We start from the raw sequence: 57671 nt of genomic DNA on the forward strand, positions 1-57671 counted from the left end.
CCAACGGGAGCGACAGGAGCAACAGGAGCAACAGGAGCAACAGGTCCAACGGGAGCGACAGGAATAACAGGGGCAACGGGAGCAACAGGCGATACAGGAGCAACAGGCACAAGTATAACGGCAACATACGCATTTGCAAATAATACGTCGGGTACAGCAATATCGGTACTACTAGGTGGAACAAATGTCCCGCTTCCAAACAATCAGAATATCGGTCCAGGTATTACAGTGTCTGGGGGAAACACAGTATTTACGGCTGCAAATGCAGGGAACTATTATATTTCATATACAATTAATATAACGGCTTCATTATTAGTTAGTTCAAGAATTACAATTAATGGGGCACCGCTTGCTGGGACTATTAATTCTCCTGCATTAGCAACGACATCATTTAGTGCGACAATTATTACGACCCTTGCGGCGGGGAGTGCAATTAGTTTGCAATTATTTGGTTTGTTAGCTGTTGCGACATTATCAACAACTACCCCAGGAGCGGTATTAACGATTATAAGATTAAGTTAATGACAAACTCTCTTACTCTTTTAAGATTAGGAGAGTTTCTACATATAATAAGAAGTTAATGAAGTAAAGCATAGTTATATAAAAGTCAGAATATTATGATTGTAACGTTATGGTGACTATAATATAATGAAAATAACCATCATGAATGAACATTCATTTATTTTTTATGTATTTGAAGGGGGAATGAAGGTGGAAAAAACATGGTTGAAAAGTTATCCAGAGGAAATTCCTAGTACGATTTCTTATGATATTCAGCCACTTCATGGATATGTAGAACAGATGGCTTCTCGCTATCCAGAAAAGAAAGCGCTTCATTTTTTGGGGAAGGATATTACGTTTTCGGACTTCCATGATAAGGTGAAGAGATTTGCAAATTATCTTCAAAAGCTCGGTGTGGAAAAGGGGGATCGAGTTGCTATTATGTTGCCGAATTGTCCGCAAGCTGTAATTGGTTATTACGGTACATTACTTGCGGGAGGTATCGTAGTACAAACAAATCCACTGTATACAGAAAGAGAATTAGAATACCAGCTTCATGACTCGGGAGCAAAAGTAATTCTTTGTCTCGATTTAGTGTTTCCAAGAGTAACGAATGTTCAATCTGCTACAAAAATTGAGCATATTATCGTAACTCGTATTGCGGACTTTTTACCATTCCCTAAAAATCTATTGTATCCATTTGTGCAGAAAAAACAGTCGAATTTAGTTGTGAAAGTATCAGAGAGTGAAATGATTCATCTTTGGAATTCAGTAGAAAAAGAAGTGAATACGAATGTTGAGGTGCCTTGTGATCCTGAAAATGATCTAGCTCTTTTACAGTACACAGGAGGAACAACCGGATTTCCGAAAGGAGTTATGTTAACTCATAAAAACCTCGTTTCTAACACTTTGATGGGAGTACATTGGTTATATAATTGTAACGAAGGTGAAGAAGTCGTCCTTGGGGTTCTTCCATTTTTCCATGTTTATGGTATGACAGCTGTTATGAATTTAAGTATTATGCAAGGATACAAAATGGTCCTTATTCCAAAGTTTGATATGAAAATGGTTTTTGAAGCAATTAAGAAGCATAAAGTGACATTGTTTCCAGGGGCTCCAACTATTTATATCGCTCTTTTAAATAGCCCGCTTTTAAAAGAATACGATATTTCTTCTATTCGTGCTTGTATTAGTGGATCAGCACCACTGCCAGTAGAAGTACAGGAAAAGTTCGAAAAAGTTACAGGTGGTAAACTAGTAGAGGGATATGGTTTAACAGAATCATCTCCGGTTACACATAGTAATTTTTTATGGGAAAAGCGAGTGCCGGGTAGCATTGGAGTTCCGTGGCCAGATACAGAAGCAATCATTATGTCACTTGAAACTGGTGAGGCATTACCACCAGGAGAAATAGGGGAAATTGTAGTGAAAGGTCCTCAAATTATGAAAGGATACTGGAATAAGCCAGAGGAAACAGCGGCTGTATTGCAAGATGGCTGGCTCCATACAGGTGATGTTGGCTACATGGATGAAGATGGATTCTTCTATGTAAAAGATCGCAAGAAAGATATGATTGTCGCGAGTGGATTTAATGTGTATCCTCGTGAAGTTGAAGAAGTATTATATGAGCATGAAAAAGTGCAAGAAGTAGTGACAATTGGAGTTCCAGATCCGTACAGAGGAGAGACAGTTAAAGCATTTGTTGTGTTAAAAGAAGGTACGGAGTGCTCTGAGGAAGAATTAAATCAGTTTGCACGTAAATATTTAGCGGCTTATAAAGTGCCGAAAGTATATGAGTTTAGAGATGAATTGCCGAAAACGACAGTAGGGAAAATTTTACGCCGTGTCTTAATGGATGAAGAGAAGAGAAAGAATGAGGATGAGCAAACGGGCTAAGGCCCTTTCTTTTTGAAAAATAGGATTGACACTTTTCTAAATAGTCAGTATTATAAGAATATGAATGACTATTCATTCAGTCATCTTCTTGAAGGGGACAGTAAAGTGAAGAAAAATAGACCGAAATACAATCAAATTATTGATGCGGCAGTCATTGTGATTGCGGAGAATGGGTACCACCAAGCGCAAGTTTCTAAAATCGCAAAGCAAGCTGGGGTAGCTGATGGCACGATTTATTTATATTTTAAAAATAAAGAAGATATATTAATATCCTTATTCCAAGAGAAGATGGGAGAATTTGTCGAAACAATTCGTCAAAAAACAGCAGGAATTGAAAGCGCTGTATCGAAGTTATTCATGTTGGTAGAAACGCACTTCTTGCTGTTGTCACAAAATGATCCTCTTGCTATCGTTACGCAATTAGAGCTGAGGCAGTCCAATCAAGACTTGCGCCTTAAAATAAATGAAGTATTAAAAGGCTACTTACAAGTTATGGATGAGATTTTAGAGACTGGTATAAAACAAGGTGAATTTCAAGCAGATTTAAATGTTCGCGTGGCAAGACAAATGATCTTTGGAACAGTAGATGAAGTTGTGACCAATTGGGTAATGAGCGATCATAAGTATGATCTGGTCGCACTTTCAAAAACGGTACATGGGCTACTCATTGCAGCTTGTGGTTATCGTCAATAATGGGAGGGATCATGTTGAAATTCCTATCTGTAAGAGTTGAAGATCATATCGCGGTGGCGACGTTAAATCACGCACCAGCAAATGCGATGTCTTCACAAGTTATGCATGACGTTACTGAATTAATTGATCAAGTGGAAAAGGATGATAACATTCGTGTTGTTGTTATTCACGGTGAAGGACGTTTCTTCTCGGCAGGAGCAGATATTAAAGAATTTACATCTGTTACTGAAGCGAAGCAAGCAACAGAATTAGCACAGCTTGGACAAGTTACGTTTGAGCGTGTTGAAAAATGTTCAAAACCAGTTATTGCGGCAATTCATGGAGCGGCACTGGGCGGCGGCCTTGAGTTTGCTATGTCTTGCCACATGCGCTTTGCAACTGAAAGTGCAAAACTTGGTTTACCTGAATTAACACTTGGATTAATTCCTGGCTTTGCAGGTACACAGCGCTTACCACGTTATGTTGGGAAAGCAAAAGCTTGTGAAATGATGTTAACAAGTACACCAATTACTGGTGCAGAAGCATTGAAATGGGGACTTGTTAACGGATTGTTCTCTGAAGAATCACTTTTAGATGATACGCTTAAAGTCGCAAAACAAATTGCTGGAAAAAGTCCAGCAACAACTCGTGCTGTACTAGAGTTATTGCAAACGACCAAATCGTCTCATTACTATGAAGGTGTACAACGTGAATCACAAATTTTTGGTGAGGTATTTACGAGTGAAGATGGAAGAGAAGGTGTAGCTGCATTTTTAGAAAAGCGTAAACCTTCATTTAATGGCAGGTAGTTCAATTATTTTTTTAATATAAATTAACAGAAAATTAAAATTGATAGAATCTTTCTGAAAAACAAGGGGGTAAATGGAATGAACATCTACGTACTCATGAAACGAACATTTGATACAGAAGAAAAAATCGTAATTAAAAACGGTGCAATTTACGATGGCGAAGCGGAATTCATCATCAACCCTTACGATGAATATGCAATTGAAGAAGCAATTCAAGTAAGAGACGCACAAGGTGGAGAAGTTACAGTTGTAACAGTCGGTGGCGAAGATAGTGAGAAAGAACTTCGTACTGCATTAGCGATGGGCTGTGATAAAGCGGTATTAATTAATATTGAAGATGATGTAGAAAATGGTGACCAGTTCACGACAGCAAAAGTGCTTGCTGAATATTTAAAAGATAAAGATGCAGATTTAATTTTAGGCGGAAACGTTGCAATTGATGGTGCATCTGGACAAGTAGGTCCACGCGTAGCTGAAGCGTTAAATATTCCGTACGTAACGACAATTACAAAACTTGAAATTGACGGTACAAACGTGAAGATTGAGCGTGATGTTGAAGGTGATACAGAAGTGATCGAAACTTCATTGCCGGTTTTAGTAACAGCACAGCAAGGTTTAAATGAACCGCGTTATCCATCGCTTCCAGGTATTATGAAAGCGAAGAAAAAGCCACTAGAAGAAGTAGAATTAGATGATTTAGATTTAGAAGAAGATGATGTGGAAGCAAAGACAAAAACAATTGAAATCTATTTGCCTCCTAAGAAAGATGCAGGAAAAGTGTTACAAGGCGAGCTGCAAGATCAAGTAAAAGAACTTGTATCGTTGCTCCATACAGAAGCGAAAGTAATCTAATAAAATACGAAATTATATATGCAGGAGGGAAAATCTATGGCTCGTAAAGTATTAGTAATGGGTGAAGTTCGTGATGGATCGCTACGTAACGTTTCGTTTGAAGCGGTAGCAGCAGCAAAAACAATTGCAGAAGGCGGTGAAGTAGTAGGTCTTCTAGTTGGAGACAGCGTTGCCTCTTTTGCAAATGAATTGATTCATTACGGTGCAGATCGCGTTGTGACAGTTGAAAATGATAAATTAAAATCATATACATCTGATGGTTATGCACAAGCGTTTTTAGCTGTACATGCTGAAGAAAATCCAGAAGGTATTGTCTTTGGACATACAGCACTTGGTAAAGATTTATCACCAAAATTAGCAGCGAAGCTTGAAGCTGGTTTAGTTTCTGACGTAACTGCTTTAGAGGTTGAAGGTGGAAATGTTATCTTCACTCGTCCAATTTACTCTGGTAAAGCATTCGAGAAGAAGATTGTAACAGACGGTATCTTATTTGCGACAGTTCGTCCAAATAACATTGCAACTCTTGAAAAAGATGAGTCTCGTAGTGGTGACGTATCTTCTATTACAGTTGATGTGAAAGATTTACGTACAATCATTCAAGATGTTGTCCGTAAAACTGCAGAAGGTGTTGATCTTTCTGAAGCGAAAGTTATTATCGCTGGCGGACGCGGTGTGAAGAGTGAAGAAGGATTTAAACCATTAAAAGAGTTAGCTGACGTACTAGGCGGCGCTGTTGGGGCATCTCGTGGTGCTTGTGACGCTGAATACTGTGAGTACTCATTACAAATTGGTCAAACTGGTAAAGTTGTTACGCCAGACTTATATATTGCATGTGGTATTTCTGGTGCGATTCAGCATTTAGCAGGTATGTCTAACTCAAAAATAATCGTTGCGATTAATAAAGATCCAGAAGCAAGTATCTTCAAAGTAGCTGACTACGGTATTGTCGGTGACTTGTTCGAAGTTGTACCTCTTTTAACAGAAGAGTTTAAAAAGTTAAAAGTACATTCATGATTTAAGTACCCTTGAGTTCCAAGTGAAGTACCCCTATATATAGAAAAAGGTGAGAGATCCCCTGTCTCTCATCTTTTTAGTATTTAATCCGTATTTTTATATAGTATAAAGGAACATTTTTTTGTTACAATACATAACGATACATATTATTCGCCACGTATATAAGTTAATGATATACTCTTGGTAGAATATACTTGAAGGAGGAAATAAAATGGCAATTGTAAACGCAAATGACCAAAGCTTCGCAGCTGAAACTAGCGAAGGTGTTGTATTATTAGATTTCTGGGCACCTTGGTGTGGACCTTGTAAAATGATCGCTCCTGTATTAGAGGAAATCGATGCAGAACTAGGCGAAAAAGTAAAAGTAGTAAAAGTAGATGTTGATGAGAACCAAGAAACTGCTCGTCAATTCGAAGTAATGAGCATTCCAGCTCTTTTCGTATTAAAAGACGGTAAAGTAGTTGATCAAACGTTAGGTTACAAACCGAAAGAAGCGTTAGTAGAATTAGTTTCTAAACATTTCTAAAATAAAAAAGCTACCAGTTGGTAGCTTTTTTTATTTTCTTTTTTACAGTCTTTCCGTTACAATAAAAGAACGTATGTTGGGTGTTTGGGCATAGTATGTTTTCAAGGGAAAATAAAAATGCTAAGTATGTAGAAATGGAGGGAGACGAGTGCACGAACATTTGAAAGAGAAGTTGGCTATTTTACCAGATCAACCTGGTTGTTATTTGATGAAAGATAAGCAAGGAACGGTTATATATGTTGGAAAGGCAAAAGTGCTTAAAAATCGTGTGCGCTCGTACTTTACTGGTTCACATGATGGGAAAACACTGCGGCTTGTAGGAGAAATTGTTGATTTTGAATATATTGTAACCTCTTCGAATTTAGAAGCACTTATTTTAGAGTTAAATCTAATTAAAAAATATGATCCGAAATATAATATTCAATTAAAAGATGATAAAACATATCCTTTTATTAAAATTACAGCGGAGAAACAACCGCGCTTACTCATTACTCGAAATGTAAAAAAGGATAAAGGAAAGTATTTTGGTCCTTATCCAAATGCACAATCTGCTCATGAAACGAAAAAACTGCTAGATCGTATGTATCCACTTCGGAAATGCACGAATATGCCAGATAAAGTTTGTTTGTATTATCATATGGGTCAATGTCTAGCGCCTTGTGTGAAAGAAGTGACGGAAGAACAAAATAAAGAAATTGTAGATGAAATTATTAAGTTTTTAAATGGTGGACATAAAGAAATTCGTTCAGAATTAGAAATAAAAATGTATGAGGCCTCAGAGAAACTAGAGTTTGAACGTGCAAAAGAGTTGCGTGATCAAATTGCTCATATTGATGCGATTATGGAAAAACAAAAGATGATTATGAGTGACTTAGTGGATCGCGATGTGTTTGGATATGCAGTGGATAAAGGATGGATGTGTGTTCAAGTTTTCTTCGTTCGAAAAGGCAAGCTAATTGAACGTGATGTTTCTATGTTTCCGATTTACGATGAACCAGAAGAGGGCTTTTTAACGTTTATCGGTCAATTTTATGAAAACAGTAGTCATTTTAAGCCGAAGGAAATTGTCGTTCCAGGAAGTATAGATTCGGAATTAGTAGAGCGCTTTTTAGAAGTGGAAGCGACACAGCCGAAACGTGGTAAGAAAAAAGACCTTGTAGAATTAGCAAATAAAAACGCAAAAATTGCTCTTGAAGAGAAGTTTTACTTAATCGAACGTGATGAAGAACGAACGATTAAAGCGGTAGATCATTTAGGGAAGCAGCTTGGAATTGAAACACCGTATCGTATTGAAGCGTTTGATAACTCAAATATTCAAGGAACAAATCCCGTTTCTGCAATGATTGCTTTTATCGATGGGAAACCAGCGAAGAAAGAATATAGGAAATATAAAATTAAAACGGTTCAAGGGCCAGATGATTATGAGTCTATGAGGGAAGTTGTGAGACGCCGTTATACAAGGGCGCTTAAAGAAAATTTACCTTTACCGGATTTGATTATTATTGATGGCGGAAAAGGCCACTTGGCGGCTGCAAGTGATATTTTAGAGAATGAGCTCGGATTATATATTCCGATGGCAGGTCTTGTAAAAGATGACAAACATAAAACCTCCCATTTAATTATTGGAGATCCCCCGGAACCTGTGATGCTTGAGAGAAATAGCCAAGAATTTTATTTATTGCAGCGTATTCAAGACGAGGTGCATCGATTTGCGATTACATTCCATCGTCAATTACACGGGAAATCTGTCATTCAATCAGCATTGGATGACATTCCAGGAATCGGTGATAAACGGAAAAAGGTATTGTTAAAACATTTTGGTTCATTAAAGAAGATGAAAGAAGCTTCTGTAGCAGAATTTGTCGAAGCAGGTATGCCAAAAAATGTTGCAGAGACGATTTATACGTATTTAACAGATAAGAAGACGTTGTAGTTTACAATGTCTTCTATTTTTTGTTATAATTTCTGAAGATTTAAAATAAATTGATGTGAATGAAAATACAAAAAAGTCAACTAAACTGATATGTCTAGTTGACTGTAGGTAATGCTTACACTTCAATGAGATCTTTTATATCCCATTTCACAAGAAATGTAATAGAGTCAGAACGTTTTTTCTTTTCTTCGTATGACTCTGCAACGACGTTCCGTTGCTTTTGAATTTGTTCAGCGATGAATCCAGCTTCTAGTTGATAAGAAGAATGCCTTTTTTGTTTTTGACGTTCTGCAATGAGTGTGCCTTTAAGTTGGAACTGCATTTCACGACGCTTATGTTCAATAATGCTTAAAGTGCCCCAGCCAGCCTTTTCAAAGAACTGAATGACTTCTTCAATTGTTTCTAGCGGATATTTTCTTGCAAGGTTTCTACCAGACCAGTATAAAATACCATCTAAATCGTTGCCGATTAAATCAGGTAGTAATTCTTCACGTAGCAATTCATAAGCGAAGGCGTTCAATGAAACATCTTCTAAAGATGTTATATCGATTGTATTTTTACTCACAATATTCCCCTCTTTCTATAGGGATTATTATATAACATTTTTCATTTATAAAAACAGATTTTTCTTTAGGGAAATCTGAATATCTAAGAAGAAAAAAAGAATTGGCAAATTATATGCAAATTATGTATACGTTTTCTTGACGCTTCGACAAAAATAGGGGTAAAATGAACTTGTTATCAAATTATGCTGAAATATTTCGAATAATTTTTTCAGTTTTTCTTATGCCAATAGTGAAAAAACATTATTGTTATAAATTAATCTGAAAACAGCAGTCAAACATTCAAGGGGGTAATGGGGACATGAAAGGCCGCGAGTATACGTTTCGTAAGTGGCACTCATTAATGGGGGTCATCCCGGTTGGTGTCTTTTTGACGCAACATCTAATTGTAAACAACTTTGCAACAAGAGGAGCAGAGGCTTTTAACAAAGCTGCAGGCTTTATGGAGCTCCTTCCATTCCGGTATGCGCTAGAAATTTTCATCATCTTTTTACCGATACTGTACCATGCTATATATGGCTTATATATTGCATTTACAGCTAAGAACAATGCGGTTTCTTACGGTTATTTCCGTAACTGGATGTTCGTCTTCCAAAGAATTTCAGGTATCGTTACGCTGATTTTCATTTCTTGGCACGTCTGGGAAACTCGTATTCAAGCAATGTTAGGTAAAGAGGTAAACTATGATATGATGGCAGATATTTTAAACAATCCAGCTATGTTTGCATTCTACTTAGTTGGTGTTGTTTCAACAATTTTCCACTTTGCAAATGGACTATGGACATTCTGCATCAGCTGGGGAATTACAGTATCTCCACGTTCACAAAGAATCTCTACTTATGTAACATTAGCTATTTTCTTAGGTCTATCTTATGTAGGTGTGAGTGCATTATTAGCGTTCATCGATCCACAGCTAGCAAATCAGTAAGGAGTGGGAGAGCATGAAAGGGAAACTTATAGTAGTCGGCGGTGGCTTGGCTGGCTTAATGGCAACGATTAAAGCGGCAGAAGCAGGAGTAAATGTTGAACTGTTTTCTTTAGTACCAGTAAAACGTTCACATTCTGTATGTGCTCAGGGCGGAATTAACGGTGCCGTAAATACGAAAGGTGAAGGGGATTCTCCATGGATCCACTTTGACGATACAATTTATGGTGGGGACTTCTTAGCGAACCAACCACCAGTTAAAGCAATGTGTGAAGCAGCACCTGGTATCATTCATTTAATGGACCGTATGGGTGTTATGTTCAACCGTACGGAAGAAGGACTTCTTGATTTCCGTCGATTTGGTGGAACGCAACATCACCGTACAGCATTTGCTGGTGCAACAACTGGACAGCAATTACTTTACGCATTAGATGAGCAAGTACGTCGTCACGAAGTAGCAGGACTTGTAACGAAATATGAAGGTTGGGATTTCTTACGAGCTGTTGTTGATGATGAAGGTGTGTGCCGAGGAATCGTTGCACAAGACTTACAAACTATGGAGATTAAAAGTTTCGGAGCTGATGCCGTGATTATGGCAACAGGGGGCCCTGGTATCATTTTCGGAAAATCAACAAACTCCATTATTAATACAGGTACAGCAGCGTCTGCTGTATATCAGCAAGGCGCATATTATGCAAATGGTGAGTTCATTCAAATTCACCCAACGGCAATTCCAGGAGACGATAAATTACGTCTTATGAGTGAATCTGCACGTGGTGAAGGTGGACGTGTTTGGACATATAAAGATGGTAAACCATGGTACTTCTTAGAAGAAAAATATCCGGCTTACGGAAACCTTGTACCTCGTGATATCGCAACGCGTGAAATCTTTGATGTTTGCGTAGAGCAAAAACTAGGTATTAACGGTGAAAACATGGTGTACTTAGATCTTTCTCATAAAGATCCGAAAGAACTAGATATTAAACTTGGTGGAATCATTGAAATCTATGAGAAATTTACAGGTGATGATCCTCGTAAACTACCAATGAAAATCTTCCCAGCTGTTCACTATTCAATGGGCGGACTATGGGTTGACTATAAGCAAATGACGAGTATTCCAGGTTTATTTGCAGCAGGTGAGTGTGATTATTCTATGCACGGTGGTAACCGCCTTGGTGCAAACTCACTATTATCAGCAATTTATGGTGGTATGGTAGCAGGACCAAACGCAATTGAATATATGAAAGGTCTTTCTAAATCATCAGATGCTGTTTCGTCTACTGTATATGAGCAAAATGAATTAATCGAAACAGAGAAATTTAACAATATTTTAACGATGGATGGTAATGAAAATGCATATGTTCTTCATAAAGAGCTTGGAGAATGGATGACAGATAACGTTACAGTAGTTCGTGAAAATAAAAAGTTATTAGAAACAGATGCGAAAATTGAAGAGTTAATGGCTCGTTACAAACGTATTAACATTAACGATACAGCGAGATGGAGTAACCAAGGTGCTTCATTTACACGTCAACTTGCAAATATGTTTGAGTTAGCACGTGTTATTACAATTGGCGCATATAACCGTAATGAGAGCCGCGGGGCGCATTACAAACCTGAATTCCCAAATCGTGATGATGCAAACTTCTTAAAAACTACGATGGCAAAATTTGAAGGAGAAGGAAATGCACCAGCATTCCATTACGAAGACGTTGATGTTTCATTAATTAAACCACGTAAACGTGATTATTCTTCAAAACATGATGTAGCTGCTAAGGGTGAAGAGAAGGGGGATAAACAACATGTCTGAGAAAACAATCCGCCTCATCATTACGAGACAAGATGGACCAGATGCACAAGCGTTTGACCAAGAGTTTGAAATTCCATATCGTCCGAATATGAATATTATTTCGGCGCTTATGGAAATTCGTCGTAATCCTGTTGATTCAAAAGGGAATCAAACAACTCCGATTGCATGGGATATGAACTGCTTAGAGGAAGTATGCGGAGCATGTTCAATGGTTATTAACGGAAAACCACGTCAATCATGTACGGCTCTTATTGATCAATTAGAACAGCCAATTCGCTTAAAGCCGATGAAGACATTCCCAGTTGTACGTGATTTACAAGTTGACCGCAGTCGCATGTTTAATGCTCTAAAACGCGTTAAAGCTTGGATTCCAATTGATGGTACGTATGACCTAGGTCCAGGACCAAGAATGCCTGAGAAAAAGCGTCAATGGGCTTATGAGCTTTCAAAATGTATGACATGTGGTGTTTGCTTAGAATCATGTCCAAACGTAAACAGTAAGTCTGACTTTATTGGACCAGCGCCGTTATCACAAGCTCGCTTATTCAACTCACATCCAACGGGTGAAATGCATAAAGCAGATCGCTTACGTGCAATTATGGGAGATGGAGGACTAGCAAACTGTGGTAACTCTCAAAACTGTGTGCAATCATGTCCGAAGGGTATTCCTTTAACAACTTCAATTGCGGCATTAAACCGTGATACAACAATTCAATCGTTCAAAGATTTCTTTGGTAGCGATAATAACTATTAATAAATATTGCCTCTTCATCTTGAAGGGGCAATATTTATAACTATATTTTTCAGTTTATTCTGTTTTTTTGAGAGGAAGGGGAGATAACGTTGAAGAGAATTTCTTATATTGAAGACTTCGAGAAATGGGAAAGTGGTTTTTTATTTTACAATCCTGTAAAGGTTCGTTTTGGTGAAGTAGATATGTTTGGACATGTAAATAATGTCGTTGCTTTTACTTATTTTGAAGAAGCTCGTATCGCGTTGTTTAAAGAACTTGGATTTATGCAAGAGTGGACACATGCATCATCAGACACGATGATCGTTGTTGCGGATTTACAATGTAATTTTATTAAGCAAATATATTATGATGAACAGTTGAAGGTGTATGTAAAGGCAGGATCGGTTGGGAATTCTTCTTTAGATTTACATTATATGGTGAAGAATGCAGAAGGAGAGGTTTGTTTAGTAGGCCGTGGAATGATGGTTCAAGCGTCGAAAAAAACAGGAAGAGGCGAACCATGGCCTGAAGAATGGAAGAAGAAATTACTACAATGATAGAGTGAAAGAAAAATAAGAGAGCAATTTGCTCTCTTATTTTTTGTCTTCCATCGCTTCTTCTAATGTTAAGTGATGTTTATATAGGTATGTAGCGTATGGATTACCAACGTAGCGTAAGTGCCATGGTTCATATGCATATTCTGTTGTATCTGTTTTATCTTCTAAGTAACGAATGACAAAGCCGAATTTATGAGCGTGTTCCGCGACCCAGTTTCCTTCTGCTGTCTCTCCGAAGATAGGCTCTAATTGAAATTTAGCTGTTTTTGAACTAATATCCATTGCTAAACCCGTTTGGTGTTCACTTGTACCAGGAATTGCGCTTACTGAATTAGCTTCAGCTTTTCCTTGACGTCTAACGTATGTATCATGCAACGATTTTTGACGTTTGTATGAACGATAACCAGATACAGCTGTAAGATCAATCCCTTCTTTTTTTGCAGCTTTGAACATGTTTTCAAGTGCCTCTGCAGCATCTTTGCGTAGTAGCGTTTTTTCTTTATCTTTTGGACTAGTGAATGGTACGTTTGGTCTTGTTAAGTCTTCAGGAGTGTATCCATCTGGTAGTTTTCGATGTTTATTAATTAAGACAAGATTAGATTTTGGATTTGTTACAACTGAAAAGTCATTGTCTATTTTCTTTGCATTATGATCAGCTTTTGGAAAAGCAGGAATCTCTTCTTTTGGGTGGTTATTATGTTTTTGACTTTCGACAGCTTTCGCTTCATTATGTAGTGGTGATTTAGAACCAAAGTAAGCGAAAGATGTGATACCGATTACAATAGTAGTGGCAGAAATAATTATTATCTTTTTCATAATGCCTTGTAATCACAGTCCCTTCTTAATAAAATGTGTATCTTTTTTTATTATAAGTCTAGTTTGTTGGAAAAGAAATATCAGAGTCATAACGTAATAGAAATGCAAAGAAAATGTCAGAAAATGTGTAAATTTGTAGTATTTTTTTATATAATTCATTTCTTATCTTTCATGAATTGCATTTTTTATGTAATATATATACATAAGAAGATGTAGCGATTATCGAGAATAAAGAACTTCTTGTATAGACTAGGAGTGAATGGGAATGGATTTTGCAACAATTATTGGACTTATTTTAGGATTTTTAGCAGTGGTAGTAGGGATGGTCGTCAAGGGCGCTGACGTAACAGCCTTATTAAATCCTGCCGCAGCATTAATTATTTTTATCGGTACATTTGCTGCAGTATGTATTGCATTTCCGATGAATCAACTAAAAAGGGTTCCAAAACTATTTAAAGTTCTTTTTGGTTCAAATAAAAAGGATTTAAGTTATGAACAGTTGCTAGAATTATTTGTTCATTGGACATCTGAAAGTAGAAAATACGGTATTTTGTCTTTAGAGCAACAATTAGACAAAATTCAAGATGAATTTCTTTTGCGCGGTATGAAATTTGTGATTGATGGCGTATCCGCAGAAGATTTAGAGCAAATTTTGGAATCTGAATTAGAGGCAATTGAAGAAAGACATGCAAAGGGAGCTGCTATTTTTTCACAAGCTGGTACGTATGCACCGACATTAGGAGTTTTAGGTGCTGTTATCGGTCTTGTAGCTGCGCTTGGTAACTTAACTGATATTGAAAAGTTAGGTCATGCTATTTCGGGTGCATTTATTGCAACGATTTTTGGTATTTTTTCAGGGTATGTATTATGGCATCCATTTGCAAATAAGTTAAAGCAAAAATCTTCAGCTGAAATTGAGAAAAAACGTTTAATCATTGATTGTTTATTAATGTTACAAGAAGGTACATATCCGTTTATTATGAAGAACCGCATTTTAGGTGCACTTTCTGCAACTGAGCGTAAAAAGCTAGAAAAAGGAGCAGAAAAAAATGCGGAGTAAGAAAAATAGAAGAGGCAAAAAGAAAAAACATGATGAGCATATCGATGAAACGTGGTTAATCCCATATTCTGATATGTTAACGTTGTTATTTGCATTGTTTATCGTTTTATTCGCAATGAGTAGTATAGATGCTGCGAAGTTTAAACAGATGGCAGTTGCTTTTCGAAGTGAATTAGCCGGGGGAACAGGTAACAAAGAATTTTTAAGTGATCAAAAGCCAAATGATGAAAAAGAATTATCGGCAAGTAGCCTTGAGGCAGAACAAGCAAAAAAACAAGAAGAAGCTAGAGCTAAAGAAAAAAAAGAGATGGATGAATTGAAAGCATTACAAAAAAAGATTGATCAATATATTAATGAAAAACAATTATCCTCTTCTTTTCAAACTAAATTAACTGAAAAGGGATTAATGGTGACAATATTAGAAAATATACTGTTTGATTCGGGGAAAGCAGATGTGAAATTAGAATCTTTAGGGATTGCAAAAGAGATGTCTAGCTTACTTGTTTCAGCGTCACCTCGTGAAATTACAGTATCCGGTCATACGGATAATGTCCCTATTGCCAATGCACAGTTTGCGTCGAATTGGGAATTAAGTACGCAGCGGGCAGTTAATTTTATGCAAGTATTACTGCAAAATAAAGAATTACAACCAGAAAAATTTAGTGCGATTGGTTACGGAGAATACCGTTCGATTGCTCCAAACGATACACAAGAAGGAAAGGCAAAGAATAGACGTGTGGAAGTATTTATCTTGCCTTTAACAGAGAAAGTAAAATAAAGAGGATGGCGAATGCCATCCTCTTTATTTTACTTCAAATGATTTTAAGTTGTCGCGACGGATTTTATCCTTTTCTGCATCTGATTTTTTGAAATCATAATCATATAAAGCGCCTTCCCAATCGCCATACATTGGATTCGGGAAAATAATGAATTTCTCACCAAATTGTGCTTTTGAATCTTCTACTGTTTGGTTACGATCTTTTACAGATTTTCCATCAAAACCTGTGAAATCAGATAAGTTATCACCGAAGAATAAGACAATATCATGAGTTTGAGAAACGAGTTCACGGCGTTTTTCTTTTCCTTTTTCTTTCGGATCTTGTAGTAATATATGTTCTTTCGTTGCTTGAGGAGCACCTACACGCTCAAGATTTTTAATTGTTGCATCTAGTTGGTTCGTTTTACGATTTGAGATGTAGTAAATATCTACACCTTTAGACTCTGTATATTTTAAGAAATCAATTGCGCCTGGAAGGGCTTCAGCCTCAGCTTTGTTAATCCAATCATCCCATTTGTAAGGATAACCTTTGCCTGTTTTTACGCTCATTGCTTGATGAGGACTGTTATCTAAAACAGTTTCGTCTAAATCAAGTACGATAGCAGGTTTTTTCTCTGTCCCTTTTGCAAGAACTGCATCAAGTTTTAATTGACCAATGTTGTACCCTTGATAGTAAAGTGCTTTCGTTTCACCAGCTGTTTGATACCATAAATCAGCCATTAATTGTTGTTCTGTTAATTTTACTTTCTCTTCTTTCGCCACTGTTTTCTCTGGTGTTCCTGAACATGCTACAAGTGATGTAGATAGAACCGCTACAGATAATAAAGTGGTAATGCTCCTCTTCATCTTCATATGTATCCTCCTCGATGTTAGAAAATCATTTTATATTATATATTAAAATATAATATTTTTATATGAACATTTGCATATTGTCTTTTGTATATATAGTAGTATGTCCTATATTAGAAAGATGAGCAAAATAATAACAGTTGTTTTGACAAGTTTAATTGTCGTAATGACAATTATAATTGACAAAGAGAACTTTATTATTTACAATTTTAACTAAATAGAACAAATGATGGATTAATGACGGTGTTTACATATAAGAGGATGAAGTGTAGAGCTATATTTTGTCTTGAATAAACATAGTCTTTGAAAGAGAGTACGAATAATACTAAAGGGGAGGCTTTAAACTTTGAGTTTACAAATTCAAAACTTAACGAAACAATTTGGGGAATCAAAAGCTGTTAACGGTTTACAAATTTCGTTACCAAAAGGTGAAGTACTAGGGTTACTTGGACGAAATGGTGCAGGGAAAACAACAACAATCAAAATGCTTCTCGGATTATTAACGCCTAATGAAGGTTCGATTACGTGGGATGGAAAAGCATTTGGGAATAGTGGCGTAACAATTGGGTATTTACCAGAAGAAAGAGGTTTATATACAAAAAGTAGAGTAATAGATCAGCTGCGATATTTTGGTAGATTAGAAGGAATGTCGAAGAAAGAAGTAGATCACGCTATCGATCACTGGTTAGAGCGTTTAGCGATACCAGAATATAAATTTAAAACGGCTGGAGAGCTTTCAAAAGGGAATCAGCAAAAAATCCAATTAATTGCTGCTCTTCTTCATAATCCGGAACTTCTCATTTTAGATGAACCATTCAGTGGCCTTGACCCAGTTAATGCCGGGATGTTAGCTAGTATTATTGAAGAACAAGTACAGAGCGGAAAGACGATTATTTTATCAAGTCATCGTATGGAACAAGTAGAGGCTTTTTGCCAACATGTATGTATTTTGAAAAAAGGTGAAGCAGTCGTAAAAGGACAGCTAAGTGATATTAAGAAAGAATACGGTTTCCGTAATTTAACGATTGAAGATACAGTAGAGAATGAAACGGGATTAGAAGCTATACATGTATCGTATGAAAAACAACAAGGCCTTCTTTATGTGAAAGTACAAGGCGATGCGGAAGCTCTCAAGATTTTGCAACAGTTGCAAGAGCAAGGTGTTAGCTTACGACAATTTAAAATGTTAGAGCCGACGTTAAACGAAATCTTTGTAGAGAGGGCGAAATAACGATGCGTAAATTTTCTCACGTATTTTCATTTTATTTTAGGGAAGCGTTTTTATCTAAAAAATCATTAATTACGAGTGCGATTTTATTTTTAGTTGTGTTTGGGATTTTTGCATTTAATCATTTTACTTCAGGCGATGATAAAAATAAGGATAAAGATAAAATTGCAGTTGTAGTAGAGAGTTCCACATATAAAGTACAAAAAGATGAGCTAAATAAGCTATTGCCATCAGCAAAAATAACGCTTGGTTCAAAGGATGATTTTGATAAACTGCATAAGCAAGTAGAAGAAGGCGATTTAGATGGTCTATTCCATGTGACGGAAAAGGGTGGGGCTCCATCGATTACATATATGTATAATGGATTTCCAAGCCAAGCAACTTCTGCAATTATGGCAGGATATTTAAAGCAACAATATACGATTGTGACGATTGCCAAAAATAATGTTTCACCAGAAATTGCACAGCAATTACAAACAGAAATTCAAGTAAAGCAAGAAGCGATAAAAGATCGTACATCTTCTTTCGGAATTGCCTATTTCTTTACATTTGCTTTATATATGTTTATTGTAGCGTTTGGAAATACAATCGCAATGAATATTGCATCTGAAAAGGCGTCACGTGTAATGGAAGTAATGCTTCCGAAAGTGAAGCCTCTTACAATGATGTATGCGAAAATTTTAGCGGTTGTTTCAACGGCGTTATTGCAACTTGTCATATTGGCGTGTGGTTATCTTATTCCATATTTGTTGGGTTGGGTTGATTTAGAAAGTGCCTCACTATTTGGTATTCCAATTGACTTTACGAAATTAGATGCAAAGGTTATCAGCATGTTTCTTGTTTATTTCATTACGGGATATTTACTTTATGCGATGATGTATGCTGCTGCTGGAGCTGTCGTGTCTAAGACGGAGGATTTACAAGCTGTATCTTTCCCGGTAATGATTTTAATTATGGCTGCATTCTTCATTAGTATTAAATCATTAAGTGATCCGAATAGTACTATCGTTGTTGTAAGTTCTTACGTTCCATTTTTTACACCGATGGTTACCTTCTCACGTATTGTAGCTGGTGAAGCAGGTATGCTAGAAATTACGATAACATTAGCGGTCTTATTGGCGACAATTGCGGTATTAAATGCTGTTACAAGCCGCATTTACGTAAACGGCGTAATGAATTACTCAGATAAAGTGAAATTTAAAGATTTAGCGAAATTTATAAAGCGTCAATAATGAGAGAAAAGCATGATTTCCTATTGAAATCATGCTTTTTCTTTATGTATAAATTAAAAATAGTATATAATAATAAGAGTCGTCTTTTAATAGAATGAATAAAAAGGAGGGTGTGCAGATGGGGATTAGTAGTCGTTTTACAGTAGGTGTTCATATGCTGACATTACTTGCGATAGATCGAAACTCTCGCTGTACCTCTGAATGGATTGCCGGTAGTGTGAATACAAATCCAGTTGTGATTCGTCGCATTACAGGAATGTTGAAGAGAGCAGGACTTGTTGATGTACAAGCTGGTAAAGGTGGTACGACACTTGCTCGAGATTTAGAAGAAATTACATTACTTGATGTATATAAAGCAGTGGAAGTTGTAGAAGAAGGACAGCTATTTTCCTTCCATGAAAATCCCAACATTGAATGTCCAGTAGGAGCTAATATTCAATCAGTATTAGAAATTATTTTAATGCAAGCGCAAGAAGCGATGGAAAACGTACTTGCAAATGTAACGGTAGATCAATTAGTTACAAATTTAAAGTCTAAAATGAAAGAATAAAAAAGCGAGCTTCCTCATAATGAGGGCTCGCCTTTTTTTATTCAGAAACATTGAAAATTCTATTTTTCAGTATTTAAAATGAATTTACCTACGATAGCTGCGAAGATACCACCAAGAATTGGTGCTACGATGAATACCCATAGTTGAGAAAGTGCTTCTCCACCAACAAATAAAGCTGGTGCGATACTACGAGCTGGGTTAACAGATGTTCCAGTTAACGGAATTCCTAATAAGTGAATTAAAACTAATGTGAAACCAATTACTAGTCCCGCTAAAGAAGAACTGCCTTTTTTACCTGTTACAGCCACGATAACTAAAATGAATACGAAAGTTAAAATGAACTCAACTAAAAATGCTCCAGATAAACCAAGAGTTCCGAAACCATTTTGTCCTAAATTATCTAAAGGTGTTTTAGCAGATTTTAAAATTGTTACTAACGTTGCAGTTCCTAATAAACCACCTAAAATTTGAGCTAATACATAATAACAAAGTTCCATAGCGTTCATTCGTTTGTTGATGAACATAGCTATTGATACTGCTGGATTAATGTGACATCCAGAAATTGTTCCGATGCTATATGCCATAGCTACAATAGATAGACCGAAAGCCATAGCGATTCCTAATGTTCCAATTCCTTCAATTCCGCCGCCAGTGACAGCTACTCCAGTTCCGAATAATACAAGTACAAATGTACCAATAAATTCAGCGATTGCTTTTTTTAACATAATTTACCTCCTATTAATGCGCATGAAACGTATTATAATATAAGTTTTAGTATAAACAGCCAATGAAGTACTATTCTGATAAGGCGAAATAGGGGGACAATAAAAAAGAGTATGGTTCATCTCTATAGAACCATACCCTTTTTTTATGCTGATTTTTTCTGTTTAACGACTGGAACAGAACGGTTTAAAATACTATTTGCAACCATTCCTAACATAATAATAATCATTCCAATGAGGGAAAGTCCTCCAGGGAATGAACCATTTAAGAAAATGATTTCGCCAAGCACGGTAAATACCATCGTTCCAGCTTGTGTTGCTTCAACTGCCCCGAGTAAGGCGAGGTTATCTTTTGCTAAGTCAGTAGCAAAGAAAAATGTCATCGTTGCAATAACGCCGGAACATAATGCTAATAAAAGCCCTTGAAGCATTTGGCTGGATGTTGGAATGCCAGTAGTAGAAAATCCATATATACCAAGCAAAATTGTTATAGGAAGACTTCCAATAGCCATTCCTAATACACGTTGGAACGTATCAAGGCGTCCGCCAACAAGTTCCATCATTTTTCGGTTACCGAACGGATATAAGAAAGCGGCTAATACGACAGGTAAAAAACCTGAAATGAACTGAGTCATTGTAATATGGCCTGCGGCAGTTGCTTGCATACAAATTACACCAAGTAAAATAAATAATGCAACATATAAGCTACGAAGTGGAATTTTTCCACGTACAAGTTTCGTACCTGATTTTGTTTCTATTTTCACGAAAAATAGTGGTGATAGTAGTAAACCAGCTAAAATCGTAACTTGCCAAGTTCCAGCAACGAGCCAAGCTGGAGAAAAGACAGCTGCGAAACTTAATAAAGAATAAAAACCAATACCTGCAACGGAACCCCATCCGATCCATGCTAATGGATGTTTTTTTAATTCTTCCCATAATCCCCTAAAGTTTTTGCGAAATAAAACGATAAGGAATAAAATAGGAAGAGCAAATAAAAAACGGAAGGAAGCTGTCCAAGCCCAGCTCGTTCCAGATACATTCATTGCTCTATTAATAATAAAGGTTGCAGAAAAAAAGGCAGATGATAAAAGACCTAATAAAATTGCGCGCATAAAGTATAGCACTCCTTTCGAAAATAAATAATTATGTATAGTATAATATACTTTAATTAAATAAAAGTAAACTATTTTATACTTTAAGGTGGTTTTATATATGAAAGAAAATGAAGATATGCAAACGAAAGAAGTCATTCAACAAGTTGGACAGTTATTGAGACAAATTCGAAATGAACAGAAATTAAGTTTAGAAGAATTAGCTCATAAAACAGGAGTGAGTAAATTAACATTAGGAAAAATTGAAAGAGGGGAAACAAATCCGACGCTAGCTGTCATTTGGAAAATAACGAAAGGGTTATCAATTCCTTTATCCAGATTGATGGTTGTTGGAGAACCTGTAGCTGTTGCGCGCTGTGGAGAAGGATTTGCAGTAGATGAAGGACAAGCGTGGCATTTAGAAACGATGTTCCGTTATACGAAAGAAACAGGGATGGAAATGCACCGTGCTTGTTTACGATCAAATAGTATATATAAACCAGAAGCTCATCATGAAGGTGCGATTGAGCTTGTAACGGTAATGAAAGGGAAAGTGTCTATTCAAGTGGAGAATGATGTATACGAATTAAATGAGTTTGATTCCATCCAATTTGAAGCGAATAAGAAGCATGTTTATAAAAATGAAGAAGAAGAAGTGGCGGTATTACATTTAACGATGAAATATTCTTCATGAAAAAATCACCTATAGGATTCTATAGGTGATTTGCTCTTCTTAAGTATATGAAATGATGCCATTAGTACGAGCGTGGCATAAATAATAAACAAATGAAATAAACTAAAAATCCTGTCCCAAAACATAAAACAGCAATAACCCAAATGATACGAATAAGAGTAGAGCTAATATCAAAATATTCTCCTAAACCACCACATATACCAAATAGCATTTTATCAGTTTCGGATTTACATAACTTTTTTGACATATTCCAATCAACTCCTTTTTATATCAAACTGCATACTTTTATTCTATATGGAAATTTATGAGAAGACTATGGGGTTGTATTACATTTTTTTGAGAGACGATCATATTAATTGTCTTAATTTTCAGTGGATATTAAACTTGTAGTTATGAGGTGATTTTTAATAAAGGGTGGGGAAATAGGGATGACAGTATATTGGTTGACTAATGTAATGCTTGAATCAAGATATACATATGAAGAAGAGAGAATTTCACGAACAGAAACAGAATTATGTAGTTTACTCATTGAAGATGGACGAATTAAAAAAATTATAGAAGGGGTTGTTCAAGAGGAAGATATAGTAACGCTTGATGCTAAGCGCTTATTAATGTTGCCAGCTTTCGAAGAGATGCACATTCACATTGATAAAACATATTATAGTGGCCCCTGGAAAGCTTGTAAGCCAGCAGAAAGTATTTTTACACGTTTTAATGAAGAAGAAAAAATTTTACTAAAGCAATTAGCAACTGCTCAAGATAGAGCGGAAAATATGCTAGAGTTACTACTGCGAAATGGTGCAACGAATATTAGAACGCATTGTAATGTTGATCCGATTATTGGACTTGGTAATTTGGAGGCGACGTTAGCGGCATTAGAAACATATAAAAATCGATTGTCTGGTAGAATTGTTGCGTTTCCGCAACATGGATTATTGCGCAGTAATTCTGTGCAACTCGTGAAAGATGCGATGCGTATGGGTGCTCATCTAGTCGGAGGAGTAGATCCAGCTACAGTGGATAATGATATTGAAAAATCATTACATACAATTATGGATATCGCAGTAGAATTTAATGCGGATGTTGATATTCATTTACACGATGCGAATAATCTTGGAACGTTTACGATGAAGAGATTGGCAAGTTTAACAGAAGAAGCAGGGTGGCAAGGGCGTGTAACAATTAGTCATGCACTTGGACTTGGTGGTGTTACTGATAAAGAGGCTGAAGAAGTGGCAGAAAGACTCGCAGCTGTAAATATTGATATTACTTCAACAGTACCAATTGGTAAACAAGTAATTCCAATTCCGTTATTAGATAAAAAAGGTGTTAAAGTTTCATTAGGAAATGATAGTATTACAGATCATTGGTCACCGTTTGGAACAGGTGATATGCTTCAAAAGGCAAATCGATTAGCAGAGCGTTTTGGATGGAGTGACGAAAGGTCTTTAGGAAAAGCAATTCGCTTTATTACGGGAGGAAAAGAAACGTTAAATAATGAAGGGAAGCGGGTATGGCCGAATGTAGGGGATGAAGCGAGCTTTGTTTTGACAAATGCGACATGCACTGCTGAAGCGGTAGCACGCCAAACAGAAAAAAGTTTAGTCGTGTATAAAGGAAGTATTGTTGTTGGAAGCTTAAATGAGGTGGAATTAAATAATCTTGTGTAGAAGAATCGTTTAAATACCTTGGAGAGGGTTCTAATGGTGAATATAGAACTCTTCTTTTTTATTCTTACAATATATTTTTTATAGAAAAGCTAGAAGGGATGGGCATTTTGGACAATCAACATAACCAAAATCATATTATGGGAACTTTGCAATGGTTTATATTTCTATTAGCAAATTCAATCGCACTACCAATTGTCGTTGGCGGATTATTTCATCTTACGACGGAAGAAATATTTTATTTAATGCAGCGTACGTTTTTTGTAGTTGGTATATCTTCTTTCTTACAAGGATGGATCGGGCATAGATTGCCAATTGCGGATGGACCAGCTGGATCTTGGGTTGGTGTATTTACAGTACTTGCTTATGCAACTGTCGGGCAGGATCAACTGCATAGTACACTGCAAATTTTAGAATTAGGAATGATAATCTCCGGTGTTATTTTAATAGGATTAGGAGTAACTGGTTTTATAGGACGTATTTTATTTTTATTTACGCCAGTTGTGACAGGGACGTTTTTACTTTTATTATGTTTACAATTAAGTGGTGTATTTTTAAAAGGAATGCTAGGAATTACAGCTACTATTTCTCAAATCGATGGATTTACAGCGATAATCGCGTTTAGTATATTTTTGTTCGTTATTATACTGTCTAATTTTGGAGAAGGTTTTGTCAAAAGTTATGCAGTTTTAATAGGATTAATTAGCGGGTGGATTATTTTTCTCATTGCAGGAAAAGTGACGGTTCCATCTCAAGTAACTCATTTTGTGCAACTTCCACAAATATTTGCTTGGGGACTTCCAAAATGGAATACTGGTATGGCAGTATCCAGTTTCGTTATGGTATGTATTTTAGTTTCAAATACAGTGGCAGCTATTATAGCGATTAATCAAGCTACCATTCATAAAGCAACTATTGAACAAAAACAGTTGAAGGATGGTACGTGGGTTGGAGGGATTTCACATATCATTTCCTCCGTATTTTCAACTGTAGGTGTCGTTCCGTTACCAGCAACGGCAGGATTTATACGCTTAACAAAACAAAAATATATACGATCGTTCTTAATGGCATGTGCGTTACTAGTCGTAATGTCTCTTTTTCCAAGTATTATTCGTTATTTAGCATCTTTACCATCGGCTGTCGCATCGGCTGTTTTAATGGCTTCGTTCGTACAATTAATTGGAATTGGATTTAATAATATAAAACAAGTGCCGATGAGTGAAAGGAATGTAACGATTTTAGGAGTGGCAGTATTATTTGGAAGCGGCGTTATGTTTTTACCGTCTGGAGCACTCCAATCCTTGCCGTCTGTTATGCAATATATATTCGGTAATGGTTTATTTGTAGGTACGGTTGTAAGTATATTGCTAGAACAAATATGGCGCGTTGGAAAGTGAGTGGATAAAAAGAGTGTACGCAATGTATAAAAGTCTAAAATAACATGGGAAATAAAGCCCATTTTTATTCACCACCTGCACATTTCGTTCATACAATATCTTGACTAAATAAACACCCAACTTACACATACACAGCTCTGGCTTAAGCAAGGAGGGTTATACCAGTTGAAGGAAAAAGCGTATCAATCTAAACCTTTACTCACAAAGAGAGAAAGAGAAGTATTTGAATTACTGGTTCAAGATAAAACAACGAAGGAAATTGCAGGTGAACTTTTTATAAGTGAAAAGACAGTTCGTAACCACATCTCAAACGCAATGCAAAAGCTAGGGGTTAAAGGACGTTCACAAGCAGTTGTTGAGCTTCTTCGCATGGGAGAGCTCGAACTATAAGAAAGCAGCCGACTTTTATATAAAGAGTCGGCTATTTTTTGTTTGCTTCACTTGCTATATGAATGATAAGAACACTCCATACATAAATAGGTAATAAGGAGGGGATATGTTGAAAAGGATACTGTTAGTTTCAACAAGTGCTCATGATATGAATGGACACCCGACTGGTTTGTGGCTGGAAGAGCTCGCAGCTCCTTATCATGTATTTAAAAAGGCTAAGTTTGATGTTGATATTGTGTCAATAAAAGGTGGGAGAGTACCTATAGATAGAGTGTCTATTCCGAATGGTATACCTCGCGAATTCAAGCATGTAGCTTCTTTATTGCAAAATACGAGGCCGATTTCAAATGTTCATTTTTCGGATTATGATGCGGTTTTATTTGGTGGTGGGCACGGGGCGATTGTAGATTTTTCAGGTAATCCATATGTAGTAAATTTGATTGAGAATATGTATAACAATAACCGGATTGTAGCGGCTGTTTGTCACGGAGTAAGCTCCTTAGTCGGTGTGAAAAATCAGGATGGCTCGTTTTTTGTTGCGGGTAAGCGTATAACAGGTTATACAAACGATGAAGAAAGAGCTGTACATTTAGAAAAGCGCGTTCCGTTTTTGCTAGAAAGTAAGTTGAAAGAAGAAGGAGCTTTGTTTTATGTAGCCCCCAATTTTACGCCGCATGTAGTAGTAGATGGTCATTTAATTACAGGACAAAATCCACAGTCTAGCGTGGAAATAGGTAAGGCTATAAAAAGGGTTGTAAATAAATTATCGTCATTTTAATTTCTGTTCATTTCTTCTTATTAATGGGAATGTCTTCTTTTCAAAAAAAGATGGAGCAATGAATATGCACTTTATATAGAAGAAACCGACTTTCTTATAGAAGGTCGGTTATTTTTCTGTCTTGCAAATTACGAAAAAAAGGAGCAAAATAAAAAAGGTCCTAGTCTATACATGGGCAAATGAAAATTTTCATACAGAAGCATTTGAAGTGAGCGAACTTAAAGTGTGTAAAATATAATGATAAACATAAAAGATGATGAATGAGAAAACGGGTGATGAAGTTGAATAGAGCAATCGGTGTTATCGATTCAGGAGTTGGCGGTTTAACAGTAGCGAAGGAATTAATTCGTCAGTTGCCGAAAGAGCGTATCATATATTTAGGAGATACAGCACGTTGTCCTTATGGTCCACGTTCTCGAGAAGAAGTGCGTCAATTTACGTGGGAAATGACGGAGCATTTACTAGATTTAAATATTAAAATGTTAGTTATTGCGTGTAATACAGCAACTGCAGTTGTATTAGAAGAGATGCAAAAACAATTACCAATTCCAGTAGTAGGAGTTATTCACCCAGGATCACGTACAGCTTTAAAAGTGACAAACACGTATCATGTTGGGATTATTGGAACGATTGGAACTGTGAAAAGTGGTGCATACGAAGAGGCGTTAAAGTCTATTAATAACCGTGTTATGGTAGAAAGTTTAGCTTGTCCACCTTTCGTTGAACTTGTAGAGAGTGGGAATTTCGAAAGTGAAATGGCGTACGAAGTTGTAAGAGAAACGCTGCAACCACTGAAAAGTACCGATATTGATACACTTATATTAGGGTGTACACATTATCCGATTTTAGGACCTGTTATTAAAAAAGTAATGGGAGATAAAGTACAACTAATTAGTTCTGGTGATGAAACAGCACGTGAAGTAAGTACAATCTTATATCATAGTAAAATGTTGAATGAAGGAGAAGAACAAAGCGATCATCTCTTCTTAACAACAGGAAAAATAGGCTTGTTTAAAGGAATTGCATCAAAATGGTTCGGTCAACCGATTGAAAATGTGAAGCATATTCATTTAGAAAAAGAATAATAGTAGAATTCATATAAGTAAGCTCCTGAGAAATCAGGAGTTTTTGTTTATCCCGCTATTTTCCAGGCAGTAAGACCCCCCACCTCAAAATTCAGCGGAAGAAAAGAAGTTATGTGGGGGATGAACAAAACTCCCACTGATTAAAGTTTCGCTATATAAGAGGCACAGCTTGTTCTAAAATGTGAAACGGCTCGTATACATAATAGTACAAACTTAGATTTTAGGGGGGAATGGCATGCCTAAATCCACTTTTAAATGGGTTGTTGGTGCTACTGTGAGCGCTGTTTTACTAACAGGGTGTGGCTTTATAAATCAGGAGAAAGCAACTGAACAAATTGATCCGCCAAAACAAGTTACGTATACAGAGGGTGGGAAGAAAGAAGTAGCTAAAAAAGATAAGCAAGGGCAAATGGTAAATAGAGAACTATACCTTGTGGATAAAAATGGTTATGTTGTACCACAAACGTTAGCTATACCTACTCCGAAAGCAAATGAGACTGTGAAGCAAACGTTAGAATACCTTGTGAAAGATGGACCAGTAACGAATTTATTACCGAATGGGTTTCGTGCAGTCATTCCGGCGAATACAACGATGACCTTAGATTTGAAAAAGGACGGGACGGCAGTTATTGATTTCTCTAAAGAAATGAAAAACTATGCGAAAGAAGAAGAGCGTCAAATCGTTGAATCTATAGCGTGGACGTTGACGCAATTTACAGAGATAAAACAAGTGCAGTTCCAAATAAATGGTGAGAAATTGGCAAAGATGCCTGTTGGTGGTACACCGCTTGGTGAAGGAGTGAGCCGTGCAAATGGTATTAACTTCGATGATGAACAAGTAGCAGATGTAACAAATACAAAACCAGTCACACTGTATTTTATGGCGCAAAATAATAATAAACAGCAATATTACGTACCAGTAACGCGCCGTGTTGCAGAAGGAAAAGAAAATGATTATGCAGCAATTATAGATGAGCTTGTAAAAGGTCCGATTCATCAATCGCTCCTGAATGATTTTAATCCAGGCGTTAAGCTTATTACGAATCCGAAATTACAAGACGGAAATCTTACATTAAACTTTAATGAAAATATATTTGTAAACCCAGATAAAAATATGATTTCAAATTACGTATTGAAGTCGTTAGTTTTATCTTTAACAGAAAAGAAAGGTGTGAAAAATGTTTCTATTGAAGTGAATGGAAAAGCAAATCTTATAGATGAAAAGGGCGGAAAGTTGATAAAACCTGTAGATCGTCCAGAAAACGTGAATACAGGTAGTTTTTAATCTTGAATAATTTGATATACTTAAGTAAGAAAGGAGAATTGCTTTTTGGGTTCTCCTTCTTTTATTGTATACATATCATACATTTAAATTTGGCTATACTAACGAGTAGTAATTAAGAGGAGGTTATTTTTATGCGAGTAGATGGTAGAGAGAAAACAGAATTACGCCATATACATATTCATACGAATTATTTAAAACATCCAGAGGGATCTGTATTAATTGAAGTTGGGGATACAAAGGTGATTTGTTCAGCGACAATTGAAGAGCGTGTACCACCGTTTATGCGTGGAGAAGGAAAGGGCTGGGTAACAGCTGAATACGCGATGATTCCGCGTGCAACAGAACAACGTACAATTAGAGAGTCAAGCAAAGGGAAAGTAACAGGACGTACAATGGAAATTCAGCGTCTAATTGGACGAGCATTACGTGCGGTAGTTGATTTAGAAGCGCTTGGCGAGAGAACAGTTTGGATTGACTGTGATGTTATCCAAGCAGATGGTGGAACGAGAACAGCGTCTATTACAGGTGCATATGTAGCGATGGTACTAGCTTTTGAGAAGTTATTACAAGCAGAAAAAGTATCTAAAATTCCAGTAAAAGATTATTTAGCAGCAACGTCAGTAGGGATTGTTGAAGAGCAAGGTGTTGTTTTAGATTTAAACTATGCAGAAGATTCTAAAGCAGACGTTGATATGAACGTAATTATGACTGGAAAAGGCCAATTTGTTGAAGTGCAAGGAACTGGAGAAGAAGCGACGTTTAGTAGAGCGCAGTTAAATGAACTACTTGATGCTGCGGAACAAGGCATTTTCCAACTGATTGATATGCAAAAAGAAGCTTTAGGCGACATCGTATCTCATATAGAGTAGAGGTGGAAAGTATGAAACAAGTTGTTGTAGCGACAAAAAATATGGGTAAAGTACGTGAGTTTGCTGAGTTATTTGAGCGATTTGATTTAGAAGTGAAATCATTACACGATTTTCCTCATATTGAAGAAGTCGAAGAAACTGGTGAAACATTTGAAGAAAATGCGATCTTAAAAGCGGATAGTCTAAGTAGACAGTTGAATTCGATCGTAATTGCGGATGATTCGGGTCTTATTGTAGATGCTTTAAACGGAAAACCAGGAGTGTATTCAGCGCGTTTTGCTGGTGAACCGAAAAATGATCAAGCAAATATCGATAAAGTGTTACAAGAATTAAATGGCATTGACTTTGAAAAGCGTAAAGCTCGTTTCTATTGTGCATTAGCAGTTGCTTTCCCTGAAGGTGATAAAAAGCCTGTCATTGTAAATGGGACATGTGAAGGATTTATTTTAGAACAACGCCGCGGAGAAAATGGTTTTGGATACGATCCAATCTTTTATGTGGAAGAATATAAAAAAGCAATGGCGGAATTAAGTTCAAATGAGAAAAATGCTATTAGCCACCGTGGTCGTGCTCTTCGTAAGTTAGAAGAAAAAATCCCGGAATGGTTTTTAGGAGAGTAAGGGAGAGAGTGTGATGAAAGCTTTAATCGTAAGCGATAGTCATAGCTCTGTGAAGGAATTACAGCAGTTGAAAGAGAAATATGAAGGGAAAGTAGATATCATGATTCATTGCGGTGATTCAGAGCTAACGCCTGCTCATGAAGAACTGCAAGGTTTCCATGTTGTAAAAGGAAACTGTGATTATGCTAACTTTCAAAATGAAATTGTAACTGATGTAAATGGAATTCGCTTCTTAGTTGTGCATGGACATCGCCATAATGTGAAAATGACATTACAAACGCTAGCGTACCACGCTGAAGAAGTGGGAGCGCAAGTTGCATGCTTCGGACATTCTCACGTATTAGGTGCGGAATTAATCGACGGCGTTTTATTTATTAATCCAGGCAGTATTTTATTACCACGTCAGCGTGTAGAAAAGACATTTGCTTTATTAGAAATGGATGAAAATCAAATGGAAGTTCGTTTTGAAACATTAGAAGGACAACTAGTTGAACAAGCAGTTTTTAAAAGAGGATAATAAAATTTATCCTCTTTTAAAAAAGGTGTTGACTTTATGTATGGTTATACATATAATAAATATTGTCGATAGGGAAACGGCGCTAACGAAGAAAAGAAAATAACATATGCGGGTGTAGTTTAGTGGTAAAACAAGAGCCTTCCAAGCTCTGGTCGAGAGTTCGATTCTCTTCACCCGCTCCATGTCCCAGTAGCTCAGCCGGATAGAGCATACGCCTTCTAAGCGTACGGTCGGGAGTTCGAATCTCTCCTGGGACGCTAACAAAACCTTTTGCGGTGACGTCAAAGTCCGCAATATATAAGCCTTCTAATTCGTAAGTTGAATCGTACAATGTGCGGTCACTAACGAGTTAGGAGGCTTATTTTTTTATGTCAAAAAGACGGGATTCTTTAACGATTGTTGAGGACTTATCAAATGTTTTTGACGATAGATTAAAAAGCAATCAGCGAAAGAAAGAGACTGCAGAAAATCGTTATACGTTCAATTTAACAATCGACAAAGCGCTCAAAATAATTGTGCGTCAAATGAAAGCAACAGGCTTACGTGAGCGTACGATAAACGATTATTACATACACGTTAGTCATTTTGCGAAAATAACAGACACGGACTATATAGAAGAATTGAACGTTAATCATATTTACGAGTGGTTGTCGTCTATGAGTGTTAGTAATCAAACAAAATTAACTCGGTTGAAATGTCTCAAGGCATTTTTGGGTCGTTGCCATGATAATGGGTGGATTGAAATTAACTTTTGGCGCAATGTGAAGATAAAGGTGGATACGCCTGTTAAAGAAGGTGCGACAGATAGGGAAATTAATGTTCTGTTATCTGTGCTCGACTTAACACGATTCTTAGATTTGCGGGATGCTACTGCAATTCTCCTAATGTATCAGACTGGAATAAGAGTTGGCACATTAGCGCAACTAGAACATAAGCACATTGATTTAGATGCCAAAGTATTAAATGTCGATGGTGGAATTATTAAGAATCATGAATCGATATATCTACCGTTTGATGAGGTTCTTGCACGGTTAATAAGTGTTCTTATGAAACAAAACGAAATTATTCGAAGAGAGTATAAAACGCAAAATGATTATCTCTTTATTACGAAGAATGGTGGAAGTGTCTTAACGAGTCCGACGAATAACATCATAACAAAACGAATGACTAAATATGCGAAAGAATACGGACTTAAAAACATTAATCCGCATGCTATACGAAGAGGATTTGCGAAGAATCTTTTAAAGAAAGGCGCAAATGTTGCGTTAATATCTAAAGCACTAGGACATAGTGATATATCTGTTACAACACGTTATCTACATTTAGATAAGAATGAAGTAGCGGAAAGTCTAAGGAATTTCTTATAAATAAAAAGTCCCCAGCGCCAACTGGAGACTCAAAACATACACATAGCATCTAATAATTAAATACTAGACAGCCGCTAGCTTCATTCTATCGAAAAAATTCGAAGGGTGCAAGTTGTCTTTAGTGATGCCTTTTTTAGGTAGATGCGGTAAGTCAAAAAGCGGAAGCCGTACCGCTCTAAAAACGTAAAAGGATAGCTAGACCGCTGCAACCACTAGCGCTACACAATTAAATGCATATCCCTTCCGTGCGTGTGTAGGACTAGCCGGTTACGGGTATAAACGGTAAGGAGTGGACGCATGTTGTTCTTACGGGAACAGGGTGTACTATCAGATATTTGCATTGTGGGACATGCTGTAATGTAGAAAGATGGTATAGACGAAAGTCTGAAGTCGGAAGGGGCATATTCGGAAACCTCAGCCAACGACTGACGCTAGTATGTACTTTGCCTCTTATTTGCATTGCTAACATGTTTAGTTTTGTGAATAGGGGTGAAGCATGCGCCTACGTTTCCTAGACCTTCCTCCATCTGCTAGTAAATGTGTTAACTAAAGTCAAGCAGGAAGGTGTAAATATTAGTGCGCAATTGGGAAAAGTGGAGAGGTGGAATAAACAAAGCAACAGTGATTATATACTTCAAGTTGGATGCTAGTATTTAGAAGGGAATTTAAATTTAAGACTTTTGATAATTAGCTATAGTAGAATTGAATATAAAGAAGTTCTACTGTGGAGGCGATGAGAATGGAAGAGAATAAAGATTTAGAAAAAATGGAAAAAACTAATGAGATAGTAAAGGAAGTGTTAGACAAAGATACGTTACCTCAAGAATATAAACTTCAGCCATTACCCGAACCAATCCAATCAGCTATTGAGTCATTAGAAAGGGTGGGGAAAACTATCACATCCGTGCTGCAAGCACTAGAACCACAATTTAATAAAATGCATAGCTTTTTTGAGTCTGTAGGTGTGATAGGACAAAGAATAAGTGAAATGCTTAAAGAGTTTGATGTTACAAAACACTTAAACAATATTCGAGATATTGCTCAAAAAGCAGAAAAAATCACAATAAAGTTTAAATCTATTATGGTTGAAATAGGATTTCCACCTCATGAATTTATTCCAATACATTGTATGGTTTATACAGTTGAATTATATAATGAAAAGGGTATTACATATACTAAGCGCTTTATCGAAAGGTACATGACGTTGTTTACATATAATCAAAAAAGTATAGTAAGTATATATAAGTCATGGGAACAAGCTAAATGGTTAGAAAAAAGAATGCCAATTTTAAATTCAGCTATTGACGGACATCTTAATGGTTATTATGCACTAACTATACCAGTTATGCTGGCACAAATTGAAGGGGTTCTAGTAGAGGGAATGCTCATACTTGGAGCAGTAAAACCAAATAGTGATATTAAATATACAAATCAAAAAAACTTTCTCAAAAAATTCTTGTTAGATGAGAAGGGTTCTTTTTCTTATGATGAGCAAATTGAGCAATTTTATATAAAAACAATTTTAGCTAATTTTGATAGAGGTAAAGAAATTAAATCGGATTTAAGCCGTCACGCTATTTTACATGGAGAAGATGTAAATTACGGGAAAAAAATAAATTCATTAAAAGCTATATTAGTTTTTGATTATATTTCTAGTAAATTAGATGAACTATATAGAGACATTGAGAAAAGTAAGCAAAGAATGCGAGATGTAACAGAAAACAACTTAATAAAGCAGTGAGTTTTTCTTATTGTTTTATTGAGTTATCTAAATTGAAGTTTCTGGGGACTTGTGCTCTTAAAAAAGCGCCAAAATTCTTGTTTTTACAACTATCATAGAGGGGAGGTCTATAAGACGAAATTATAAATCTATCCCCCCTTTATAAATAAAAAAGACCTAGAATACTCTAGGTCAAAGTTAAAATCAACCACCGTGGTCTCCAACTGACATATATTGAATGACTTCATAAGATTTTTGAGCTTTGTCTACATTAGTAATACCTATAGTTAGAGATAAAACAGTAATAAATCCCATCAAACTTAATACCGCTTTTTTCATTTCAATGATTCCTCCTCAGAACGTTTCTTTTGCGCTTGTAATCCTAGATAAAAATATTTACTCGATTCTTGATGTCTATTCTCTTCGTGAAAATTAACACCCAATATTTCATAACATTCTTGAACATCTTCATATAATCCTTCTCTTTCGAAGTAATTAATTCCTGCTAAGACCATGGTTTCAAGTGTTTGAGCAGGTGAATTATTGTTCATCTCACGTAAGATTAGATATCGATGTATAAACTCTTCTTGATTTAGCTTCTTACTGATATCTAAACCTCTTTCAATTAGTTCTTCTGCGATGTCAGGTTCATTGAGTTTATAATGTTCCAATGCCTTTGCATAGATAGCTTTATAATGGTTTGGAGATTTCTCAATAACCTCAGATAAGTAGCGAATAGCCAAAGTGGATAGGTTTTGTTTAGAATACATCCAGCCCAAGTTGTGGCGAACCATGATAATAAACTTCTCTTCACCAATCTTTTGAAATTTATCCATTGCAGCTGCAAAATGCTCTTCTGCTAATGCCCACTCTTTTAAATTTATACAAGCTAATCCCAAAAGGTTCTCACAGAAGCCGACATTCCGCTCATAATCATCAAGGGTTAAAAACATTTCTTTTGCTTTTGTTGTGTACTGAAAAGAGACTAGGGAATCGCAAATATCGAAATGAAATGCACCTAACTTATAATAAAATTCAGCTTTCTCAACTTTATCAGGGATAAGCTCTAATAGCCTTTCAGCTTGGTCAAAGTGTTCTTTTGCAATCTTATAACTACCAGTTCCGCTAGCATGAATAGCTTTAAAGAAATGATAATAATAAGTTAAAGTATTGTTAGGAGGGATTTCAAAAGATTCTACTTTATCGAAACTATCTTTAGATATTCCTAAATTATCAATCACATAATGATGACGAAAATCTAATAATGAGTAATATAATAATAGGTTTTGGTCTTCTTGAATATCATGAATCTTTACATCGATCTCTTCTTTCAAACGTTGAGCATTTGCGATATGCCTTGCGCGTATTTCTACATACCAATCATTAAGTAGCTGTGTAATCTGCTCATTCCCCTTAAGTGAAATGTTCATAGTATCCTCCTCATCCTCTATTTTCATTTATATTTATTTAATAATATAATAGCAGAATTTAACAGGAATAAGTAAAAAATGAAGAGTTTTTTCAATAAAATTTAAAATATTCAAAATAAATAGTTAATAAAAGTTTATTTTGGATATATAAGGTTAAAAAAGTAACTTGATAAAATTTCTCTGAAGTAGAAGCTGCTATTAACTCTGTACAGTGCTTGTGTTAGCGTTTATATGCTGATGTGTAAAATATTGTTATTTTGTTGAAATAGTTCTTGAGGAGGATTAGAATGCTGATTTTAAGAAATTAATCATATATATTTATTAGATAAATTAATTGAGAAAGTAATTCTCATCAATCTTAATAGGTAGTTTTCATAGGTTATATATAAATACATAGTACTAGTTCTAACTAATAGCTATATATGACGCATGAAAGTTAACTTATTAAAAAAGCTGAGAAGTAGAAACTCTAAATTTAAAATCAGGAGCACGTCTGGTAGTGTGCGCGGCGGCGGTGGCTCGGCTCGGTGGTCAATTATTGTAAACTATCCCCTCCTCTTTCGGTCACATAAGTTTAATTGTGTGACGTTTGGTTTCTGCTTTGTGATTGTCCTTGTTTTCCTTTGATGGTTTGGCTCGGTGTAATAGTTCGATTTGCGGAAAAAATGCCTTGAAAGGTTTGCCGAAAAAGTGCGGACGTTTGCGGAGAGATTCGGGAGTATAAGGTGTTTCAATGGTTTTTAAGGTTATTCATTATAAGGTGTTATAAGGCTCTTCATACCTCGACTTTAGATTAACATGTTTGTATATAGATAGAACTACAACCTCCACAGGAGTCTGTAGAGGTGTCTGAGAGGTATATATGGACACATAGTATCAAATTAGAATTTTATTCAACTCGAGAGACCTGCATCAAATTGATAAAAAACAAGAAGAGTCAAGGGTACTAGCGATAAATGCACATATCATGTTCATGTCATCACATTATCTTGCTTGCCTTATGTCGTTCCGTTAGTCCTGTCTATACGCTCTTACCTTATATGTATGTGCACTATGTGTTATGCGTGTGATTGCTTCTCTATCACCCTGGTTGCTTGCCTTTCGGCTCTCTTATGTTGCTGTATGGTGAGGTGTGTATCTGCATGCCTTGTTATACGGCTTGTCTGTTATGTAGGCTTTGTTTGAGGATAAAGTCTACTGTGGTGAAACCCCTTCGTGTCATTGCTGTTTATAACATACTGATAACCTTACATAATGCAGTGTTCATACACAAAGGGAGGGTGCTTTATAAAATCTTGCATCAAGATAGCTATATGCTGTTATAAGACCACATCTGCATGTTTTTATTAACTGCTCTGTTATCTTTATTTTCATTATCTTCTTTGTGAGGGTAGTTGTTATCTTAGCACTAATTAATGTGTGTTTACTAATTCATGTTAATTGTTCCACTTGCTTGTCTGAATTAGTTTGTAGTAATTAGTGTCTTCTTTAGAATCTGTACACTGTTGAGCGTATGTGCTAGGGTGCTGCCGCTCTATCGAATAGTACCACTTCTCTTGTTCGATGAGTGTATGTTGGTAGCATTGGGGCTATCAAGCCTTTGTCCCTATCATGTGTGTGCGCAAGGTTTTTATGCTGTCGTGCCAGCGATGAACAAGCTAAGATATGATTGCCTCATTGAATTTCCACCTTTCGTTTCTTTTTCGCACGTATCAATGTACTTTTACTAATCCCTGTTTTGTCCTCAACTTGTTTATAAGAATGTGTTTCTAATAGTTTTAAGGCATGTTCCATTTGTTTTTTACTGTACTTGTTTGGTCTACCCTCCCGAAAATCATCACGTTGTCTAGCAATCGCTTTTCCTGCTTGCGTACGTTCAACTATCATATTTCTTTCGTATTCTGCGTAAGCAAAAAATATCTGTCTCATCAACACACTATTTGGAGTGTTATCTATAATCATCCCCATATTATCTATAATGACCTTTACTCCTCTATCAATTAATTCTTTTACTATTTGTTCACCTTCAATGAGTGTTCTTGCAAAACGGTCTAGCTTGGTGACAACGAGCGTATCACCTTGCCCTAATTTACCTACTAATTGTTTGAATCCAGGTCTATCAGTAGTTTTACCAGTAAAAGCCTCCTGCACTATTTCATCGCAATTATAGCTTTCTAATTTTTGTACTTGCTCTTCCAATGAATTTCCTTTAGTAGCTTGTCCGTAAGTACTTACCCTTGCATATCCATAAATCATTTCTAAAAGCCCCTTTTTCTACATTCATTTATGACGCTATGTTTCGACACCTTCTGATACATTGATTTTATCGCGTTGGGGAGTAAGTGTCAAAACTTTTAAGTTATGACCCCTGAAACGTAAAAAAAGACCGTCTATTGACAGTCCTGTTCCTGAGCAGCTGGGTTTCATCCCTTCTTCTTTTTTATTATTATTTTGATACTTAATGCAATACATACAATTCCTATTATTTTCATTAGGGTGTTACCCATATCTCCAAGGCTATTAACTGTTAAACTAATTAAAAAAGCTCCCAATAGACAGAGGGATATACCAAATAACGTTTTCAATACATTTAGCACCTAAATTCTTTATAGTATTTTTGAAATTTTATCACTCTCTTTAGGAATTGGATATTTTCCCTCGATATCCTTCTTGTGCTAAACTGCTCCATTGCATTTGAGTTAAAACACCTGAATTGCAAATAAGCCTACTTTTTTACGAAAATGATACTTATTAAAGAAACTGAGAAATAGAAAAGTACTATCGCTTTAATAATTTGTTAGAAAATATTTGTTATTATGGAACCTGTTTAACCACAAGATACTTTCGTTATGTTATCGTAAAACGGTTAAATAGTATTATTTATATAGCAGTGAAGTAATAAATGTAAGTTATCGATTAATTTGCTTGTAAAGGAGTATGGGTGAGAGTGATTAAATTTGGTAGATAAAATAAAAAACTAATTTCAAAACCGATGCGGGACTTTGACGAACGTATATTCTTTTTTGTATGATGGAATCATAAAAGGTGCTACCTACCACCCATAGTATAAAAACAAACTTAACTTTTAATACTCTTAGCATAAATACATGTACAGGGTACATAGTACTTTATTATATATTGGCGGTTAATCGTACCTTTTATAAAAAGATAAAATTATTTGGAGGAAAGAATGCCGATTTATTACACAAAAGAAGAATATGAAAAAATATTAGATACAAATGAAAAAGAACCAGTGTTTATGCCTAATGAAATTTTTGAGGATTTGCCAAGGGCTATAAATGTAAATAGAAAAGGAAAGAGTAGTAAACACATAGCGTATGCTTTTTCATATGTTTTTTTAGTTACATACCTATATCGATACACCAAATTCGGAACGCACGCCGACTACGAGTTTACAGAGGAAGAGTTAAAGAGGCTGTTAACAGTATCTCCGACAAGTAAAGGAAAGAATGGTGTAACCTATATTACTAAGAAAAAAGGGATACTAGAACAGTTAGGGTATATTAAGAAGGTGACTGATTATCCTTTAGGATGGTTTTATGATAAAGCCGATATAGATAGTTATGTTGAATTTATATATTTTTCAGAGATAAAAGAAGATGGATTATCCAGTTCTATGATTAGCAATTTGAAAAATAAAAAGGTAAATTATCCTGTTAAATTGTTAGATGAACGGACAATTGAAATAAATGAAGAAGAACTGGAATGTCCTGGAATATTATATGATATAAACTATACTACTGAGACGGGCATAGATACTTTTATATATTGTATGACAAGAAAAGAGTTAGGAGTAGAAGGTTTCTATTTATATTGTCTAATTAAATTCAAAAGTTCATTTTATGGTGGGAGTTGGAATTGTGCTCAATCCGATTTCCCTGCTCGTACGGGAATGAAGATAGATGTCATAAAAACAAGGCTAAAGGCTTTAGAGAGATATGGAATGCTCAATAATTCACATGAAGATTTTATAATTGGCTTAGATGGACCGGGATATGAAAGGATAGCAAATAGCTATTGTACCACGAATTTCTCTGATTTTGTAAAAGATGGAGGGGCAAAGCGCCCGTATAGTAGGGGGAGAGTACTAACTAAAAAAGCGTATGAAAAGTTGAAAGAGATGTTTAATGAAGATGATAACGAAGGGTTATGGGGAACTAAAGGTGCGGCATAGATGAATTTCTATGTCTTTTCTTTTTTATGAGTCCAAAAATGGTAATTAAAACCTTAAATGGACAATAACAAAATGTTATTATTGTATTATAAAAATATTAAGTTGGTGATATTATGAGATTCAAAAGCAAAACGATTTTTGGAGATGTACTAGGTGGAAATGTCTCTTTAAATATGAATAATGGTACTTTAAAAGTGAATACTTTGGATTCATTCATACAGAATAATTGGGAAGAGAATATTAAATCTATTACTCTTGTATCTCAAGAACAGATTACAAATAAATCAGGCATAATAGGACGTGCAGCAGTTGGTGGTGTGCTTTTAGGTGGTGCAGGAGCGGTTGTAGGTGCTCTCACAGCTGATAAAAGGAAGTCTTATACCATAACTATTACATACCATGATGGAAGAGAAGACTTGGCTGGAGTCTCTCAAGATGTATTAAGTTATTTAAACTTTTTAGCCAAGATGAATAAAAACAAAACCACAATGCTTCCTACCATAGATGAAAAGAAACAAGAAAAAATAAATGACCAACTTTTTGGTCATATAGAGAAAGAAGCTAAAGAACGTAGAAAAAAACAAATCGAGAAACAACAACGAATGCAGCAGAACAACGGAAAAGACCCTGAAAAGTTCCCTGTGGTATTAGGTAGCGCAGTTTTCTCTATAGTGTTCCTAATAATTATAATTGTATATTTAAACTCTTAATTAGTTATTTATAAATTGTGACAAGAGGTAAAGTAAACATAAAAATGTAGAAGGGGATTTATTATAGAAAATATATTAGATATAGCATTATCCGATTACTGAAAATAAATATTCTAGTTAACTTGTATTTAAAGGAGAGAGTGAAATGGAATTATTTCTTTGGGATAAGTTCAAAGATGGAGAAGTAAATGAAAAAATTAAATATTGGGTTGATATTTGGGAGGAACTAATAAAAAATTTCAATAAAAACTCATATGGTTTAAATTTAAGTAATCCTCATATAGTTATTAAGGATATAATTGATGAGGTCGAATTTAATAAAATGAGAAATAAAGAAAATAAAACATTTTTATTAAAACAAATTGATTCATTTCTAAAGAATGATAATTTGATAAAAGATTGTTATAAAGTTGAGTTCGAATCGATTCGTGAGTATTTAAATTCGGATAAGCATGAATACTTATTAGTGATTTGCAAGCAAATAAAGAAAGTATTTGAAGGCAATGGATATTTTGAAAAGTTATATAATCGTTTAAAAAGCATTTTGATGAGTGATGATGAAGGAGAAGATGTATTTAGGGATATAAACTCCATAAGTCAAAGTTTAATTGTTGAATTAATATTAAAAGGATTTCATTTAGACAGTATTAAGGATATGCCTGTAAAGAGTTTTTATAATTACACAGTGCTTGAAGATGAAAGAGTTATACCTAATTATCCTTATCATGGTTTAAAGTATAATGATTATAAAGATGAAGAAACATATTTAAAATTAGTAAAAAAGAAAATAGATAGTTTAACAATTCTTGACAGACTAGATGCACTTGGAGAACATATTTTAGGTCGTACTCCAATGGAACTCTATGTAATTATACCTATTGAAGGCATGGTAGGAGATTTACGGGAAATAGAAATTAAGGATGTATTATTTTATAACCCTAGATTTTATACACATGTAATACCATATGAATATATAGATGACGAAAAAAATAAAAAGGAATTTTTTTCCGTGAAAGAAAATAGGCTATTAAATGCACGTGTAAAAGTAGGGTGTATTGATTGGCAAAGTGCAAAAGATTTGGCGATTGATAAATTAGAGGAAGTGTTTAATGTTTTACGATGTATATATAAGACTAAATGTAAATTCAAAGCATTTGCTAATCGATATATAATTACGGATTTATCCGGGAGACAGTTAAATGAGGGATATGAGTTAGACGTTTACGAGATAGAAAAGGAGAGATATTCCTTGGATGTAGAAGAGGTTTCTTCAGATTCGAAAGAAGAAACCTTTTTTGAAAAAATATGTAATTCCATGGGGCAATCCAAGAAAACTGAAACTATTACACACAAAAAATTGATGTATTCGTTACATTGGTTTAGAAAAGGAGAAGAGTCAAAAAGGGCTGAGGATAGATTGTTAAATTATTGGATATCTATGGAGAATTTAATGGACTTTAAAAGTTCATCTGAAGAAAGTAGAAATATTATTTTAAATAAGGGTAAAGAAACAAGTTATAGTTTAATTAAAGAGTTAGTTCCTTGTTTAGAAATTATGGGATATAAAAATTCTGTATTGCAAAATTTATTCTACTACGTACGAAATTTAACATATTCGAATGGGTATTCGGAAAAGGGAATTAGAAGAGGGCTGAAATTACCTGAAGAATTGAGAAAACGATGTAATTTGATACATACGGAAGGGAAAGTAAGTTTGTTGCCATTTTTAGAAAATTTAGAGGAGGTTTCAAAGTGCACAGACAGTAAAATTATTAAGGATAAAATTCGATTTTCGTATCAGTTTTATACTGATAGAAAATTTGCCGAAAATGCTATAAGGGAAAGAATGCAGGTTGTTCAGGATGAGATACTTTATATATATAGGTATAGAAATAAAATTGTCCATAATGCACATTATGATAACGCATTACTTCCACATATAGTATCAAAAGCAAAAGAGTATGCAAATAGCCTGTTATTAAGGGTTATGTATGATTATTATATTAGTGGCGAGGAAGAAATAAAGGATATATATATTAAATGGCATTTTAATAGTTCGATTTTTATGAGGAATCTTAGTAAAAACGAAAACATAGATATAATAAACTATGAATTTGATTAGAAAATTAGCAGTATCAAGTGATAAAAAAATAGAGGTTGTATAATTTAGTGAATAAGCTAAGGAAAGCAATAGTTAGGAGCTCAGTGCTAAATGGCACTGAACTTTTTATTTAAAGCGTTAGATTAATATTAGTTGTATTTCTATTAAATGTAAAATCTATAGTTAAAATTAATGTATTTCAATTGGATATGATATGCTTTGCCTTTAATTTAATTTCACCAGCATGCTCTATAATTTCTTCTATTGTTATATTCATCTTTATGCTGGTAAACTGTAGAATTAAAAAAAAGAAATAAATTATTATAAAGTTACCAGTACATTTAAGGACTCCAAGGAGGCCCTTAACGTTGAAAGGAAGCGTCAAAAAAGATAAGCAAGCTGGAAAATGAATAACTGGAAATTACGTATCCAATCAATATCTTCTAAGGTGGAATAGTTTTCATATTGAGAACATGTAAAGAGGAAAGGGGAAATTTAAATGAAATTTAAATATTATAACGATACAGGGCGAACGGTATATATTCATCCTGCTACATTTATTCATGGTTGTAAAGGTGACGAGACACCAATTCAGCCACTGGAAGAAAGATTACTTATTCTACCAGAGGGGACGTTTCCATGGGTGAAGATGTGGGATTACGGCGAAGAAAGAGGGTTGCAAATTTTAGTTTCACCTACTGTAGATTAAATTTAACGATGCTTGCAAAAAGAGCTAAATAAACACAGGATATATATGACTGTATTTCTATACTATTAAAGAAAGTGCTATATGTGCATGAAAGCAGATTTTAAATTTATTGAACTGGTATCAGATGGGAAAATAAACAGTTTAGGAACAGAAATAAGAAGTTTTGCTAAAAAAGCTTGATGAGAGAGAAAACAACCTTTTGTTGAAATGTTAAAAGGATTTAATAAGTGATAGTAAATATATAAGCGGTATTTTAGTAAAAGGGATAGCCATTACAATGCTATCCCTTTTTGTGTAAGTGTAATAAAATGTTAATTTTAATAGTATAGAAGTGAATATCTCCTTTCTATTGCTATTAAAATAGACTTAATTGTTCTGTGACCTTTCTATTAAACGAACGATTAAATAGTTTTTCGAACTCCTCCCAAGTATCACTTGCACGCATTAAGGTAGTGGCGGAAGTAATCTGCTTTTCTAAGTGTGTTAGTCCAACCTCTGAGGTCAACCATTGGTGGAGTTTTTCATTACCAGTCTTACGCTCGCGGACTTCTTTCATTACATCATCAGGCAAAAAGCTATAGATAAATTCATTAGTTATCTTGGCTACTGTATGGGGTCTTCGGCTGCTACCCGTATACTCCCATCCCTTTAGGCGATAAATTTCTTTATAGAACTCCTCGGGGAATCTTCGTTCCCAAGGTTGAAAAAGCCCTTCTACGTAAAGGCTTAAGAGCTTTTGTAACGCATCTTTTTCACGAACTTCTTGATAGCCAGTAATTTCGTCAATGAATGCATCTATTCCAACTTTAGAAAAGGCTAACGTGATGTTATAGAGCCGTTCTGCCAATTCTTTTTGATAAGCCATATTAGGTTTATCAAAAACCCCGTTATTTTTAGCTCTATAGAAGGCATCAGCTAGGTCTACTAGTAAAGATGCTTTGAAAGCATGAAAGGAGTTTCCGCCTTCTGGGGGACGGATTTTTTGTACTTTTCCTTTATTTGTCTCTTGCATCCATTTTTTTATGTCCTCGCTAAGATAGTCCTGTATGTAATTTGCGCTTAGCATCCGAGGTAACGCTAAAGCTCCACCACCTTTTAACCCCATTGTTCTAGCAGTGCCTCTCAGAGAGAAAATTCGTTCCCCATTCTCCAAGACATAACACTCAATATTTATGTCTGTACCAGAGGGTGTCCATTCTCCTTTGTGGGTAGCTTGTATTACTTGTACATCGGTTTCTACTATATCATTTGGGGGTGAACTGTTATATTCTTTCATAAATTACGCCTCCTATAACAAGGTTTTTGTTGTAATTATTTTACAATATCCTGTTTAAAAATTAAACTTTTTAAAATGATTAGAATTTTATATAGATACAATTATGGGGATTGCTGTAAAATGAGTGTTATATCATTTTGTAATAAACTGTATTATAGTGTGTCGTTAAATTATAGAGTGCAAATGAAAAATAACTATATAGGTTATTAAGTGAGGTTAAAAATATGAATAACTCTGTGAAATCTACTATTATATCTATGAGTTTATTAAAGGATTACGATTTAGTTCCTTTTTTAATAATTGCACTAGGAACTGCCAAGCATGTTCATGATTTAGTTGATAGTTGTCATGATGAAAGAGAGCAAGAATATTATGAAGCATATCGTAGAAGTGGATTCTATATTCCTAAGTTACATAATGGGTATACTGTTTCAAATCAACAAAGAATAAAAAAAGTAGTAGGAATGCTACAGTGGGCGATTGATAATGAGGATGATACAAATATTATAAAACTTATGAAAAAAGGTTATAGATTGGCATATAATTATGTTTTGCAAAAAAAAGATAGTGTTATTCTTCATGAGTTTTTAAATGATAAATATAGAAAGAATTTTGCTAAGAATACTTATGAAGATAGCTATACTTTTTCGCAAATGCATTATATAAGTTATGTTTCAGTGGTAATGTATAGTACTATCAGGCAAAATAAAGAACTTGTAATAAACTCAATGTTGAAAGAAACTTTGGGAGAGATGGTTGGAGGAGATTCTATGAAATTTCCTATTACGATTATGGAAGCCATTTCTGATGTAGAAGAATGTTATAAAAATGAAGAAATCGTTAAACTTTTTAATGAATATGAAATTGCGTTTAAACAAAAAAATCACGTTTTAGAAGATATAATCGGTTATCTAACTGACAAAGAGAAACGGATTTTTAAGAAACTGCATTCTCAGGATATGGAGCAAGCGGATTTTGATTATAAAGTGGCGAGACAAGGTAAAATGAAATTTCATTCTATGGTTTCTGCATGGGTGCAGTACATGGGGATTAACTATAAAGATTTGAAAATGAATATAGTATTTTCTAAGGAAGACTTGGTTCGTTTATTTGCGACTTATACTTTTTTTAAAAAGGAATTTAGCATTAGGGATGATAAATATAAGGATATCATTATATTTTCTTTTTTAAATATATGGGCTATATCTAAGGAATATGAATATACAAAAAATAAATATTTGGAAGATATAAAAGAAGAATATTATGAAGAGTTATCTAGTATTAAAAATGAACTATTACTCCAGACGGAGCAACTTGCGACAAAGCAGGCGGAAACTCAGGATAAACAACAAGTTATAGAAGAAGAAAACAAATTATTAAGAGAAGAGAATGAAGCATTAAAAAGAAAAATAAAAAGGCATGAGCAGCAACTTCAAGAAGTGAAACAAAACTCTACAGAACTTTTAGCATTACGTGAGCTGCTATTTGATTTGGAAAATAAAGAAGAAACTCTCCAGTGTAGAAATTTACATATTGAAGAACAATATGAAGATAGACTTCAATATCTTAATAGTAAAAAATGTGCAATAGTTGGTGGTCATCCAGATTGGCAAAATAAGATAAAGAAGGATATTAGTAGTTTTTTATTTATTAATGTAGACGAAAAGGGTAGAAATTTGAGTTTTTTAAATAACATGGATGCCGTTTTTATAAAAACGACTTATCTTAATCACTCACTTTATTATAAAGTGATAAACGCTGTTAATATGAGCGGTGTACCTATTTTTTATCTTAATCGTACTGATAATATTGAACTAACTATTAATGAAATTAACGAAAGATTATCGTCTCAGATAAGTGCAAACTAATAGTAGAAGTAATATTTTGATGCTTATATTTCGCTGTTGTTTTTAATTCATTATAAACATACGTAGTTAATATTGAATCCCTGTTATTTAAGCGATAGCGTAGAATGTTTTAGCGAAATATGGCACGTGCAAATTTTATTATTTGACCATAATTTAAGTGAAGGTAAAGAAGGAAATGTACTGCCTACTGGATATGATTTAATGAAGTATATGTGTGGGTATGAGGTAAGAGCGGGCAAAATTTATCTATATATAGATAACGTTTGGTAGAGAGAAAATCATTATTCAATTAAAAATGATACTTATGGTGGGAAATGAGAAATATAAAAACTTTTGGTGAAATTATATAGGTAGTGTAGGTGAAGGTATGATAATAAAGGATTATGATATTTGGTATACTTATTCTCAATATTTCTTGAATGAAGAAATGGATTTAGAAAAAATGGCAAAAACATTAGTGAAGTTAGAAATTGCAGATTTAGTTGTTTCTTCAAGTGATATCGCATATTGGATATTTGATGAGGAATTATGTGTTGAAAAGGTAGGAGTCAAATATCCTAAAAGTAATTTTATGACATTTAGTAAGCCGCCTAATATGAATCAATTGCAGGCCGAATTTTATGAACAAGCGTATAAGTTTGAGTTTCATCAAAGGCATTTATTTACGGAAATGTTGAATGTAAAAAATAGATATATAAGAGCTTTTTTAGGTAAAATTTATTTAAAAAATGAGGACATGGTTGTCACTCTTTACCCGCAAGTGAAAATTTATGAGAATGGTGTTGTTTTATTGTCATTAAGAAAGTTTTGTGGGAACGATGATATCCCTGTGGGAGATTTTATAAATAATTATGTGAATTTATTTACAGAAAGATTTCAGGAGTTGTGGATGAGTTCAGGAATAGTATTAGCGCGTGAGTTGTCTGTTCTTAGTTATGAAAAACTTTCAAATAAAGAGAAGAAACGAGCGTATAACGCTATAAAAGATAGTGTTTGTGAATTGACACAGGTAGTGGAAGATGAAGAACAGGGCTTTTCATTCAAACTATGTAATGTACCTACTAAGGGGACGTTAAATTTAGGATTAGTTACAGATACGATTTTTGAAGCTATCGAATACAGTGCAAATGTAAAAATAGAACAGCCTTTACGGGTAGAACGTTTTTATGAATTAGGTACTTATTGGAGGGGTATGCCGTTTATATATTTATTAGATTATGAAAATCAACCACATTCAACCAATGATTTATTAGATGAACATTATTACATGTTTTCTCAAATCTTAAATCGAGTCTCTAAGATAAATCAATGTAATATTGATAATTTGAAAGAAGATAATGATTATAGGTCTTTTGATGATTATAAATTATTTATTAATGAAGCAGTTGTATTATGGGCGGTAGCTGGAAAATCTTTGGTAAGTAATATTAAATATGTAGATGCTAATCGTGGGCATTTAATCTATGATAAACAAGTTCAATCAGAAATGTTACTCTATATGTATGCTTTATATCATAAGTTGTTTATTAAATCTTATAAAGAGAATTATACAACTGAACAAGTTATTCATTATCAGATGAAAATTAATGAAATGTATAGAGATTTTAAATACGAAGCTAGTCATTATGGTGAGATAAAAAAATTATTAAATGCACTATCAAAATTCGGTGTAGACGATTTAAAAGAAAGTATTGATAACAATTTAAAACTAAAAAAAGAGTTAGATACTCTTATTAGTAATAAGGATAACACAATTTTTTCCAGAGTGCTTTCTATATTATTTGGGATATTGGGTGCATCATCTATCTCGACAAATGTTGTTCTTCCTATATGGAAAATGATGGATATAAAAATTTTAAATTCAGCTGAAGGACAGAAAATAGAATCATACTTATTTACAGTTATTTTTCTAATAGTAATAATATTTATTGGGAGAAAGGTGTTCTTAACAAAAAGATAGTAATTAAGGCATATTTTTATATGAATTAATTATAATTTATTAGTTAAAGGGTGGACTTTTTGTATGATTTGGAAAATTATTGGGGTGACATTAGTTTTAATATTAGTAGGATTTATAAAAAATGTTATGAGATTAATAAAATTAAACAAAAACATCGAATTTTTAGGACAATATACTAAAAATTATGTAGAGTATTGCAATAGTTATTTAGGAAAAGAAATTCGTTCAGAAGAAGAAAATAAGGTTTATATTAAGTTAATTAGGGAAGCGCCAAAAGCCCAGTTATTGTTAATGGATGCGGGGTATGTTGATTATAAACTTGCGGGAACTTGGTCATATATATCAAACTATCAAATTTTAATTAACACAGTACAAACATTGAGGAATCCTCCTGCTTTTGGGAGGGAAGAATACGAAATGTTATATAATATTTTGGTTATGCAAGTTTCACGTATAGATGAACTAGGTGAAACAACCAGGAAAGAAATTTTTAATCCGATTATCTTGTTAAGAGAAGGGGTTCAATTTTTCGTAACTTTACCCATATCATTATTGTTTTGGACGGGACTTATTAAGTATTCGACACAATACAAGTTAACCAATAATTTTTTTGTTAAGTTAGTTAGCTTCTTAATTATAATTATTGGACTTGTTTCCTCTATATTTACAATTGTTTTAGGGTGGGAGCAATTTGAAACGATTGTAAAAAGGTTCTTGTAATATAAATAAAGAATTTGTTTGTCATTAGTAACGCTTTTTTATTGACGATAAGCTATATAATAAGGTAGAATTTTTAAAAAAGGTCAGTTGACCGCCCAAATGAACGTTCAGCAAACGATGAAAGAATCGTTTATATATCGTAGGTAATTGACGGGTCGGGAGTTCGAATCTCTCCTGGGACGCTAAAAAAACCTTGTTATCTTTTGATAACAAGGTTTTTTGTTTGTTTAAAAATTGATATATGTGCAAGAAGTGTAAAAATATAACGTAACATATGATAATTATTATATACAACAGATTAAAGTGTATTAATAAAAGAGCGCCATTTATGCGCCCTATTCCTCTTATTTAATTTAAAGAATCAATAGGTTTATGATGGAACTCAAATCCATATCCAGATTCTCTTAATTGTTTACTTACAATATTATAAAACTCTTTACCATTCTAGTAAGATTGAGCAGCCGTTATCGGAACTTATCCCTGATAGTGTGTTACAATTAATAGAAGCGGAAAACGAAGATCTCCAATTGACTGGACGTGTGATTAGTTGGACAGTTTAAGAAGGTTGTATAAAAAGGGAGATGGCGCAAAGATGGCGAGAACAAAAGAGAATGATTTAACGGAGAAATTGGCAGAAGGTCAACGGAAATATGGTGACGGCAACTTTACAGTACAGAACATCGGTGATGAAACTAACCCGAATTGGACTGTCGTAAAAAATGTGAGGAAGGGATCGGCAGGCATTCGCGAAGGAGAAGATATATTAAGACTGCGATCAAAATATATAAAATAGTACGGAAATGGGCGGAGCCGGAGTTCGAATCTTTCCTGGGACGCTAAAAAAACCTTGTTATCTTTTGATAACAAGGTTTTTTGTTTTAAATTAGTTATTAATAAACTTCTCAAATACAAAACCATAATCTTTCACATTGTATTGTTTCTTCGTATCAACAAGCCAGTTAAAGGCGATCTCGTTCATCTCTTTAAATTGCTCTGCTAAGTTTACTTGTGCGTTTGAAATACGGCTGAAAGCATTAGATGCCATATCTAAACTTTTATGTGCATATTGTAATGTAATGTCGTTGTCGTATGAAATTTCTTCAATTTTAAGTAAAGCCTTATATAAATCTTTTAATTCTTCAATATGTTTTTTATGAACATCAATTGAGTAATGCTCATCTCCCATTTGAAACTTAATTTCTATATCTAAATCAATCGTTCCTGCAGTTTCAAGTGCTACGTTTTTAATTTGATATTTACTATAGCTATAGCGGCGCAGTGTGCGTTTTTTACTTGTTGCGCTTGTACCATCTAGGTGGAGTAATCCTTTGTTTGTGAAGCAATATTCATCTGATTTGGATTTAATTAGAAAATAAATTTTCTCTCCATCTTCGTGCATCACGTAATCATCAGCGTCAACTTTATCGTAATCTTTCGGTGTAATGACAGAACCTACATCGCTTAACCCTAAAACATCAGCAGCTACTTTTTTGAACATATATAATCCCCCTTGTAAATTAAATTCTTAATTGTACAAAAATATATTAACATGATTTTCATTTTTTGTTTTCTTGTAATACGAAAATATCTGAAGGTAAGTTAAGAAAAGTAACGCATAATTATTTTGATCCTAAATTATTTAGTAAATCTATTAGTCTAAGAGTCGATTCGCCGAAAAGTAACCAAGAGAAAAAAGCTAATTTTGCAAGTGATTATAGAGAAATTTCGTGAAAGCACCTCGAGCGATATGAGGTGTTTTTCAATCCCTTTTTGAAATCTTACAATTCTGTAAGGTAACTGTAAGGTAGTTCGATGGTAAGAAATTGCTAATCTTTTATAATGAAGATAACAACGATAAAACGAGGAGGAAGAAATGATGAAAGGATTAGTTGTAACGGGCTTAACGGTTGCTTTTGGATTTGTAGCGTATGAGAAATTAACGTATGTAGTTGATGTTGTGAAACATTTGATTGCTTAGAGAAAACAGCTATGAGAGGGAAAGGGAATGAGTGAATGAATGGAATGGTTATTTGGAATTATAGGTACTTGTAGTGTAGTGTTATTGTTCTTTGTCCCAAGTGGTATACTTAGTTCGACAACAAGTTTGTTCTTCTTAAGTTTGTTTGCTTGTACGATGCTTATTATTATGTTTTTAATGAAGCGAAGTAAACCAATCTTCTATTTTAGCATGATTGTTATGGCAATTATTGTTCTCCAAATTATTACCCTTGTAATATACCCCACAATTATAAAAGCTTTCCATTAATGATGAATCCTCTGCGCTTGTTGCTGGGGATTTTTATTTGTACAATTTTAATTTTTAGTAGAGATTTACTCGTATCGGAATGTAAAAATTAAATATTTTTATATTTCAAACAAATGGTTTAGGGATGTTGTGTTCTCATTACGCATTTGATATATTTACTTTGAACATAATTAAAATCAAGAAAAAGAGGCGGACGTATGGATAAAAAAGAAAATACGGTCGTATTGTTTCCACAACTATCAGAGCGCTATATTGATGAAGGGTTTTTAGCGCTGAAAGAGCGGGAATTCGAAGATGCATTGCGTTGTTTTGAAATATTACGTCAGTATAATGCGGAAACGGAACAAACGGAATTAGCTTCAGTTATTTGTTTACTCGAATTAAAACGTATGGAAGAAGCGAAAGAAAAATGTGAACAGTTGCTTAAAATAGGAGTTGTCTTATTTGGTGATATTCTTGAAACGTACGTAACTATTTTAGTTCAAACAAATGATTATGAAGGTGTTATTGAAACTGTTGAAAAGGTTTTACAAACGAAAGATATAATGCCTGATCAAAAGGAAAAATTAGCGCAGCTTGCTTTATTTGCAGAAGGTATGCTAAATGAGGGAGACGCATCGCTAGTGGATTCAAACTTTGAATTGGATGAGTTTACTAATGAAATTTTTGGAGAAAACTTTGGACAGAAGCTAAGAGCGATTCAGCGACTTTCGTTAAAAGATTTAGATCTTGCATTACCTGTTTTAAAGAAATTTTTAATAGACGAAGAGCAGCACCCCTATTTGAAAACTTCTATTTTGTATAAAATGATAGAAAGTCAGGTGGAAGAAGAAATAGAGGTAGAAAAGTTTGGAAATACGATTAAGGTGATTCCAGCATTTACAGGTCATAATGAGGAGCAATCCAATAACATTATACATAAATTATCAAGCCGATTAGAGCAAAATTATCCCGATATATTTGAAGCGATGGTTACATATTGGAAAGAGTTGCAAATTAGCGTTTTCCCATTCGCTCTATTAATGGATAAAGAAGAGATTTGGTCAGCTGTTTTAGAGAGAATTGGAAGAAAGCGTTTCGGATTGGCTATTGATGAAGAAGAGCTTATGGCAGCATATAATATCGAATTGGAAGAGTTTCATATTGCCTATCAATGGTTATTACGTGTTGAAAGAGAAGGATATTTGCCCGTATAATTATGAAAAAGAATCGTTCAGTTCTTGAAACGAGCATATTCTATGTTATAATGTAAGGGTTGCAAAAGGCAGAAATCTGCCTGTTTGTAAGAGAAGAGAAGTGCAATTCTCTTACTTAATATGTTTCATATTATTCTCGAACAAAATATACCGTAGTTGTCTTCTGGACAATTAGTAGATTGGAACATTATATCTGAAAGCTTTTGCTAGAGGGTTATTTGTGTATTTGTTATTTCAAAAAAGAGATAATGAAGATTTTAATCTATAGAGGTATGTGCATACATTATTATAGTTGGAGGGAAAGAATAAATGTCTACAAAATGGGAAAAATTAGAAGGTAACGTTGGCGTTTTAACAATCGAAGTTGATGCTAAAGAAGTAAACAACTCTATCGACGCTGCGTTCAAAAAAGTAGTAAAAACAATTAACGTACCAGGTTTCCGTAAAGGAAAAATGCCTCGTCCATTATTCGAACAACGCTTTGGTATTGAATCTTTATACCAAGATGCTTTAGATATCATTTTACCAAAAGCATACGGTGAAGCGATTGAAGAAGCTGGTATCTTCCCAGTTGATCATCCTGAAATCGACATCGAGAAGTTCGAAAAAAATGCTAACCTTATCTTCACTGCAAAAGTTACAGTGAAACCTGAAGTTAAATTAGGTGAGTACAAAGGTTTAGCAGTAGAGAAAGTTGAAACAACTGTAACTGACGAAGATGTAGAGAACGAATTAAAATCTTTACAAGAGCGTCAAGCTGAACTAGTTGTTAAAGAAGAAGGAACTGTTGAAAACGGTGATACAGCTGTAATCGACTTCGAAGGTTTCGTTGATGGCGAAGCATTTGAAGGCGGAAAAGGCGAAAACTACTCTCTAGCAATCGGTTCTGGTACATTCATCCCAGGTTTCGAAGAGCAAGTAATCGGTCTTAAATCTGGTGAGTCTAAAGACGTTGAAGTATCATTCCCAGAAGAGTACCATGCTGCTGAATTAGCTGGCAAACCAGCAACATTCAAAGTAACAATTCACGAAATCAAAACAAAAGAACTTCCTGAGTTAAACGACGAGTTCGCTAAAGAAGCAGACGAAGCGGTTGCAACTCTTGATGAATTAAAAGCAAAACTTCGCACAAACTTAGAAGAAGGCAAAAAGCACGAAGCTGAGCACAAAGTACGTGACGAAGTAGTAGAATTAGCTGCTGCTAACGCTGAAATCGAAATTCCAGAAGCTATGATCAACACTGAGTTAGATCGTATGGTTCGTGAATTCGAGCAACGTTTAAGCCAACAAGGTATGAACCTTGAGCTTTACTACCAATTCACAGGTACTGACGCTGACAAATTAAAAGAGCAAATGAAAGAAGATGCACAAAAACGTGTAAGAATCAATCTTGTTCTTGAAGCTATCATTGAAGCTGAAAACATCGAAGTTACTGAAGAAGAAGTAACTTCAGAAGTTGAAAAAATGGCTGAAATGTATGGTATGCCAGTAGACGCTATCAAGCAAGCTCTTGGAAGTGTAGACGCTTTAGCTGAAGATCTTAAAGTGCGTAAAGCTGTAGACTTCTTAGTAGAAAACGCTGCATAATAAAATAACAAGGCACGATTTTAATCGTGCCTTGTTTTATAAATATAGAAATATATTTATAAAACTTTTCGATGGAGAAGGAAAAGTTCCTTTACAAGTCGAATATACATATTTCAAAAGTTTTAAAATTTTTTTATTTGTACATAACTAGTCATATTATTTGTATTTCTCGCCACGTAGTGACATAATATGTATTTACATACGATACATTTATCGTGTACATACGAAGGCAAGAGGTTAGCACTTTGTAAGGGGTGTGAAAATATGTTTAAATTTAATGATGAAAAAGGGCAATTAAAATGTTCTTTCTGTGGTAAAACACAAACGCAAGTTCGAAAGTTAGTGGCAGGTCCAGGTGTTTACATTTGTGACGAGTGTATCGAACTTTGTACTGAAATTGTACAAGAGGAGCTTGCGAAGGACGAAGAAGTAGAATTCAAAGATGTACCGAAACCGGTAGAAATTCGTGAAATCTTAGATGAGTATGTCATCGGGCAAGATAGCGCGAAAAAAGCACTAGCGGTAGCGGTATATAACCATTACAAACGCATTAATTCTAACAGCAAAATTGATGATGTAGAATTAGCGAAGAGTAATATCGCACTTATCGGGCCAACAGGTAGTGGTAAAACATTACTGGCACAAACGTTAGCGCGTATTTTAAATGTTCCATTTGCAATCGCGGACGCAACATCTTTAACAGAAGCTGGATATGTTGGGGAAGATGTAGAAAATATCTTACTAAAATTAATTCAAGCAGCTGATTATGATGTAGAGAAAGCGGAAAAAGGAATCATTTATATTGATGAGATTGATAAAGTGGCACGTAAGTCCGAAAATCCATCAATTACACGTGATGTATCTGGTGAAGGTGTGCAGCAGGCACTTCTGAAAATTTTAGAAGGTACTGTAGCAAGCGTTCCACCTCAAGGTGGTCGTAAGCATCCGCACCAAGAGTTCATTCAAATTGATACAACGAACATCTTATTCATTTGTGGTGGAGCGTTTGATGGCATTGAGCCAATTATTAAACGTCGCCTTGGTGAAAAAGTAATTGGATTTGGTTCTGAGAAGAAAAATGCTGATGTAAATGAGAAGCATGTTTTATCTCACGTATTACCAGAGGATCTTTTAAGATTTGGTTTAATTCCAGAGTTTATCGGTCGTCTTCCAGTTATTGCGAACCTAGAGCCACTTGATGAAGATGCTCTTGTTGATATTTTAACGAAACCGAAAAATGCACTTGTTAAGCAATTCCAAAAACTATTGGAGCTTGACGATGTTGAGTTAGAGTTTGAAGAAGGTGCACTAATCGAAATTGCGAAAAAAGCAATTGAACGTAAAACGGGTGCCCGTGGACTTCGTTCTATTATTGAAGGCTTAATGCTTGATGTAATGTTCGAACTTCCATCTCGTAAAGATATCGAGAAGTGTATTCTTACAAAAGAAACAGTAGCTGATAATGAGCCGCCAAAATTGGTGTTACAAGACGGTACTGTACTTGATACAAAAACATCTGCATAATGCGAAAGGGAAACAGCAATTTTTATAATTGCTGTTTTTCTTTATGTTTAGCTATGTTCTTCCGCGGAAATACTAAGAGATAAAATATTGCGGGAGGAAATAAATAATGAGCTGGACAAATATATTTTTAGTTGTTCAACTTGTTTTTGGTGTAATTGTCGGATTGTATTTCTGGCATTTACTTCGAAATCAACGAACACAAAAAGTTTCAATTGATCGAGAATCGAAAAAAGAATTAGAACAGCTTCGTAAAATGCGTGAGATTTCTTTAACAGAGCCGCTAGCAGAAAAGGTGCGTCCTACAACCTTTTTAGATATTGTAGGGCAAGAGGACGGGATTAAGTCGTTAAAAGCGGCTCTTTGTGGTCCGAATCCGCAACATGTAATCATATATGGCCCGCCAGGTGTTGGGAAAACAGCGGCAGCACGTCTTGTATTAGAAGAAGCGAAACGAAATCCTAAATCTCCATTTCGTACGAATGCAACATTTATTGAACTTGATGCGACAACAGCTCGGTTTGATGAACGTGGTATCGCAGACCCTTTAATTGGTTCGGTACATGATCCGATTTATCAAGGTGCTGGGGCGATGGGGCAAGCAGGTATTCCGCAACCGAAAAAAGGTGCTGTAACAGATGCGCATGGTGGTATTTTGTTTATTGATGAGATTGGTGAGCTCCATCCGATTCAAATGAACAAAATGTTAAAGGTGTTAGAAGATCGAAAAGTATTTTTAGAAAGTGCGTACTATAGTGAAGAAAATACGATGATCCCAACATATATACATGATATTTTCCAAAAAGGCTTACCGGCAGACTTTCGCTTAGTTGGTGCAACGACACGTTCGCCAGAGGAAATTCCTCCTGCTATTCGGTCGCGTTGCTTAGAAGTATTTTTCCGTGAATTAGATACAGAAGAAATTCAAAAAGTAGCGAAAAACGCTGCCGAAAAAGTGGAAATGCAAATAGGTGAAAATGGTATTGAAATGATTGGGATGTATGCAAGAAATGGACGAGAAGCGATTAATCTCGTACAAATCTCTGCTGGTATGGCGATAAATGAAGAACGTTCTTTCATTAAAGATGAAGATATAGAGTGGGTTGTTCACTCAAGTCAGCTTACACCAAAATACGAAAAGCACATTTATCCGATTCCAAGGATTGGTCTTGTAAATGGTCTTGCTGTATACGGACCAAATACAGGTGCGTTATTAGAAATTGAAGTAACAGCAATTCCGGCGAAAGATAAAGGATCGGTAAATGTTACCGGAATTGTAGAAGAAGAAAGCATTGGTAGTCAAACGAAATCGATTCGTCGTAAAAGTATGGCGAAAGGCTCTGTTGATAATGTATTAACAGTACTTCGTTCGTTAGATGTGTTGCCAGAAGGATATGATATACATATTAATTTTCCAGGTGGTATCCCAATTGATGGACCTTCTGCAGGAATCGCTATGGCAACAGGTGTATATTCTGCGGTGCATCGCACATATGTAAATAACGAAGTAGCGATGACAGGTGAAATAAGTATACACGGAGAAGTAAAGCCTATTGGTGGCGTGTATGCAAAAATAAAAGCTGCGAAAAAAGCGGGAGCTAAGAAAGTCATTATTCCTGCTGAAAATATGCAACCATTTTTGTATACGATAAAGGGAATTGAAATTATTCCTGTCCGTAAGTTAAAAGAAGTATTTGAGCTAACGTTTATGCAAGAAAATACGCATAGAGAGCTAGATGTACATACTAACGTAGACGAAACAGATGCACAATCTATGTAAAAATAAACAATAATAAAATTTGCCAGACTTCGTTTAAGTTTGTATGCTTAATCGGAGTCTTTTTTCTTTTCGTGAGGTAGAAAAACAAGCTATTTACAATTGCGAGGAATCTCAGCAATTGCATCTAGGTGTATTGTAATATAAAATAGTTGAACAGGAGTTTAATTTATTATGGAGGTGCTATGTCTAGTATGAATACGAACGAAAGAATCGTGCCCCTCCTACCATTAAGAGGCGTTCTCGTATATCCAACGATGGTTTTGCATCTTGATGTAGGACGTGATAAATCGATACAAGCACTAGAGCAGGCGGCAATGGATGAAAATATCATCTTTTTAGCAATGCAAAAAGAAATGAATATCGATGATCCGAAAGAAGATGACATATATAGTGTAGGTACAGTGGCGAAAGTCAAGCAAATGTTAAAATTGCCGAACGGTACGCTTCGTGTCCTTGTGGAAGGTTTACATAGAGCAGAAGTAATAGAGTTTATCGAAGAAGAAAATATAGTACAAGTGTCTATTAAAACGGTAACTGAAGAAGTAGAAGATGATTTAGAAGAGAAAGCTCTTATGCGTACGTTACTGGAGCATTTCGAACAATATATTAAAGTTTCGAAAAAAGTTTCAAATGAAACATTTGCAACGGTAGCTGATGTAGAAGAACCAGGGAGATTAGCTGATCTAATTGCTTCTCACTTGCCGATTAAAACGAAGCAGAAACAAGAGATTCTAGAGATTGTATCTGTAAAAGAACGATTACATACACTTATTTCAATTATTCAAGATGAACAAGAGTTACTTAGCCTAGAAAAGAAGATTGGGCAAAAAGTGAAACGTTCAATGG

The 57671-nt window shown here is 34.9% G+C and carries 53 protein-coding genes, 2 tRNA genes and 1 pseudogene (1 of these 56 running past the window's edge); 45 read left to right on the forward strand and 11 right to left on the reverse strand.

Going from position 1 to position 57671, the window contains the following annotated elements; genetic code table 11:
• The 8 genes and pseudogenes from C4S65_RS02135 to uvrC all read left to right on the forward strand — a co-directional run.
• Window positions 1-522: pseudogene (locus C4S65_RS02135) on the forward strand (collagen-like protein); the annotation flags it as partial.
• A 189-nt stretch (window positions 523-711) separates the two neighbouring features.
• Window positions 712-2397, forward strand: a complete 1686-nt coding sequence (locus tag C4S65_RS02140; protein WP_000416315.1) for a long-chain-fatty-acid--CoA ligase — start codon at window positions 712-714, stop codon at window positions 2395-2397.
• 60 nt (window positions 2398-2457) lie between these two features.
• Window positions 2458-3090 (forward strand): TetR/AcrR family transcriptional regulator, encoded by a 633-nt coding sequence (locus C4S65_RS02145; protein ID WP_002001012.1) that lies wholly within the window; start codon window positions 2458-2460, stop codon window positions 3088-3090.
• 11 nt (window positions 3091-3101) lie between these two features.
• Window positions 3102-3878, forward strand: coding sequence for an enoyl-CoA hydratase (locus C4S65_RS02150; protein ID WP_086406359.1), 777 nt, complete (start codon window positions 3102-3104; stop codon window positions 3876-3878).
• A 78-nt stretch (window positions 3879-3956) separates the two neighbouring features.
• On the forward strand, window positions 3957-4730 hold the full coding sequence (gene etfB, locus C4S65_RS02155) for an electron transfer flavoprotein subunit beta (RefSeq protein ID WP_001029031.1): 774 nt from the start codon (window positions 3957-3959) through the stop codon (window positions 4728-4730).
• Window positions 4731-4766: 36 nt separating this feature from the next.
• The gene (etfA, locus tag C4S65_RS02160) at window positions 4767-5744 is read left to right on the forward strand and encodes an electron transfer flavoprotein subunit alpha (RefSeq protein WP_000101957.1); all 978 of its coding nucleotides are present in this window, start codon (window positions 4767-4769) and stop codon (window positions 5742-5744) included.
• Between the two features lie 211 nt (window positions 5745-5955).
• Window positions 5956-6270, forward strand: coding sequence for a thioredoxin (gene trxA, locus C4S65_RS02165; protein WP_001018944.1), 315 nt, complete (start codon window positions 5956-5958; stop codon window positions 6268-6270).
• A 148-nt stretch (window positions 6271-6418) separates the two neighbouring features.
• Entirely contained in the window at window positions 6419-8203 is a 1785-nt protein-coding gene (gene uvrC, locus C4S65_RS02170; protein WP_061666243.1) for an excinuclease ABC subunit C, read from the forward strand.
• Between the two features lie 115 nt (window positions 8204-8318).
• Here uvrC and C4S65_RS02175 read toward each other — a convergent pair whose 3' ends face one another.
• Window positions 8319-8768 carry a YslB family protein gene (locus C4S65_RS02175; RefSeq protein WP_000042214.1) on the reverse strand — a complete coding sequence of 150 codons (450 nt, stop codon included), beginning with the start codon at window positions 8766-8768 and terminating at the stop codon, window positions 8319-8321.
• Between the two features lie 299 nt (window positions 8769-9067).
• Here C4S65_RS02175 and sdhC point away from each other — a divergent pair, with 299 nt between their 5' ends.
• From sdhC to C4S65_RS02195, 4 genes are all read left to right on the forward strand, one after another.
• Window positions 9068-9694 (forward strand): succinate dehydrogenase cytochrome B558, encoded by a 627-nt coding sequence (sdhC, locus tag C4S65_RS02180; protein WP_000678354.1) that lies wholly within the window; start codon window positions 9068-9070, stop codon window positions 9692-9694.
• 13 nt (window positions 9695-9707) lie between these two features.
• Window positions 9708-11501: a succinate dehydrogenase flavoprotein subunit gene (gene sdhA, locus C4S65_RS02185; RefSeq protein ID WP_000676742.1), complete on the forward strand. Its 1794-nt coding sequence runs from the start codon at window positions 9708-9710 to the stop codon at window positions 11499-11501.
• On the forward strand, window positions 11494-12255 hold the full coding sequence (sdhB, locus tag C4S65_RS02190; RefSeq protein ID WP_001291827.1) for a succinate dehydrogenase iron-sulfur subunit: 762 nt from the start codon (window positions 11494-11496) through the stop codon (window positions 12253-12255). The genes sdhA and sdhB overlap by 8 nt, the downstream gene beginning before the upstream one ends.
• An 89-nt stretch (window positions 12256-12344) precedes the next feature.
• Window positions 12345-12791, forward strand: coding sequence for a thioesterase family protein (locus C4S65_RS02195; protein WP_000822725.1), 447 nt, complete (start codon window positions 12345-12347; stop codon window positions 12789-12791).
• Window positions 12792-12827: 36 nt separating this feature from the next.
• Here the strand turns inward: C4S65_RS02195 and C4S65_RS02200 are convergent, their stop codons facing one another.
• Entirely contained in the window at window positions 12828-13607 is a 780-nt protein-coding gene (locus C4S65_RS02200; RefSeq protein WP_000720194.1) for a M15 family metallopeptidase, read from the reverse strand.
• 265 nt (window positions 13608-13872) lie between these two features.
• On the opposite strand from C4S65_RS02200, the gene motA reads away from it, so the two are divergent.
• A complete protein-coding gene (gene motA, locus C4S65_RS02210) occupies window positions 13873-14667 on the forward strand; it encodes a flagellar motor stator protein MotA (RefSeq protein ID WP_000344851.1) in 795 nt (264 codons plus the stop codon).
• Window positions 14657-15445 carry a flagellar motor protein MotB gene (motB, locus tag C4S65_RS02215; protein ID WP_001256734.1) on the forward strand — a complete coding sequence of 263 codons (789 nt, stop codon included), beginning with the start codon at window positions 14657-14659 and terminating at the stop codon, window positions 15443-15445. The genes motA and motB overlap by 11 nt, the downstream gene beginning before the upstream one ends.
• A gap of 24 nt (window positions 15446-15469) precedes the next feature.
• On the opposite strand, the gene C4S65_RS02220 is transcribed toward motB, so the two are convergent.
• On the reverse strand, window positions 15470-16297 hold the full coding sequence (locus C4S65_RS02220; protein WP_000782822.1) for a 5'-nucleotidase, lipoprotein e(P4) family: 828 nt from the start codon (window positions 16295-16297) through the stop codon (window positions 15470-15472).
• Window positions 16298-16640: 343 nt separating this feature from the next.
• Here C4S65_RS02220 and C4S65_RS02225 point away from each other — a divergent pair, with 343 nt between their 5' ends.
• The 3 genes from C4S65_RS02225 (at window position 16641) to C4S65_RS02235 (ending at window position 19304) form a co-directional block, all read left to right on the forward strand.
• Window positions 16641-17525, forward strand: coding sequence for an ATP-binding cassette domain-containing protein (locus C4S65_RS02225; RefSeq protein ID WP_000058119.1), 885 nt, complete (start codon window positions 16641-16643; stop codon window positions 17523-17525).
• Window positions 17526-17527: 2 nt separating this feature from the next.
• Entirely contained in the window at window positions 17528-18754 is a 1227-nt protein-coding gene (locus tag C4S65_RS02230) for an ABC transporter permease (RefSeq protein ID WP_061666244.1), read from the forward strand.
• Window positions 18755-18872: 118 nt separating this feature from the next.
• A complete protein-coding gene (locus C4S65_RS02235) occupies window positions 18873-19304 on the forward strand; it encodes an Rrf2 family transcriptional regulator (RefSeq protein ID WP_000512998.1) in 432 nt (143 codons plus the stop codon).
• Between the two features lie 59 nt (window positions 19305-19363).
• On the opposite strand, the gene C4S65_RS02240 is transcribed toward C4S65_RS02235, so the two are convergent.
• The gene (locus C4S65_RS02240) at window positions 19364-20029 is read right to left on the reverse strand and encodes an aquaporin (protein WP_000913211.1); all 666 of its coding nucleotides are present in this window, start codon (window positions 20027-20029) and stop codon (window positions 19364-19366) included.
• Between the two features lie 143 nt (window positions 20030-20172).
• Window positions 20173-21138 carry a multidrug resistance efflux transporter family protein gene (locus C4S65_RS02245; RefSeq protein ID WP_001201631.1) on the reverse strand — a complete coding sequence of 322 codons (966 nt, stop codon included), beginning with the start codon at window positions 21136-21138 and terminating at the stop codon, window positions 20173-20175.
• Window positions 21139-21238: 100 nt separating this feature from the next.
• Here C4S65_RS02245 and C4S65_RS02250 point away from each other — a divergent pair, with 100 nt between their 5' ends.
• Window positions 21239-21811: an XRE family transcriptional regulator gene (locus C4S65_RS02250; RefSeq protein ID WP_061666245.1), complete on the forward strand. Its 573-nt coding sequence runs from the start codon at window positions 21239-21241 to the stop codon at window positions 21809-21811.
• Window positions 21812-21872: 61 nt separating this feature from the next.
• On the opposite strand, the gene C4S65_RS02255 is transcribed toward C4S65_RS02250, so the two are convergent.
• The gene (locus C4S65_RS02255; RefSeq protein ID WP_000038410.1) at window positions 21873-22058 is read right to left on the reverse strand and encodes a PspC domain-containing protein; all 186 of its coding nucleotides are present in this window, start codon (window positions 22056-22058) and stop codon (window positions 21873-21875) included.
• A 181-nt stretch (window positions 22059-22239) separates the two neighbouring features.
• On the opposite strand from C4S65_RS02255, the gene C4S65_RS02260 reads away from it, so the two are divergent.
• From C4S65_RS02260 to C4S65_RS02325, 13 genes are all read left to right on the forward strand, one after another.
• On the forward strand, window positions 22240-23481 hold the full coding sequence (locus C4S65_RS02260; RefSeq protein ID WP_061666246.1) for an amidohydrolase family protein: 1242 nt from the start codon (window positions 22240-22242) through the stop codon (window positions 23479-23481).
• A gap of 98 nt (window positions 23482-23579) precedes the next feature.
• The gene (locus tag C4S65_RS02265; RefSeq protein WP_061666247.1) at window positions 23580-24875 is read left to right on the forward strand and encodes a purine/pyrimidine permease; all 1296 of its coding nucleotides are present in this window, start codon (window positions 23580-23582) and stop codon (window positions 24873-24875) included.
• A 165-nt stretch (window positions 24876-25040) separates the two neighbouring features.
• Entirely contained in the window at window positions 25041-25265 is a 225-nt protein-coding gene (gene gerE / locus C4S65_RS02270; protein ID WP_000659484.1) for a spore germination transcription factor GerE, read from the forward strand.
• A 106-nt stretch (window positions 25266-25371) separates the two neighbouring features.
• Window positions 25372-26043, forward strand: coding sequence for a type 1 glutamine amidotransferase domain-containing protein (locus C4S65_RS02275; protein ID WP_061666248.1), 672 nt, complete (start codon window positions 25372-25374; stop codon window positions 26041-26043).
• Window positions 26044-26318: 275 nt separating this feature from the next.
• The gene (gene racE / locus C4S65_RS02280) at window positions 26319-27128 is read left to right on the forward strand and encodes a glutamate racemase (protein ID WP_086407268.1); all 810 of its coding nucleotides are present in this window, start codon (window positions 26319-26321) and stop codon (window positions 27126-27128) included.
• A 235-nt stretch (window positions 27129-27363) separates the two neighbouring features.
• The gene (gene gerM / locus C4S65_RS02285) at window positions 27364-28413 is read left to right on the forward strand and encodes a spore germination protein GerM (protein ID WP_001126747.1); all 1050 of its coding nucleotides are present in this window, start codon (window positions 27364-27366) and stop codon (window positions 28411-28413) included.
• A gap of 131 nt (window positions 28414-28544) precedes the next feature.
• Window positions 28545-29282 carry a ribonuclease PH gene (rph, locus tag C4S65_RS02290; protein ID WP_001261765.1) on the forward strand — a complete coding sequence of 246 codons (738 nt, stop codon included), beginning with the start codon at window positions 28545-28547 and terminating at the stop codon, window positions 29280-29282.
• Window positions 29283-29293: 11 nt separating this feature from the next.
• Complete coding sequence (locus C4S65_RS02295; RefSeq protein ID WP_140337957.1) at window positions 29294-29902, forward strand: XTP/dITP diphosphatase; 609 nt, start codon at window positions 29294-29296, stop codon at window positions 29900-29902.
• Window positions 29903-29915: 13 nt separating this feature from the next.
• Window positions 29916-30419 (forward strand): metallophosphoesterase, encoded by a 504-nt coding sequence (locus C4S65_RS02300; protein ID WP_086407266.1) that lies wholly within the window; start codon window positions 29916-29918, stop codon window positions 30417-30419.
• Window positions 30420-30527: 108 nt separating this feature from the next.
• A tRNA-Gly gene (locus C4S65_RS02310) sits at window positions 30528-30601 on the forward strand.
• Window position 30602: 1 nt separating this feature from the next.
• Window positions 30603-30676 (forward strand) — tRNA-Arg (locus tag C4S65_RS02315).
• 111 nt (window positions 30677-30787) lie between these two features.
• Window positions 30788-31786: a site-specific integrase gene (locus C4S65_RS02320; RefSeq protein WP_103945114.1), complete on the forward strand. Its 999-nt coding sequence runs from the start codon at window positions 30788-30790 to the stop codon at window positions 31784-31786.
• Window positions 31787-32525: 739 nt separating this feature from the next.
• Window positions 32526-33527 carry a hypothetical protein gene (locus tag C4S65_RS02325; protein ID WP_103945115.1) on the forward strand — a complete coding sequence of 334 codons (1002 nt, stop codon included), beginning with the start codon at window positions 32526-32528 and terminating at the stop codon, window positions 33525-33527.
• A gap of 183 nt (window positions 33528-33710) precedes the next feature.
• Here the strand turns inward: C4S65_RS02325 and C4S65_RS35065 are convergent, their stop codons facing one another.
• From C4S65_RS35065 to C4S65_RS02335, 3 genes are all read right to left on the reverse strand, one after another.
• Window positions 33711-33845 carry a hypothetical protein gene (locus C4S65_RS35065; protein ID WP_258043823.1) on the reverse strand — a complete coding sequence of 45 codons (135 nt, stop codon included), beginning with the start codon at window positions 33843-33845 and terminating at the stop codon, window positions 33711-33713.
• Window positions 33842-34936, reverse strand: a complete 1095-nt coding sequence (locus tag C4S65_RS02330; protein WP_103945116.1) for a Rap family tetratricopeptide repeat protein — start codon at window positions 34934-34936, stop codon at window positions 33842-33844. Before C4S65_RS02330 ends, C4S65_RS35065 begins: the two co-directional genes overlap by 4 nt.
• 1674 nt (window positions 34937-36610) lie before the next feature.
• A complete protein-coding gene (locus tag C4S65_RS02335; RefSeq protein WP_103945117.1) occupies window positions 36611-37192 on the reverse strand; it encodes a recombinase family protein in 582 nt (193 codons plus the stop codon).
• A gap of 934 nt (window positions 37193-38126) precedes the next feature.
• Between C4S65_RS02335 and C4S65_RS02340 the strand changes: the two genes are divergently transcribed.
• The 4 genes from C4S65_RS02340 to C4S65_RS02355 all read left to right on the forward strand — a co-directional run bounded on the left by C4S65_RS02340 (window position 38127) and on the right by C4S65_RS02355 (window position 42651).
• Entirely contained in the window at window positions 38127-39131 is a 1005-nt protein-coding gene (locus C4S65_RS02340; RefSeq protein ID WP_103945118.1) for a hypothetical protein, read from the forward strand.
• A gap of 113 nt (window positions 39132-39244) precedes the next feature.
• The gene (locus C4S65_RS02345; protein ID WP_103945119.1) at window positions 39245-39841 is read left to right on the forward strand and encodes a hypothetical protein; all 597 of its coding nucleotides are present in this window, start codon (window positions 39245-39247) and stop codon (window positions 39839-39841) included.
• 145 nt (window positions 39842-39986) lie between these two features.
• Window positions 39987-41963 (forward strand): hypothetical protein, encoded by a 1977-nt coding sequence (locus C4S65_RS02350; RefSeq protein ID WP_103945120.1) that lies wholly within the window; start codon window positions 39987-39989, stop codon window positions 41961-41963.
• Window positions 41964-42441: 478 nt separating this feature from the next.
• Window positions 42442-42651 (forward strand): hypothetical protein, encoded by a 210-nt coding sequence (locus tag C4S65_RS02355; protein ID WP_103945121.1) that lies wholly within the window; start codon window positions 42442-42444, stop codon window positions 42649-42651.
• A 355-nt stretch (window positions 42652-43006) separates the two neighbouring features.
• On the opposite strand, the gene C4S65_RS02360 is transcribed toward C4S65_RS02355, so the two are convergent.
• Window positions 43007-43927: a P63C domain-containing protein gene (locus C4S65_RS02360; RefSeq protein ID WP_103945122.1), complete on the reverse strand. Its 921-nt coding sequence runs from the start codon at window positions 43925-43927 to the stop codon at window positions 43007-43009.
• Window positions 43928-44151: 224 nt separating this feature from the next.
• Here C4S65_RS02360 and C4S65_RS02365 point away from each other — a divergent pair, with 224 nt between their 5' ends.
• From C4S65_RS02365 to C4S65_RS02380, 4 genes are all read left to right on the forward strand, one after another.
• A complete protein-coding gene (locus C4S65_RS02365) occupies window positions 44152-45795 on the forward strand; it encodes a hypothetical protein (protein WP_103945123.1) in 1644 nt (547 codons plus the stop codon).
• A gap of 367 nt (window positions 45796-46162) precedes the next feature.
• Window positions 46163-47755: a hypothetical protein gene (locus C4S65_RS02370; RefSeq protein ID WP_103945124.1), complete on the forward strand. Its 1593-nt coding sequence runs from the start codon at window positions 46163-46165 to the stop codon at window positions 47753-47755.
• Window positions 47756-47818: 63 nt separating this feature from the next.
• A complete protein-coding gene (locus tag C4S65_RS02375; protein ID WP_103945125.1) occupies window positions 47819-48475 on the forward strand; it encodes a hypothetical protein in 657 nt (218 codons plus the stop codon).
• A gap of 592 nt (window positions 48476-49067) precedes the next feature.
• On the forward strand, window positions 49068-49268 hold the full coding sequence (locus C4S65_RS02380) for a hypothetical protein (RefSeq protein WP_000124591.1): 201 nt from the start codon (window positions 49068-49070) through the stop codon (window positions 49266-49268).
• Between the two features lie 90 nt (window positions 49269-49358).
• On the opposite strand, the gene C4S65_RS02385 is transcribed toward C4S65_RS02380, so the two are convergent.
• Window positions 49359-49973: a PH domain-containing protein gene (locus C4S65_RS02385; RefSeq protein WP_000475213.1), complete on the reverse strand. Its 615-nt coding sequence runs from the start codon at window positions 49971-49973 to the stop codon at window positions 49359-49361.
• Window positions 49974-50492: 519 nt separating this feature from the next.
• Here C4S65_RS02385 and C4S65_RS02395 point away from each other — a divergent pair.
• The 6 genes from C4S65_RS02395 to lon form a co-directional block, all read left to right on the forward strand.
• A complete protein-coding gene (locus tag C4S65_RS02395; protein WP_001983650.1) occupies window positions 50493-50741 on the forward strand; it encodes a hypothetical protein in 249 nt (82 codons plus the stop codon).
• 197 nt (window positions 50742-50938) lie between these two features.
• Window positions 50939-51937, forward strand: a complete 999-nt coding sequence (locus C4S65_RS02400) for a hypothetical protein (RefSeq protein WP_000358256.1) — start codon at window positions 50939-50941, stop codon at window positions 51935-51937.
• 309 nt (window positions 51938-52246) lie between these two features.
• The gene (gene tig, locus C4S65_RS02405) at window positions 52247-53524 is read left to right on the forward strand and encodes a trigger factor (protein WP_000105216.1); all 1278 of its coding nucleotides are present in this window, start codon (window positions 52247-52249) and stop codon (window positions 53522-53524) included.
• A 264-nt stretch (window positions 53525-53788) separates the two neighbouring features.
• The gene (gene clpX / locus C4S65_RS02410; RefSeq protein ID WP_000472289.1) at window positions 53789-55048 is read left to right on the forward strand and encodes an ATP-dependent protease ATP-binding subunit ClpX; all 1260 of its coding nucleotides are present in this window, start codon (window positions 53789-53791) and stop codon (window positions 55046-55048) included.
• Window positions 55049-55154: 106 nt separating this feature from the next.
• The gene (lonB, locus tag C4S65_RS02415; protein WP_000119174.1) at window positions 55155-56825 is read left to right on the forward strand and encodes an ATP-dependent protease LonB; all 1671 of its coding nucleotides are present in this window, start codon (window positions 55155-55157) and stop codon (window positions 56823-56825) included.
• 182 nt (window positions 56826-57007) lie between these two features.
• Window positions 57008-57671: the 5' portion of an endopeptidase La gene (gene lon / locus C4S65_RS02420; RefSeq protein WP_061666250.1), read on the forward strand. 1667 nt of this gene lie beyond the right edge of the window; only the first 664 of its 2331 coding nucleotides appear in the window; its start codon is at window positions 57008-57010; the stop codon falls past the right edge of the window.

Origin of the sequence: Bacillus sp. ok061 (assembly GCF_900108285.1) — a bacterium.
Classification (GTDB): domain Bacteria; phylum Bacillota; class Bacilli; order Bacillales; family Bacillaceae_G; genus Bacillus_A; species Bacillus_A thuringiensis_S.

Bases quoted from the DNA above. Each gene is read 5' to 3' on its own strand.
- C4S65_RS02145 (WP_002001012.1), top strand. From the start codon at position 2,458: ATGAATGACTATTCATTCAGTCATCTTCTTGAAGGGGACAGTAAAGTG.
- C4S65_RS02150 (WP_086406359.1), top strand. From the start codon at position 3,102: ATGTTGAAATTCCTATCTGTAAGAGTTGAAGATCATATCGCGGTGGCG.
- etfB (WP_001029031.1), top strand. From the start codon at position 3,957: ATGAACATCTACGTACTCATGAAACGAACATTTGATACAGAAGAAAAA.
- etfA (WP_000101957.1), top strand. From the start codon at position 4,767: ATGGCTCGTAAAGTATTAGTAATGGGTGAAGTTCGTGATGGATCGCTA.
- trxA (WP_001018944.1), top strand. From the start codon at position 5,956: ATGGCAATTGTAAACGCAAATGACCAAAGCTTCGCAGCTGAAACTAGC.
- sdhC (WP_000678354.1), top strand. From the start codon at position 9,068: ATGAAAGGCCGCGAGTATACGTTTCGTAAGTGGCACTCATTAATGGGG.
- sdhA (WP_000676742.1), top strand. From the start codon at position 9,708: ATGAAAGGGAAACTTATAGTAGTCGGCGGTGGCTTGGCTGGCTTAATG.
- sdhB (WP_001291827.1), top strand. From the start codon at position 11,494: ATGTCTGAGAAAACAATCCGCCTCATCATTACGAGACAAGATGGACCA.
- C4S65_RS02200 (WP_000720194.1), bottom strand. From the start codon at position 13,607: ATGAAAAAGATAATAATTATTTCTGCCACTACTATTGTAATCGGTATC.
- motA (WP_000344851.1), top strand. From the start codon at position 13,873: ATGGATTTTGCAACAATTATTGGACTTATTTTAGGATTTTTAGCAGTG.
- motB (WP_001256734.1), top strand. From the start codon at position 14,657: ATGCGGAGTAAGAAAAATAGAAGAGGCAAAAAGAAAAAACATGATGAG.
- C4S65_RS02220 (WP_000782822.1), bottom strand. From the start codon at position 16,297: ATGAAGATGAAGAGGAGCATTACCACTTTATTATCTGTAGCGGTTCTA.
- C4S65_RS02230 (WP_061666244.1), top strand. From the start codon at position 17,528: ATGCGTAAATTTTCTCACGTATTTTCATTTTATTTTAGGGAAGCGTTT.
- C4S65_RS02235 (WP_000512998.1), top strand. From the start codon at position 18,873: ATGGGGATTAGTAGTCGTTTTACAGTAGGTGTTCATATGCTGACATTA.
- C4S65_RS02240 (WP_000913211.1), bottom strand. From the start codon at position 20,029: ATGTTAAAAAAAGCAATCGCTGAATTTATTGGTACATTTGTACTTGTA.
- C4S65_RS02245 (WP_001201631.1), bottom strand. From the start codon at position 21,138: ATGCGCGCAATTTTATTAGGTCTTTTATCATCTGCCTTTTTTTCTGCA.
- C4S65_RS02250 (WP_061666245.1), top strand. From the start codon at position 21,239: ATGAAAGAAAATGAAGATATGCAAACGAAAGAAGTCATTCAACAAGTT.
- C4S65_RS02255 (WP_000038410.1), bottom strand. From the start codon at position 22,058: ATGTCAAAAAAGTTATGTAAATCCGAAACTGATAAAATGCTATTTGGT.
- C4S65_RS02260 (WP_061666246.1), top strand. From the start codon at position 22,240: ATGACAGTATATTGGTTGACTAATGTAATGCTTGAATCAAGATATACA.
- C4S65_RS02265 (WP_061666247.1), top strand. From the start codon at position 23,580: ATGGGCATTTTGGACAATCAACATAACCAAAATCATATTATGGGAACT.
- C4S65_RS02275 (WP_061666248.1), top strand. From the start codon at position 25,372: ATGTTGAAAAGGATACTGTTAGTTTCAACAAGTGCTCATGATATGAAT.
- racE (WP_086407268.1), top strand. From the start codon at position 26,319: ATGAAGTTGAATAGAGCAATCGGTGTTATCGATTCAGGAGTTGGCGGT.
- gerM (WP_001126747.1), top strand. From the start codon at position 27,364: ATGCCTAAATCCACTTTTAAATGGGTTGTTGGTGCTACTGTGAGCGCT.
- rph (WP_001261765.1), top strand. From the start codon at position 28,545: ATGCGAGTAGATGGTAGAGAGAAAACAGAATTACGCCATATACATATT.
- C4S65_RS02295 (WP_140337957.1), top strand. From the start codon at position 29,294: ATGAAACAAGTTGTTGTAGCGACAAAAAATATGGGTAAAGTACGTGAG.
- C4S65_RS02300 (WP_086407266.1), top strand. From the start codon at position 29,916: ATGAAAGCTTTAATCGTAAGCGATAGTCATAGCTCTGTGAAGGAATTA.
- C4S65_RS02320 (WP_103945114.1), top strand. From the start codon at position 30,788: ATGTCAAAAAGACGGGATTCTTTAACGATTGTTGAGGACTTATCAAAT.
- C4S65_RS02325 (WP_103945115.1), top strand. From the start codon at position 32,526: ATGGAAGAGAATAAAGATTTAGAAAAAATGGAAAAAACTAATGAGATA.
- C4S65_RS35065 (WP_258043823.1), bottom strand. From the start codon at position 33,845: ATGAAAAAAGCGGTATTAAGTTTGATGGGATTTATTACTGTTTTATCT.
- C4S65_RS02330 (WP_103945116.1), bottom strand. From the start codon at position 34,936: ATGAACATTTCACTTAAGGGGAATGAGCAGATTACACAGCTACTTAAT.
- C4S65_RS02335 (WP_103945117.1), bottom strand. From the start codon at position 37,192: ATGATTTATGGATATGCAAGGGTAAGTACTTACGGACAAGCTACTAAA.
- C4S65_RS02340 (WP_103945118.1), top strand. From the start codon at position 38,127: ATGCCGATTTATTACACAAAAGAAGAATATGAAAAAATATTAGATACA.
- C4S65_RS02345 (WP_103945119.1), top strand. From the start codon at position 39,245: ATGAGATTCAAAAGCAAAACGATTTTTGGAGATGTACTAGGTGGAAAT.
- C4S65_RS02350 (WP_103945120.1), top strand. From the start codon at position 39,987: ATGGAATTATTTCTTTGGGATAAGTTCAAAGATGGAGAAGTAAATGAA.
- C4S65_RS02355 (WP_103945121.1), top strand. From the start codon at position 42,442: ATGAAATTTAAATATTATAACGATACAGGGCGAACGGTATATATTCAT.
- C4S65_RS02360 (WP_103945122.1), bottom strand. From the start codon at position 43,927: ATGAAAGAATATAACAGTTCACCCCCAAATGATATAGTAGAAACCGAT.
- C4S65_RS02365 (WP_103945123.1), top strand. From the start codon at position 44,152: ATGAATAACTCTGTGAAATCTACTATTATATCTATGAGTTTATTAAAG.
- C4S65_RS02370 (WP_103945124.1), top strand. From the start codon at position 46,163: ATGATAATAAAGGATTATGATATTTGGTATACTTATTCTCAATATTTC.
- C4S65_RS02375 (WP_103945125.1), top strand. From the start codon at position 47,819: ATGATTTGGAAAATTATTGGGGTGACATTAGTTTTAATATTAGTAGGA.
- C4S65_RS02380 (WP_000124591.1), top strand. From the start codon at position 49,068: ATGGCGAGAACAAAAGAGAATGATTTAACGGAGAAATTGGCAGAAGGT.
- C4S65_RS02385 (WP_000475213.1), bottom strand. From the start codon at position 49,973: ATGTTCAAAAAAGTAGCTGCTGATGTTTTAGGGTTAAGCGATGTAGGT.
- C4S65_RS02395 (WP_001983650.1), top strand. From the start codon at position 50,493: ATGGAATGGTTATTTGGAATTATAGGTACTTGTAGTGTAGTGTTATTG.
- C4S65_RS02400 (WP_000358256.1), top strand. From the start codon at position 50,939: ATGGATAAAAAAGAAAATACGGTCGTATTGTTTCCACAACTATCAGAG.
- tig (WP_000105216.1), top strand. From the start codon at position 52,247: ATGTCTACAAAATGGGAAAAATTAGAAGGTAACGTTGGCGTTTTAACA.
- clpX (WP_000472289.1), top strand. From the start codon at position 53,789: ATGTTTAAATTTAATGATGAAAAAGGGCAATTAAAATGTTCTTTCTGT.
- lonB (WP_000119174.1), top strand. From the start codon at position 55,155: ATGAGCTGGACAAATATATTTTTAGTTGTTCAACTTGTTTTTGGTGTA.